Here is a 57,283-nt window from a genome sequence, read left to right on the forward strand (position 1 = left end):
ACGGCGGTTTCGGGGATCGTGGCTGTCGGGCTTCGCCCTCCCGCCACGGCACCCGTCCGCCATGGCGCCTGCCCTCAGCCTTCATGCCATCGGTTGTACCAGTGCATGCACAGGCTCTTGGCGCAGGCGCAGAGCGAAACGCTCTCGGGGTCGTCCACGTCCGCCAGCGCGGCGCGAACGGCTTTGAGCTGGTTGCAGGCCCAGGCGATGCCTTGCCGCCGTGCGCTGCGGCTGGCGCGATGGCGGCAGAGCAGCTTGAGGTCGCGGTCGAGTTCGGCCATGAGCTGTCGCAGGCGCGGGCTGTACTGGCGAACAAAGGGAACGTGCCAGAAGCCTTTGCGAAAGGTTGCCGGCTGAGCGGTGCTTCGGGCTGCCTGCTCGATCAGGCCCAGGCAGAACGCCAGGTCGCCAGCCGTATCGGCCAGGCTTTTGGGTCGGGCGCGGTTGCGGCGCATGTGGTGGAACGCCACGACAACCAGTCCCATGGAACTGGCATCCTGAAGACGATAGACCTTCCGCGGCGCCGCCGGCGCAGACGAAATGTGGATCTCGGCCAGACTCACGCAATATCCTATGCCCCCCGGGCGGCCGATCGCGGGGGGAATTCATTTTTTGCGTTGCGTTGACCGCCGCGCCCGTGCTTGTTATAGTTCTTAGACTCTTGCGGCGAGCTAAAGGAAGTGTATGGCCAAAGAAGGCGTCATCGAGATCGAAGCGGTGGTCAAGAAGTCGATGCCCAACGCGATGTTCCTGCTGGAAATCGAGACCGGCGGAAAGAAGCATGAGATCGTCGGGCACATCTCCGGGCGCATGCGCCGCAATTACATTCGTATCACCCCCGGCGACCGCGTCATGGTCGAGATGAGCCCCTACGACCTGACCAAAGGCCGCATTGTCTACCGACAGCGGTAGTCATTTCCAATTTCCAATTGGGAATTTCCAATTGGAACAACGGCAATCGGCATTGCGCTGCTCGCCCGCGTTTTCTCTAAATTGGAAATTCCAAATTGGAAATTCTTCAATCGCTGTTGCGGCGATTGCGATAGTCGCGGCGCAGGACGATGCGGCGGATGTCTTCGGCTTCGGCGAAGGGCTCGGTCGTCTCGATCCAGAATCGCCCCATGAAATCCAGGTCATGCACGTCGCCGCTGTTGACCAGTCGCACGTGGAACTTCGTCGCGGCGGCCTTGGACTGCTCCTTCATCTCCGGCGCGTCGTGGTTGCACGTGAGGTACTCAATGGCGTCGGGGTTGTTGCCCCGGTCCATCATGGTCTCGTCTTCCTTCCATCGGAAGGGGTGGGCCAGGATCGTCAGGTGCCCCTCGTGACGGGCCTTCTTGAGGATGGCCTCTTCTTCGCCGGCCAGGTCGATGTATTCCGGGTCGCTCGTCCCCAGCACCAGCAGGTGCTGCATGCGGGCGAACCCGACGGTCAACTCGACGCCGCCGAAGATCTTGATATTGGGGAACTGCTCGCGCAGGTCATCGAGCTCGAACGGCGACCAGACCCGGTCGTGCTCGGTGATATACACCGCGTCGTACCCCAGCTCGATGAGGCGCTGCATCGCCTCGGCCGGCGAGATCGCCGCGCAGCCGCTGTAACGTGACGTGTGTAGATGCAGTTCAACCTTCATGGGCGATTCCGAAAATGGGAACGGGGACGGGGAGTGCGGGATTACGCGGATTTAAGGGATTAAGAGGATTAAGAAAAAGATCCGGGGAGGCCGGGAGTGCGGGATTACGCGGATTTAAGAGATTAAGAGGATTAAGAAAAAGATTGGGGGAGGCCGGGAGTGCGGGATTGCGCGGATTTAATGGATTAAGAGGATTAAGGAAAAGATCACGGGATGGGGAAGGCGTAAAGAAACTGTAGATTCTGGAAAGATATTGTTGTCTCCCTGGCTTCATCCCAATCCTCTTAATCCTCTCAATCCGGTAACCTGCCTGCCGGCAGGCAGGTCCCGCACTCCCGTCCCCGAGCGTTACATCAGAAATCGGCGCTGCGGGGCGTTCGGGGGTAGGGAATCACGTCGCGAATGTTGGCCATGCCGGTGGCGAACTGCACCGTGCGTTCCAGGCCCAGGCCGAACCCGGCGTGCGGCACGGTTCCATAACGGCGAAGGTCCGCGTACCACCAGTAGTCATTTACGTTCATCCCCTGCGCCTCCATCCGCGCCGTCAGCACGTCCAGGCGCTCCTCGCGCTGGCTGCCGCCGATGATCTCGCCGATCTTGGGCACCAGCACGTCCATCGCGGCGACCGTCCTGCCGTCATCAGACAAACGCATGTAGAACGGTTTGATCGCCGAAGGGTAGTCCGTGATGATCAGCGGCTTCTTGAAGACCTGCTCGGTCAGGTACCGCTCGTGCTCGGTCTGAAGGTCGCTGCCCCAGGCGGGCGGGTACTCCCACGAGCGGCTGGCGGCAGTGAGCAGCTCAACGGCCTGGGTGTACGTGATGCGTTCGAACGCGGCGTCGGCGATCTGCGTGAGGGTCTCGATGGCGGTCTTGTCGATGCGTTCGTTGAAGAATCGCATGTCTTCGTCGCAGCGTTCGAGGACGGTGGCGAAGATGTGCTTGACGAATGCCTCGGCCATGTCGGCGTCGCCGGCCAGGTCGCAGAAGGCCATCTCCGGCTCGACCATCCAGAACTCGGCGAGGTGGCGGGGCGTGTTGGAGTTTTCGGCCCGGAACGTGGGCCCGAACGTGTAGACGTTGCCCAGCGAGCAGGCGTAGGTCTCGGCCTCGAGCTGACCGGAAACGGTCAGGTACGTGCGTCGGCCGAAAAAGTCCTGCGAGAAGTCCACCTCCCCGGCCTCGTTGCGCGGTGGGGCGGCGGGGTCCAGCGTGGTGACGGTGAAGAGCTGGCCGGCGCCTTCGCAGTCGCTGGCGGTGATGATCGGCGTGTTGACGTACAGGAACCCGCGCGACTGAAAGAACTCGTGGATGCTCGCCGAGATGGCGTTGCGCACGCGTGCGACGGCCCCGAAGGTGTTCGTGCGGGCCCGCAGGTGGGCCTGCGTGCGCAGGAACTCCATAGTATGGTGCTTGGGCTGGATGGGGTAAGTGTCGGCCTGGGCCGCTCCGGCCAGGCACACCTGCGAGGCCTGGACCTCGACGCGCTGTCCCTTGGCGGGGCTGGCGACGACGGCGCCGGTGACGATGACGGATGCGCCGGTTGTCAGGTGCGCGATCTGCGATTCGTAATTGGGCAACGCAGACCCGGCGACGACCTGGACGGTCGCCATGCACGAGCCGTCGTTGATCTGGATAAAGCTGATGCCCGCCTTGCTGGGCCTGCACGTGCGGACCCATCCGGCCAGCGTGACTTCGCCGCCGGGTTCGGCGGCCAGAACGTCTTTCACTCGCGTGTAGTTCATCGGATGCACCGCATTAGTACGCCGTTGCAGCATCGAAAGTGCGGTATCGAAAAATGCCTATGGTGGCACAGCCTTTCCAGGCTGTGAGCCCACAGGCTGGAAAGCCTGTGCCACACTAGCCCGCCTGCAGGGCCGTGATGGCCGTGATCAGCACGATGTCTTCCACGCTGCAGCCGCGGGAGAGGTCGTTGATCGGCTTGGCCAGGCCCAGCAGCAGCGGGCCCAGGGCTTCGGCCTTGCCGAATCGCTCCACGAGCTTGTAGGCGATATTTCCGCAGGACAGGTCCGGGAAGACCAGCGTGTTGGCGCGCCCGGCGACGAGCGAGCCCTTAGCCTTGCGGGAAGCGATATCCGGCATCATTGCGGCGTCGACCTGCAGTTCGCCGTCGATCTTCAGGTCCGGGCGTCGCTTCTGGGCGATGGCCGTGGCGTCGATCACCTTCTGCACCGCCGGGCTGTACGCCGAACCCTTGGTCGAGAAGCTCATCATGGCCACGAACGGTTCGACGTTGAGGAGTTGGCGGCACGCCTCGGCCGCGGCGATGGCGATGTCGGCAAGTTGCTCGGTGGTCGGCTCGGGCACCACGCCGGTGTCGGCGAAGATCACGGATCCGTCGACGCCGAACTCGGGGATGATCGAGTTCATCACGCTGCACGAGGAGACGGTTTTGTTGCCTACCGTGCAGCCGACGGCGTACAGGGCGCTGCGGACGGTGTCGGCGGTGGGGGAGACGCTGCCGGCGACCATGCCGTCGGCCACGCCCACGCCCACCATGGCCCCGCCGAAGTAGATGGGGCTTTTGAGCAGGTCGGCCGCCTGGTCGAGGGTCATGCCCTTGGCTTTTCGGCGTTCGAAGATGTGCTGCACGCATCGGTCGCGCAACTGGCCCTGGGAATGATCGACGACTTCGACGTTCGACAGATCCAACCCGAGCGTCTTGGCGCGGGCGGCGATCTCCGGCGGCGAGCCGACCACCTGTACGCGGGCGTATCGCAGCCGCGCGGCCTCCTGGGCGGCCTGCAGGACGCGGTCGTCCTGGGCCTCGGGGATCACGATGGTCTTTCCGGCGGCGATGGCTCGCTGCTTGATCTGCTCGACGACGACGTTGCTCATGGGATTCCTTTGCATGACAGCCGTGGGCGGGATATTATCCCTGCCCGTAGACGAAGAATACTACACTTTGGTTTCGGCGTTGTCGAGGCAGTGATGAAATACCGGCGACTGCATCTGATCGAGAAGCTCCGCGTGCAAGCGGCGGCGGTGGCTGCCCTTGTCGCGGTTTACTTCTGGGCGTATCAGGCTTTGTCGCGGACCGACCCGCAATCGCCCGTGATCTTCCTGGGCGGCGGGGCGGGCAACCTGGTCTATTTCGTCGCCATCCTGATGGGCCTGGCCGTTTTTGCCGGCGCGGTCACCGTGGGACTGCGCTCGTCGGCAGCCGTGCTGGCGACGCTGGTGGGCGCGGCCGGTCTGAGCCTTCGCTCGCCGATCATTCTTCCGCTGCTGTGGAATAACCAGGACGCCCTGGGCACGCTGATGGGGCGAATGATTCTGGAGACGATGCTGCTGGCGGCGCTGGTGCTGGCGGCCGTTCTGGTCGCCGGTTGGGTTCGGAGACGGATCATTTCGCTGAATCCCGCGTGGGCGTGGCAGGACCCGCTGGCCACTCTGACAGAAGAGCAACGCCGCAAGATCAAGCCCAAGCATATGAACGAGTTGAATGGCGGGTATGGGACTGGGGCGGGGCTCCCGGGGTATCTTATATATATGCTCTCTGTCCGGGGCACGCGCCGTGTCGGCGGAGACCACAATATCAAAGCTGCGTTGCTTCAGGGGCTCTACGGTCTGTTGTTGGGGACTTTGGCAGGGTTCATCCTTCTGTTGCTGCTGATGCGTTCGCCCGATCGCGCTCAGATTCTGTTCGCCGTTGCCGGCAGCCTGTTCTTGGCGGCGCTGCTGGGCTATCAGGTGTTTCCGTTCCGATCGGCGAGCGTGGCCCTGCTGCTTCCAGTCGTGCTGGCGGTGGCGATGTACGCCCTGGGTGCCTTGAAGGCTATCAGCGGGATGCACCTGTCTTGGCTGACGGTGGCGCCCTTCGCCTGCGCCGTGCCGCTGGACTGGGTGACCGCCGGCGCCGCCGGGGCCGTGGCGGGCTACTGGGTGAGCAGCCGCATTCACGAAGCGCGATACGGCGAGCTTGACGAAACCGACCAAGAATAGATCATGCCACGAAGATAGGAGAGCGTGATGATTACCGGCAAAGCAGGCGTGCAGTTGTTCACCCTTCGCGAGTACACCCAGAACATCACCGACTTCGCCGCCACGATGGCCAAGGTCCGCAAGATCGGATACACCGCCGTTCAGATTTCCGCCATCGGGCCGATCGATCCCCAGGAGGTCGCCAAGGCCGTGGAAGGCGAGGGGCTCAAAGTCGCCGCCACGCACATCGGCTGGGGCGAGTTCCTGACTGATCTGCCGCGCGTCATCGAAAAGCACCTGCTCTGGAAGTGCCCGCACCCGGCCATCGGCGGCCTGCCGCAGGAATACTTCTCGGCCGAGGGCGTCAAGCGTTTCATCGCCGAGTTGACGCCCGTCGCGGCCGAGCTGGCCAGGAATGGCATGGATTTCTCCTATCACAATCACAGCCACGAGCTGATCCGCTACGGGCCCAAGACCTGGCTGCAGGAACTCTACGACCAGGCGCCCGGTAGCGTCCTCAAGGCCGAGATCGACACGTACTGGATCCAGCACGGCGGCGGCGACCCGACGTGTTGGATCAACCACTGCGCCGGCCGCGAGCCCGTCATCCACCTCAAGGACATGGCCCGCGGACCGGACGGGCAACTGATGGCCCCGATCGGCGAGGGCAACCTGAACTGGCCGGCGATCCTGGCAGCCGGTGAGGCCGGCGGCGTCGAGTACTACCTCGTCGAGCAGGACAACTGCAACGGCATCGACCCCTTCGAGTGCGTCGCCACCAGCTACCGCAACCTGCAAAAACTCGGCGTAAGCTGACTATGGAGTGCGGCAGCCTTAGCTGCCGCTTTGGGAGTTTCTCGATCCGAACAACTCTAAAAGCGGCAGCTAAGGCTGCCGCACTCCATAAAGTCCGGTGCTACGCGTCAGCGAAGTTGCGCGTCCGCCCCTGCAACATATCGCGTTGGCTTGCTCTGCGGCATGGTGGAAGGTATCATACAATTATGCCTAATGGCGCGGATTTCGCGCCAGAATTCCTTTACGAGATGCTTCAAATCGCTGCCTGAAGAAGGGCTTTTTCACTGTCTGTCGTACTTCAGTTCCGGCCGGCCCGCTCTTTTACGCAGATCGGTTTGCATCTCGATCATCTGGCGGCGCATCGTGGCGATGAGTTCGTCGGATGAGAGCTTCTTGGCCTGTTCCTGTGGCATCGGCGTGCCGTACTGGACCATCATGCTGCCGGCGCCGGGGAACTTGCGATTTCGCGGCCAGGCCTCGTACGCGCCGTCGATCACCACCGGCACGACCCACTTGGCCGCCCGCTGGGCCAGCAGCGCCACGCCGGGCAGCATCGGCCCGATGCGGCCGTCTTCGGTGCGCGTGCCCTCGGCGAAAATCACCAGGCACCCGCCGGCCTTGAGGCGGCGCATGGCTTCCTTGATCGCCCCGGTGTCGGCCGTGCCGCGCTTGACGGGGAAGGCGTTGAATGTGCTGATGACCTTGGCGAAAAACGCGTTGCGGAAGAGGCTGTCGCGGGCCATGTAATTGCACGGGCGCTGGAGCATGCAACTGGCGATGATCGGGTCGAGGAAGCTCTGGTGATTGCAGATGTAGAGCACGCCGCCGCTGGCCGGCTCGAGGTGGCGGTTGAACGTGCGCAGCTTGTAGATGACGGCAAACAGCGCCTGCAGGATCGCCCGCATGATCAGGTAGGGCGTGCTTGCGTGGGGGATGTCGGCCGGCAGGTGAAGCTTGGGCAGGGCGGGGTTGGTGTGGCTGCGAACGTTGCTCATCGCGACGGCTCCAGGCGGGTCTTCATCGCCGCGACCACCTGGTCGATGGTCATGTCGGAGGTGTCGATCTCGACGGCCGCGGCGGGCTTGACCAGCGGGCCGACGGCGCGCGTCATGTCGCGATGGTCGCGCGAGACGACGCTGTCGAGCACCTGCTGGTAGTCCGCCGCTTCGCCGGCGGCGACCAGTTCCGACCAGCGCCGCCGTGCCCGCACCTCGGCCGAGGCGTTGAGGAAGAACTTCACGTCGGCATGCGGGAAGACGACCGAGCCCTGGTCGCGCCCCTCGGTGACGAAGCTGCCCAGTTCCCCGCCGATGCGGCGCTGCAGTTCGACCAGCACGTGACGCACCCGAGGTTCATCGGCCAGAAAGTGAATGTTGTCCGTCACGTCGCTGGTGCGGATGGCCGCGCTGACGTCTCGGCCGTCCAGCAGCACGCGCAGCTTGCCGTCTTTGTCGATGAGCTGGATGTCGGCCGAGCGGGCGACGGACGCCAGGGCGGCGGGGTCTGTGAGATCGGCGCGGGCCTGCATCGCCTTGAGCGTGGCGGCGCGGTAGGTCGCGCCGGTGTCGAAGTGGGCCACGCCCATCGCCGCGGCCAACCGCCGCGCAACGGTGCTCTTGCCCGACCCCGCCGGTCCGTCAATGGTGATGATCATAGACCGCGCATGATACCCGCCGCGGGCGGCGGTTTCCAGACAGCAAGCGGCGCCAGAGCCGAGGAGATTATTTTGAATGCAGCGCGTCCAGGACAGCTTTTGGATTGCGGAATGCGATGCGCAACAATGCCTTGGCGGGGCCTTCAGGCTTCCTGCGGCCCTGTTCCCAGTTCTGTAAGGTCCGGGGGCTGACGCCAATCATCAGGGCAAACTCCGGCTGGGAGACGTTGAGCTTGTCGCGGACCTTGCGGATATCCGGCGGCGCGATCGTGTACTGGCGGCTGGGCTTCTTGCGACCGCTCCTGATCTGCCCAGCTTCCTGAATGCTTGTAACAAGTTTGGCAAAATGTTCTTTCTTCATGACAGCCACTCCTCCACCAGAGCGCTCAGCAACCTGATCTGCTGGGGCGTAAGATTTTCTTGCCGATTCTTCTTATACGCGAACAGCATAAAGACAGTATCCGGCCGGTCCCAAGAATAGATCACCCTCAGCGAGCCGCGTTTGCCGGCCCCGGGGGAATTCCATCTCAGCTTTCTCAAACCTCCACCGCCGCGGATCAAATCTCCTGTGTCAGGCCGCAACGACAGAGCCATCTGCAGCATCCGGTAATGAGAGTCCGGCAAGAGCTGCTTGATTTCGTGCGTGAAGATAGTTGTCTCAATAAAGAGCACACAGGCATTATACGCCAATGGCGTATAGGATCAAGATCCAACAAAACAACCGCGTGGCTTTTGAGGGCCACGCGGTTGAGAGTCTCTTGCTTAGAACTTAGAACGTCGAACCGGTCTCACTCATTGGAGGCCGGCGCCGGGGCGGCGTCGCCGGTCTTGGGCTGGGCGCCTCTGCGCGAGCCGTCACGGCCGGGGCCTCGGCGGCCTGCCGGACGGAGCTTCTGCATCTGGGCCTTCTGCTCGTCGGTCATGGTCGAGCGGACCTTTTCCATCGCGGTGCGCATGATCTCGCGTTTCTTCTGCGCGTCGTCGGTCTTGGCGGCTTCTTCGCGGGCGGTCTTCATGACGGCCTTCTGATCGTCGGTGAGGATCTTGTCCATCTCCTCGCGGCCTTTGGCCTCGCGTTCGCTGCGCATTTTGGCGAGCTGGTCTTTCTGTTCCTGGGTCATGGAGGCCTGGACCTTGTCCATGGCGGCCTTCATGATCTCGCCCTTCTTTTCGCGGGAGTCGGCTTTGGCGGCTTCTTCGCGAGCGGTTTTCAGGACGGCCTTCTGCTCGTCGGTGAGGACCTTGTCCATGTCGCCCATTCCGCGCATGCCCGGTCCGCGCTGTGCTTCGGCGGCGGCGATCTTGGCCTTCTGCTCGTCGGTCAGAGAGGCCTGGACTTTATCCATGGCGGCCTTGTGAATCGCGGCCTTCTTCTCGGGGGTGTCGGCCTTGGCGGCCTCTTCGCGAGCGGCTTTCATGACGGCCTTCTGCTCGTCGTTGAGCACCCGCATCATGGGCATGCGGTTTTGTCCTCTCTGGCGGACGGCGGGTTTGGCGTCGCCGGCTTCCTGGGCCAGGGCGGGCAGGGCGATGGCCGCGACGGCCAGCACCAGCGCTACAGTCACGATACGTTTCATGGTCAGACTCCTGATAGTTGGCGCCGCGGCGCCAGGGTGGGGTTCCGTCAGCTCAACGCTTGAGCCGGCGGTTTTATTGCGTAGCCGCAAGCATAGTGATCGCAGACGAGCGGGCGTTACAGGTGCGGCGGGAAGATCTGCACCAACCTGCCGGTGCGATGACGAATATGAGGCAGGCCGCACGCTCGAGGATTTGACTTGGGGTTTCCGAAAAACATACCGGCCGGAGCCGAGGGTGAGTCGCACAGGCGATTGAGTCTGTTGCATGCACGTCAGCCTCGGTCCGGCCGGAATCATTGACATTACTCTAGCGACGGTCGCCGCCGCGGCGACGGTCGAAACGCTGCATCGTCTCGCCTCGCGAGCGAGAAGAGCGGCCGCGGAACATCTGTCCGCGATCGCGGCCGAAGCGGCCTTGAGTCATCTGGCTGCGACTGCGATCGCTGCGTCCGCGGGTCATCTGGCTGCGACGCTCGCTCAGGCGTTTCTGGATCATCTCCCGGATGCCCTGGAAGCGCCCCGCGGCCATCTGGCTGCGGCCCTTGCCGGAGCGGCCTTGGGCCATCTGGCTGCGGCCCTTGCCGAAGCGGCTCTGGGCCATCTGGCTGCGACCCTTGCCGAAGCGGCTCTGGGCCATCTGGCTGCGGCCCTTGCCAAACCGGGCCGATGCCATCTTCTGGTCTTTGCCGGAGCGGCTTCTGGCCATCATGCCTCGGGCGTCCTTGGCACGTTGATCGCGGGCGACGGGCTTGCGATCATCCTTGGGGGCCTTGGCCATTCGCTGACCCCAGGCGGGGCGGTCGGCCTTGGGAGCGGCCTTGGCGGCCTCTAGCTTCGCGATCCGCGCCTTGAGCGAGCGGATCTCGGCAACCAACTGGTCGTTGGTCAGCTTGGAGGTATCGGCCGGTTTCGCTTGCGGGCCGCGCTGTCGGCGGCTCTGTCGGTCGGGGGCGGCCTGGGCGAAGGCGGCCGTTGCCATCGCCAGAACCAGCGCCCCTGCGAGTGCTGCGGTTCGGGTCATGTCGTGAACTCCTTTCGTGGCACAGCCCTATCCAGGCTGTGTGTTGAAGGTGGAACTCACAGGCTGGTAAGCCTGTGCCACCGCGGCAAGACGGGTTACACAATCCGTCTTCTGCTATAACTGTTGCCGGGGGTGCGGTATTTCTTCCGCTGGAAAAATCATTTTTCACCAGTGGATACTCCGACGCGGATAGTGGAATATGGAGCGGCAGGCACGCGTGCCATGGGTGGCATGGCGACACCGGTTGTATCGGGGTCGCCATGAGCCCGGCAGCGCGGCGTGCCCCATGGCGACCCGCTTTGCGTGTCGCCATGCCACCCCGGACTGCCTCATGCACAAGCGAAAGGATTTGTGGTTATGGATGTGGAATTTTCTGATCGCCTGAAGAAGCTTCCGCCGTATCTCTTTGCCGACCTGCGGCGCAAGATCGCCGCTGCGCGCGAGCGGGGCGTCAAGGTCATCACGCTGGGCATCGGCGACCCCGACATGCCCGCCCCCGAGCCGATCGTGCGCGAACTCCAGCGAGCCGTCGACGACGCGGGCGACCCCAACCGCCACCGCTACGGCTGCGACGTGCCCGTGCCGCAGTTCGCCCAGTCCGTGCGCGACTTCTACAAGCGCCGCTGGAACGTGGACCTGGCGCCCGAGCAGGTCGTCACCACCAGCGGCAGCAAGGACGCCATCGCCCAACTCCCTGCCGCCATCATGAACCCGGGCGACCTGGGCATTGCGCCCGAGCCGGGCTACCCGACGTACAACATCGGCCACGTCTTCGCCGGGGCCGGCACGTACTACATGCCCCTCCAGGCCAAGGACGGTTTCCTGATGGACTTTGACGCCATCCCCAAGGACGTCGCCGCCCAGGCCAAGCTGCTGTGGATCAACTACCCCAACAATCCCACCACGGCGGTGGCCGACCTGGCGTTCTTTCAGCGGGCAGTGGATTTCGGCCGCAAGCACAACGTCCTGATCGCTCACGACAGCGCCTACAGCGAGAACACGTATGACGGCTATCGCTCGCCGAGCATCATGCAGGTTCCCGGCGCCGCCGACGTGGCGGTGGAGTTCTTCTCGCTGAGCAAGGCCTTCTGCATGACCGGATGGCGGGCCGGATGCATGGTGGGCAACGTCTCGGCCGTCAAGGCCCTGGCGACCGTCAAGGACAATATCGACAACGGCGTGCTGCGGGGCATCCAGTTCGCCGCCGCCAAGGCGCTGGATCTGGCCGAGCAGATCATCCCGCCGATCAACGCGGTGTACCAGCGTCGGCGCGACCTGGTAGCCGACGCCCTGAACGCCAACGGATGGAACATCGCCAAGCCCAAGGCCACGATCTACATCTGGGCGCCGGTGCCCGAGAAGTACAAGGGCTCCAGCGGCGAGTTCGCCGCCGACCTGCTGGAAAAGGCCGGCGTGGTGGTGACCCCCGGCCGCGGCTACGGTCCCGCCGGCGAAGGCTTCTTCCGCATCTCGCTGACGTACCCCGATGCGGTGCTGAAAGAAGCGATCGGCCGCATGGTTGAGGCGATACGGTAAAGGGCGGGTGGCATGGCGACACCAGTTTTTCGGGGTCGCCATGGGCGTCCGTAGAACATGGCGACCCCTTCGGTGTCGCCATGCCACCCGGCCGGGGCTACTGATTACTGATTACTGATTACTGTTCACTAAACCATGATCGCGTACATCGGCATGGGCAGTAACGTGGGGGACCGGGCGCAGACCTTGCTGCGGGCGGCGGGGATTCTGGCGCGCGCTTCGGGCGTGCATGTGCGGCGCATCTCGCGATTCATCGAGACCAAGGCCCAGGGCGGGCCGCCCGGTCAGCCGCCGTACCTCAACGCGGCCATGGAGATCGAGACCGACCTGGAACCGCTGGAACTGCTCGATGTGCTCAACGAGGTCGAGACCGATCTCGGGCGCGACCGCGACTTCGAGGAGCGGTGGGGCCCCCGCACCTGCGACCTGGACATCCTGATGATGGAAGACCTGGTGATGGACAGCCCGCGGCTGACGATCCCCCACCCGCGCATGCACGAGCGCCTGTTCGTGCTGCGCCCGCTGGCCGAGATCGCCCCCGGCGTGCTTCACCCGGTGCTGCGACTGACGGTGCTGGACATGCTCGCCGACGCCGAGGTGGGGCAATGAGCGCGACCTTGATCAGCCTGATCGGTCCGCCGGCGGTGGGCAAGACCACCCTGGCCGGTCTGCTGGCGGCGGATCTGTCGGCCGGGCAGATTCACGAAGACTTCGAGGGCAATCCGTTCCTGGCCGACTCGTTCCAGGGTCGCGACGAAGCCCGCCTGCCGGCGCAGCTATACTATCTCCTGTCGCGCGTGCGGCAGCTTTCGGTGCGATCGTGGCCGGCGTCGGGCCTGTTCGTCAGCGACTACGGATTCTGCCAGGACGACCTTTTCGCCCGTGTGCGGCTGGCCGATGACGAACTGGCGGCGTATCAGAAAGTGGCCGCCCCCCTGGCGACGCTGGTTCGCCCGCCGGACGTGCTGGTGGCGCTGGACGCGCCGGTCGAGGTGCTGCTGGCGCGCCTGGCGTCGCGCGGGCGAGCATTCGAAGCATTCATGACCGGCGACTTCCTGGAGTCGATGCGGCAGGAATACCGCAAGCTCCTAGCTGAAGCGACGTGTCCGGTGGTGGAGATCGATACATCGCTGCTGGATATTCGTGACGCGCAGGCGAGACAGGAGATTCTAACATCGCTGAATTCAGTTAGCGGCGGAGGGCGACCGCTGACGGAGTGGGAGTCATCATGCTGACGGTAACAACCATCCAGGACGTTCGTGCCGCCGTCGCCGCGGCGCGCGGGCAGGGGATGCGCATCGGGTTCGTTCCCACGATGGGCGCCCTGCACGCGGGGCATTGCTCGCTCATCCGCGCCGCGCGCAAGGAATGCGGGTTTGTCGTGGTCAGCATCTTCGTCAACCCGACTCAGTTCGCGCCCGGGGAGGATCTCTCGCGCTATCCCCGCACTCCCGAGACCGACCTGGCCGCCTGCAGCGGCGAAGGAGCCGACCTGGTCTTCATGCCCGACGTCGAGGCGATGTATCGGCCCGGGGCCGCCACCACCGTCAGCGTCTCGGGACTGACGCGCAGCCTCTGCGGCGCCAGTCGTCCCACGCATTTCGCCGGCGTCTGCACGATCGTGACCAAGCTGTTCAACATCGTCGCCCCCGACCGGGCGTATTTCGGAAACAAGGACTTCCAGCAGGCCTGTGTCATCGAGCAGATGGCGGCCGACCTGGACATGCCCGTGACGATCGTGCGCTGCCCGATCGTCCGCGAGAGCGACGGGCTGGCGATGTCCAGCCGCAACGCCCGCCTGTCGAGCGAGCACCGCCGCCAGGCCGCGGCGCTGCACGAGGCGCTGTCGCTGGCGGCCGCGGCGATACGCGATTCGGCGCCGCCGGCGTCGGACGTGATCGCGATGATGCGGCGCTGCCTGGCCGAGTCGGCGCCGGCGGGGCAGGTCGATTACATTCAGATCGTCGACCCGCGGACCCTTCGCGACGTAGAAGAGACGGACGCGCCGGTGCTGGTAGCCCTGGCGGTGAAGTTCGGCCAGACGCGATTGATCGACAACGTTCTGGTAGGCACCGAGGCCTGACGTTACAATCCCTCACGTGTCGCGGGCGTCTCGCCCGCGCGTAGCGAGGGCATCTTGCCCTCGCCAGGAAGAGCAAGATTTCGCGGACGAGACGTCCGCGACACGCGCGGACGGGACGTCCGCGACACGGTTCAAGGAACTTATACTTATGCTGCTGAAGATGCTGCGAGCGAAACTTCATCACGCCACCATCACCGAGGCGCAGGTGGAGTACATCGGGTCCATCACCATCGACCAGGACCTCCTCGACGCCTCGGGCATCCTGCCCGGCGAGTGCGTGCTGGTGGCCGATCTGACCGACGGGCAGCGGTTCGAGACATACGTGATGGCCGGACATCGCGGCAGCGGCGTCATCTGCATCAACGGGGCCGCCGCCAGGCTCGTCACCGTCGGCGACAAGATCATCATCATGGCCTTTGCCTACGTGGACTCGCAGCAGGCCCCGGCCCTGAAACCAGCCCTGGTCCTGGTGGATGGCGACAACAAGGTCTCGCGTCGAATCTAGATCACGGATTGTTCGTACGATCATTGAGGCATGCGCCGGCGGCGCGGCGGGTTGTAATGGCCGCCGAGGCGTTTTCAGCCGATAATCCTTTAGAAGCCTGATGAGGCTGCTCGCGCGAGCGTGCGGCCGCAGGAAAGGAAATCTTCATGAGCAGGATACTGCTGACGGTGGGCGTGGCGGCGTGGGCGCTGGCGGCATCGACGGGCCTGGCCGGCGACGCAAAACTCATGGCCAAGGCATACGAGCAGGGCAACGGCGCGCTGGCGCAGTTGCAGTGCAAGTTCGTGCAGGGCGGCATGGAAAACCCCGTCGAAGGGCTCGCGACGTGCGTGTCGGTTCAGGAGGGCATCGGTCTGTTCATCACGCTGGCGCTGGAAGGCAACGCCGTGCCCGAAAACATCAGGGACCTGACGCTGAACGTCCCCGGCGGCGAGAGCAAGCCCATCAAGGCCGAACTGATGGGCGTCGACGCCCTGACCGGGATCGGGTTTGTGCGAGCGACGGAGAAGGGCTCCTGGAAGCCCATCTCGTTCGTCCGCCGCGCCAATCTCAAGATCGGACAGGAGGTCGCTTCGGTGGGCCTCTTCGCCTCCAACGCCGGCAACGTCCCCTATGTCACCAGCGGCAACGTCGGCGCGATGACTCACGTTCCCGAGGAAATCGCCCTGATCACCAGCGGAACGCTCAGCAACATCGGCTCGCCCGTCTTCGCCGAAAGCGGCGACGCCATCGGGATCGTCGGACGCCAGCAGTTCTCCGATCTCTACACCATGACCACCAACCGCGGCAGCGCCACGGTCTCGCTCAAGGCCGTGCGCGATTCGTCCTGCTTCATGCCCGTCGAGGAGTTTGCCGACGTCTTCGCGCGGATCCCCAGCGGCGGACGCGGGCAGCGGATGGCCTGGATGGGCGTCATGAAACTCCAAGGCGTGGCCAGGCAACTCGCCGAACTGGCCAAGCTCGACAAACCCGGCGTCATGCTCGAACAGATCGGCCCCGGCGGTCCGGCCGACAAGGCCGCACTTAAAGATCGCGACATCGTCGTCGCCGTCAATGGCAAGGATCTGCGAGACTTCGCTTCACCGCTGCTGACGGCCAAGGGGTTGATGAATCAACTGGCCCGCATCGGGGCCGGAAAAGACGTGGCCCTGGGCATCGTGCGAGACGGCAAGCGGTTCGACGTCACGCTCAGGCTCGAACCTGCGCCCCTGATGCCCAACGAGGCGCCCAGCCAGTTCGTCCCGTCCCTGGGCGCCCTGGTGCGAGAGCGAATCCCGCTCGACGCGCATCTGCTGACAGGCCCGGCCGCCACAACCGACGGGCTTATCGTCGCCGGCGTGCAACGCGACAGTGCGGCCTCCAAGGCCGGACTGGCCGATGGCGATATCGTCACCGCAGTGGGGTCCCAGACCGTCACGACGATCCAGGCATTCAACCAGGCGATCGAAAAGCTGCTGGCCGACCCGCAGCACCCGCGCGTGGTCTTCCAGGTTCGCCGCGGCGATCAGGTTCTGCCGATATCCATACAGCCGGCGCGGCGCCCGTGATCGGGTCGCGGGATGCCCGCCGTGGCATAGCCTTTCCAGGCCGTGAACCCACGGTGGCACAGCCTTTCCAGGCTGTGAACCCACAGGCTGGAAAGCCTGTGCCACCGCCATACGAGGTCGTTCAATGCGAACGTATATTCTGATGGGGATGGCGGTGCTGGCCGGCGCCGCCCCGCTGGCCGCTCAGAGCACTGCGCCCGCTGCCGCCACAGCCTCCCATGGCGACGCTGCGCTGGCGGACCTGGCCGGTAGAAGCCTCCTGGCCTCGGCGATGGAAGGCGACGTCAACGCCCGCGTGCTGGCGCTGGCACAGATGGCCGAACGATTCACCCCCGGCGACCCTGCCGTCCAGCGGCTGCTGGGCGAGTTATACGAACAGGCGGGCAAAGGCGTCCAGGTCGACCGCTCGGTCCAGGCCGCACGGGCGTGGGCGGCGTACCTCAAAACCCACCGCGACGATTATGTCGCCTGGATGCGATGGTTGATGGCGGAATACCCCGCCCAGCAATCCATCGAGGCGCGAGCCGCCCTTCTTCAACGCCTCATCGACGATGCCGAAGTTCCCGCCGCGGTCCGCTCCGAAGCCGCCGGCCAACAGGCGGCGCTGCTGTCGAAGCAGGGATATCCCGAGGACGCCGATCGAGCCATCGTCGGCGCCATCCGCATCGACGGCGCAAACACGAACGCCCTGGAGGAGTGGCTCAGCCGCCGCAACAAACCCACCGCGCTCGATCGGGCCGACGTGCGGTTGCGACAGTTTCGGGCCAATCCGTTCTCGGCGACGACGGCGGCACAACTGGCGGCGTTGCTGGGCGAGCAGGGGCTCCATGATCGCTCCGCATGGTTTTACTGGGTAAGTTGGAGCCTGGTGGCCACGCGATGCCGCCTCCAGGCGCCGCCGCTGGCGCTGGCCGTGCCGTACTGCAACGCCCTGCTCGACGCCGCACAGTACAAGGTCGCCGTCGAGACCTTCAAACCGCTGTTGGAGGCGTACCCCGACAGCATCGACCTGCGAATGTTGATCATCGAGGCGTACTCCCTCAACGGACAGAAGCAGGAGGCCCAGGCCCAGACCCAGGAATTGCGGTCGCAACTGGGAAAGCTCCTGGCCGCCTCGCCCTCGCCGGACGTGCTGGAGAAAGTCGCTGTCTTCTACACCGTTGCCATGCCCGATGAGACCATGGCCGTCAGCCTGGCCCGGCGGGCGCTGGCGGCCGAGCCCCAAAACGCCAATCTGCTACGCATCCTCGCCGCCGCGCAGCTCAAGTCTCCCGACGAGGCCACCGTCAAAGGCGCCATCGAATTCCTGTCCCAACTGGCCAGACAGAACATCTATGCCGCCGTCGCGCTGGCTGAACACTACGCCCGGACCGGCGCCGCCGAGGCGCAGCGGCAGATGATCGTCGCGGGGCTGAACCTCCAGCGCACCGGACCGGCCGCCCGCACGTTGCGACAGATGGCCAAGCAGATCTCGATGCCCGTGCCGCCCGTCAGCGGCAGCGGCGACGTCGCCAAACTCATCGAGACCCTGGACGGGCGGTATGTCGAGATGGCCACCGCCCCCGGTAAGTTCCTCGCCGTCCGCCTTGCATCGCCGGCCGAGAGCGTGCGACCCGGCGAGCCGATCTATCTCGACGCGACGTTGACCAACATCTCCAACATCGCCGTGCCCTTGGGCGGATGGGGCGCCCCCAGCCCCGTCCGGGCGATGATCCCCTCGATGGGCCTGACCGTCACCCTCGCCGATAAAAGCGACCGCGCCGGCAGCGGCGCGCCGGCAGTTTTCAATCCTAACCAGTTGCCCCTGGTGCTCTGGCCGACACCGAGCCGCCTTGAACCCGGCAAGAGCGTCTCGTGGCGCGTCCGGCTCGACATCGGGCCTCTGGGCAGGGAACTCTTCCAGAACTGCTTCAAGAGCTACACCATTACCTGCTCGGGCATCGTCGACCCCCAGCCGTGCGGGGGACAGTTTTCCGGCGGGCTGGGCAGCATTTCCGTGCCCGCGATCACCATCCGCCGCACCGCACTGGGCGAACTCAAAGGCGACGGCGTATTCTATGACGTTGCAGGCGTTCTCAAGCAAAACGCCCAGCCGACCGCCCCGGCGGCTACCCGGTTCCTTGCCGCCGCCCAGACCGCCTCGATGATGGCGTCTGTGGACGGCGCGAGCCAGCCCGCAGCCGCAAAGGGCGCTGCTGAATTGCCCGCGGTGGTCAAGACGCTGCTCGCCGACCCCGAGCCGGTGATCCGCGCCGAGATGCTCGCTCAACTGGCCCGCCTGCCGCGACGCGACGATATCGTTCGGATGGCCCGGAACCTCAAGGATGATCCCAGCCCGCTGGTGCGCTTGCGCGTGGCGGAACTGGCCGCTCCGGCCGATCCGGAACTGGCTCGAACGATGCTCTCAGACGCCGACATGCAGGTCTCGCTGATGGCTGAGGCGGCCCTGCCCGCCCCGGCCACCCAACCGGCAACCGCACCAGCAACCGCCCCGACTCCGGCCGCCCCCGTCGCCCCGGCCGTGCCTGCGCCGGCGAGCGAAGCCCCGCCCCAGCCACCGGCCCCCGCCGCACCGAAGACCGCCCCGGCCAAGCCGCTGACCGCCCCGATTATCGAATTGCAGGATTAGCCGATTCGAAGCAGGACGACAGTTCGCCCGAGCATGCCCGGCTTAGGCCACAACTTCACTTCCCGGCAGCGACGCCATCTTGGCTGTTGTTGGCGTGGAATCAACCCGTCGAGGCTACCGCGTGGCAAGCGCGGCCGGCGCAATCGCGGCTCGTTTGCGGCGACGGGAGACAAAGAGAGGCGGGGATCGTTTTCTTCGCCGCGAGGTTTCCTATCTACGCCAGGAGCTTTTCCAGGCGGTCGAGGCCGCGGTTGATCTCGTCGAGGCTGATGGCGAAGCTCAGGCGCACGCAGGCGTCGTCGCCGAAGGGGGCGCCGGGAACCAATGCGGCGCCCGCGCCTTCCAGCGAGGCCTTGGCAAAGCTCATCGAGTCGGTGACGTTGATACCCGCCAGCGTGCGGCCGTAGTGGGCGCTGACGTCCGGGAAGCAGTAGAACGCGCCGGTAGGCTCGACGCACGAAATGCCCTTGATGGCGTTGAGGCGTTTGGCCATGTGGCGGCCGCGATTCTCAAACTCTTGACGCATGACCTCAATGGTTGCGGCGGCGCGCGGGTCGGTATAGGCGGCCAGGGCGGCGGCCTGGGCGAAGCTGACGGGGTTGGTCGTCTGGTGGTCCATCAGGCGCCGGACGGCGCCCGCGACGTCCTTGGGAGCGGCGAACCATCCCAAACGCCAGCCAGTCATCGAGAACGCCTTGGACAGGCCGTTGAAGGTGATGGTGCGGGCCGGCAGGGCGGGGTCAAGGGCGGCGAAGGAGACAAACTTCGTCGCGCCGTAGACCAGCTTTTCGTAGATTTCATCCGACAGCACGATCAGGTCGGTCTTGAGGACGGCCTGGGCGATGGCGGAAAGTTCATCCGGCGTGTACGTCACGCCGGTAGGGTTCGAGGGAGAGTTCAGGATCAGGCACTTGGCGCCGCGGGCGTAATCGAGCACTTGCTGGGGCGTGATCTTGAAGTCCTGCTTGCGACCAGTGGGGATGAACACGGGCTCGCCGCCAGCCAGTCGCACCATCTCCGGATAGCTCACCCAGTACGGTTCGGGGATCAGCACCTTGTCGCCGGCGTCGACGAGGACGTCGATGACGGCCGCCAGGGCGTGCTTGCCGCCAAAGGCCATGACGATCTGCTCGGGGGCGTAGGTGAGGCCGTTTTCCCGCCGGAGCTTCTCGACGATGGCGTCCAGCAGGGCCTTGGACTTCTGGGGCACGTACTTGGTGTCGCCGGCATCGAGGGCCTTCTTGGCGGCGTCCTTGATGAAATCCGGCGTGTCGAAGTCCGGTTCGCCGGCGCCGAAATTAGCGACGTCGACGCCTTCGCTTCGAAGCTGTCGTGCGCGGGTGGTTATGGCGATGGTGGCGCTGGCGCCAACGCTTTCAATCCTGCGGGCGAGCTTCATCGGGGCGGGACTTCCTTCAAGGCCTTGATCGGGGTGTAGCCGGTCATGGCCAGGAACGTGTTAGTGTTGATGATGGGGATGCGCAATTCGCTGGCGGCCTTGCGCATCTCGGCGTGGCGTTTGCGGACCTTGTCCGCCTGTTTGTAGGCTTCCCACACCTGCGGCGGGGCTTCGTCCTCGGGACGTTTGGGGGCCGGCGGCTCGACGCCCAGGACGAGGAAGTCGACATCGACATCGAGCACGTCGGTGACTTCGGCGCCCAGTCGTCGCAGCAGCAGCGTGACTTCAACGTTGCCCTGTTCGCTGGCGCCGGTGTCTGGCCCGTGGAGGTTGAAGAGGCCTTCCACGACGAACTTCCACTTTCGGATCGAGTCGAAGGCGACGTTGACAATCAGATCGTTGGCTATGACCGGGTTGTCCTTCTTTTTCAGATCGGTCACCTGGCAGCGGCAGACTTCGTCGCCGACGCTGACGACCGTCAGCGAGGCCTTCTGGACCTCTTCCGGGTTGTCGCCGAGCTTGGGAATGCCGCTCTGGGGGAAGACCGAGAAGATGTGGCCGACCTCGACGCCGTCGCGTGAGCCGAGGTTGATATAGGCGAACTGCCCGCCTTCATCGGCCAGGCGAAGGATCTTGCCATCGGGGGCGGTGGCGGTTTCGATGCGTTTGGTCTTCTGGGCGATCTTCTCGCGGACTTCTTCGAACTTGCGCTTCCACTCGCGGGCGCTCTTGTTGACGCCATGCATCTGCTCGGTGGTCTGCTTAATGGCCTCGGTCTTCTCGACCAGCTTGTCGGCGTTTTCTTTCTTGGCCAGTTCGAGGATCTTGTCTTTTTCCGCGCCCAGCGCCGTCATCTGTTCGCGCAGTTCGATGATCTGCGCGTCGCGGCTGGCGAGGTTCTCCTTGTACTTGTCGGAGATTTCGGTGGCGTACTTTCGGGCGCCGGTCAGTTCGATATTGACCTTGCTGACGGTGCCCTGCATTTCCTTGACGAGCTTGTCGGCATTGTCGCGCTGCGTGAGCAGGTCTGCCGCCTCGGTCAACAGCCCGCGCTGGCTGCCGATCTGCTTGTAGAAGGAATCGACGGCGCTGATGGCGGTGTCGGCGTTGTCGCCGGCGATGCCGTTGATGCGGGCGACCAGCTCGCGAATCTGGCTTTGCATCTGGTCGGTCACCGTCCGGGGCACGCGCTGATTCTGCTTGTCGTTCTGGTACGTGGTCACCATGTCGACAATGCGCGGCTTATCACGTTCCGCCTTGGAGATCCAGGCTTCATTGTCCTGTTCGGCCTTGCGGGTCTTCTTGTCCGCCTCATCGCGCTGGATGTACTGATGCACCGCCAGGGCGGATGCCACCAGGAACAGGAAGACAAAGACGATCAGGGCGTACGGCGGGGCCTTGCGGCGCTGGACTACACGGGCCATTGGGCAGACTCCTTCTGACGCCAAGTAGGCGTAAGACCAATTATCTGAAGTGATATCGACACTTTCAAGCCCTTTTCGCGAACGAAGAAAAACGGGAAACGCACCCAAGGGACCGCAAGGGCTGCAGGGACCGCGGCCAGGGCTGTCGCTCCTGGGCGTTGCAGTCCTTGCAGTCCCTGAAGTCCTTTTGATATTACCCCAGCTTGCGAGTCAAAATCTCCTGCACCTGCTGGGGATTCGCCGCTCCGCGCGAGGCCTGCATCACCTGGCCGGTCAGGAACCCGAAGGCCTTCTTGGCCTTCTTGCCGCCCTCGCGGACGTCGCCGGCGGCCTGGGGATTGGCGGCGATGGCCGCATCGACCCAGGCTTCCACCTCGCCCGCCTCGGTCACGGCCAACAGGCCCTGTTCGGCGGCGATGGCGGCGGGAGTCTGTCGGCCGTCGAGCATCAGGTCGAAAATCTTCGCCGCCGCGGTGGCGTTGACCTGGCCGCTGTGCAGCATGATCGCCAACTCCGCCAGCGGCGCAGGCGAGAGACCGATCTGGGCAATGCTGCATCCGCGCTCGTTGGCGATGGCCGAACCCCGCGAGAGCATCAGGTTGACGCATCGCTTGGGATCGGCCCCTGCCGCCACAGCCGCGTCGAGCAGGTCGCCGGTGGGGGCGTCCTGGGTGAGGGCGTCGGCCTCTTTGAAGGTCAGGCGGTACTGGTCGATGTAGCGTTGCCGCCGTGCCAGGGGCAATTCGCCGATGCTGTCAGCGATCGCCTGGAGCCAAGCCTGGTCGGGCTGTACGCTCACGAGGTCCGGGTCGGGGAAGTAGCGATAGTCGTGGGCTTCTTCCTTGCCGCGCTGGAAGACGGTTTGGCCGGTCGCGTCGTCGTATCCGCGGTTCTGCTTGCCCTGGCGTTCGATCGTGAAGCCTTCGGGGTCTTCCTGCCACGCGGCGTACTGGCGGCGGATCTCCCAGGCCACCGCGCCCTCGAGCGAGCGGAAGCTGTTGAGGTTCTTCACCTCGACGATCGGCGTCTTGTGTACCTTGCCGCCGCGGGTGATGTGCAGGTTGATGTTGGGCTCGAAGCGCATGTGGCCCATCTGCATGTTGGCCAGGCTGGCGCCCAGCCATCGCACCAGGCGCTGCATGGTCCGCGCGTAGGCGGCGGCTTCCTCGACGCTGTTCATGTCCGGCTGCGAGACGATCTCCAGCAGCGGCACGCCGGCGCGGTTGAGGTCCACCCCGGTGCCCGAGGGCAGGTCGTGTACGTTTTTCCCGGCGTCTTCTTCCAGGTGCGCCCGCAAGATGCGGACGGCCTTGGTCGCGCCATCGGCCAGCGGCACTTCCAGCAGGCCGTTGCTGCTCAGGGGCAGGTCGTACTGGCTGATCTGGTAGTTCTTGGGCAGGTCGGGGTACCAGTAGCTCTTTCGGTCCCACTTGGTGACGGAGGCGACCTGGCAGCCCAACGCCATGCCGACTTTCATGGACAGCTCGACCGCGCGGCGGTTCATCACCGGCAGCACGCCGGGCATGCCGATGCACACGGGGCAGACGTTGGTGTTGGGCGGGTCGCCGAAGCGGTTGCGACAACGGCAGAACATCTTGGTCTGAGTATCCAGCTCGACGTGGATCTCCAGGCCGATGATGGGCAGGACGATGTCGTTTTGGTCAACCATTGTCTATCCGCCGAAAAACGAAAACCTAAAAACCGACGACGAGGACGAAAAAACCAATCGCGCCGTCATGCCGCGCCCTGTTAGCGGTCGAGCTTGCTCGACGCGGTTGTTTCCCTGGCCCGGCGCCAGGGAAGAAACCGCGCGGGGCAAGCCCCGCCGCTAACTACTGAAATTCCATCCATCCATCCATCCATCCATGTCGACCCGCTTCGCGTGTCGCCATGCCACCCAATCTTCCAATCTTCCAATCTTCCATCCATCCGCGTTACTGAGGTGGTTTCAGTCGCGTTATGCCGGTTGCGGTTTCGTACGCCCTTGCCACTTGAAGCAGGCGGCCTTCGCTGAAGACCGGGCCGATCAGTTGCATTCCGATAGGCAGGCCCGCGGCGCTGATGGCGGCCGGCACGCTCAGGCCCGGCAGACCGGCCAGGTTCACGCTCAGGGTGTAGACGTCGGCCAGGTACATCGTCAGCGGGTCGGCCGTCTTCTCGCCGAGCTTGAACGCGGTCGTCGGAGTCGTGGGGCACAGCAGCAGGTCGCACGACTGGAACGCGCGGTCAAAGTCGTTCTTGATCAGGCGCCGCACCTTCAGGGCCTTGAGGTAATACGCGTCGTAATAACCGCTGGACAGCGTGTATGCCCCGAGCATGATCCGCCGCTTGACCTCGGCGCCGAGCCCTTCGGCGCGGCTGCGGCAGTACAGATCGACGATGTCGTCCACTTTGGCCGGCGTGCGATAGCCATAGTGTACGCCATCATAGCGGGCCAGGTTGCTCGAGGCCTCGGCGCTGGCGACGATATAGTAGCATGCCACTGCAAAGCTGCTGAGCTTTCCGTCGCCGTCGCTGTCGACGCGGCTGGTCGGCAGAGAGACCTCGACGATCCGGGCGCCGGCGGCCTTGATCGCCTCGCCGGCTGCCAGCACCGCCTGGCGTATCTCGCTATCAAGGGCCTGCGAGAAGAACTCTTTGGGCAGACCCACCCGCAGGCCGGCGATGGGCTTTTCGATCGCCGCGAGATAGTCCGGCACGTCCTGGGGGATGGACGTCGAATCGGCGCGGTCGTAGCCGGCGATCACCCGCGTCAGCAGTGCGCAATCGGTCACGTCGTGCGTCAGCGGGCCGATCTGGTCCAGGCTCGACCCGTACGCCACCAGGCCGTATCGGCTGACGCGCCCATAGGTGGGCTTGAGCCCGACGACGCCACACAGGGCCGCCGGTTGGCGGATCGACCCGCCGGTGTCGCTGCCCAGTGCGGCAGGGCACATCCCCGCCGCCACCGCCGCGGCGCTGCCGCCGGAGGACCCGCCCGGAACGCGCGAAACGTCCCACGGGTTGCGCGTCGGGCCAAAACCGCTGTTCTCCGTCGACGAGCCCATCGCGAACTCGTCCATGTTGGTCTTGCCGATGATGACCGCCCCGGCGTCTTGGAGTTTGCCGACGGCCGTGGCGGTATAGGGAGCCTGGAAGTTCTCAAGCATCCGCGACGAGCAGGTGGTTCGCCCGTACGCCGTACAGAGATTGTCCTTGATGGCTACCGGCACGCCGGCCAGCGGGCCCAGAGGCTCTCCCGCGGCGCGGCGGCGGTCGATGGCGCGGGCCTCGTCGAGCGCGCGATCGGCCAGCACCTCGTTGAAGGCGCCGATCTGACCTTCTCGCTGCTCGATGACCGCCAGATACGCTTTGGCCGCTTCTTCGGCGCCGGCGCGTCCGGCGGCGATGGCGGCCGCCAGTTCCGCCGCGGAAAGATCGGTGATCGCGCTCATTGGCTCTCTCCGATGACCTTGGGGACCTTGAAGTAGTCGCCGTCGCGGGCGGGGGCGTTTTGCAGGGCCTGCTCGCTGGTCAGCGAGGGCTCGGGCGTGTCGTCGGCCAGCACGTTGGACAGCTCCATCGCGTGGACCATCGGTTCGACGCCGTCGGTGGGCAGTTCGTTGAGCTTGTCGAAGTATTCCAGGATGGCGCCCAACTGGGCGGCGTGAGACTCAACCTCCGGGTCGGTCAGTTCCACGCGGGCCAGCACGCCGATGTGGCGGACCAGGGCTTCGTCCACATTTTTGCTCATATCAAAGCTCCCACTGCCAGACGTCGCAGGGGCCTATGATTGGCGATTGGCCCGCCCTTGTCAAGAATCACAGGCGGCGCGGCGGCTTTTTCCGTCCTCGCGCTGGGGTCTTTTGCCTCGCCCGGTAGGTGAATGCCCGTGCGCTAGAACCGGGCGGCTCTCTGATTGAGGTTTCGCCCGAAGGCGCCAATAATCCTTTTGAACGCCTGTGCTGATTGGCCAGCCAGCTTGTGCAGGCGGCGAGGTGAACCATGATGAACATGCCACGCGTCATTCAGTGCGATGCCACAGATTGCAGCTTCAACCGCGAGCGGGAGTGTCACGCTCTGGCGGTAACGATCGGGGACGGGGACAATCCCCAGTGCGACACGTATTGCCAGGGCCAGTCCAAGGGCGGCGACCCGGCGTCGATCGCCGGCGTCGGAGCGTGCAAAGTCTCCGCCTGCATGCATAACCGCTACCTAGAGTGCTGGGCGCCCAATATCAACGTGGGGTCCAAAGGCAGCGGCGCGGACTGTCTGACCTTCAGCAAACGCTGATTGCGGCAACATAGAATCAGGCTCGCCGGCGCGTGGGGGAGGCGCCGGCGGGCCATTGCCGCATCCCTCCAGGCTCGCCCCGGGCATGGCCGTAGGCGTTGACGCCCAGCGCCCTGAGTTGCCGCCCCAGCACGCAAACCGCACAGGACCCTATAGACGGCCGTTGCCGCCCGGCCATACAGTCCCGATGGCGATGTACCCTCGTTCTCCGTTTACGCAAGGGGTTATGTATGAAACTTGTCGCCCAGGTCATGCGGCAGACAGACGGAACCTATCGCGCGTGGTGCCCCGCGCTGCCCGGTTGCCGCGCCTGCGGGCAGACGCGGCGGGAAGCCCTGGAGAGAGTGCAACTGGCGGCCAGGGGATACCTCGAGAATCTTGAAGACATTCTGCCCCGGCAGTTGGCCCGGCAATATTTCAGCAGGCGACGCATCAGCGCACCGGGAGAACCGGCTGAGGTCGAGGCAGCCGATTTCACATGGTCGACATGAGATTGCGGCATGCAGAGCTCACAGAGCCAGGAGAAGTCCAAGGCGGCGGATCTGGTTTCATATACCCATCTTCTTGTCGTTTTTGCCCGCGGCGCCGTACTATGATTTCAACACTTCGAGGACACCATGGAATACGCCGCCGCAATTTCCAACGAAGAACTCAACCGCATCCGCCTTGAGGCGGTCGAACTGGCCGGTATCGGCCTGTGCCGCTACAGGCTCGCCGATGGGACGATCCTGCACATCGACGACAACGCCATCGTCATCATGGACCTGCAGAACCAGGTTTCCTATGCCGGCGACCTGATCGGCAAGCGGCTCTTCGACCTGATCGATTTCGACGAGCCCAAGGCCCCGGTCCAGGTCGTCACCCAGGGCGTGCGACGCAGCGAATACCGCGTGCGCACCGGCGAGGGGCGGAGCAAGTGGCTGCTGGCCGACGCCTTCATGGTGGTCGACCCGGCCTCGGGCTGCGAAGCCGTTCAACTCGTCCTGCGCGATATTTCCGACAGCCGCAACGTGGAGGAACTCCGCCGCCGCAGCGAGCAGCGCTACCGCGACCTGGTCGAAAACGCCAACAGCATCATCCTGCGGCAGGACCCCAACGGATACGTGACGTTCATCAACCGCTATGCGCTGGAGTTCTTCGGTTTCGCGCGGACGGAAATTCTCGGCCGCCACGTCGTGGGGACGATCGTCCCGCCGCACGATTCGGCCGGTCGCGACATGACGGCGCTGATCCGCGACCTGGGCAGTCATCCCGAGCGTCACGGCGTCTGCGAGCGCGAGAGCATCTGCCGCGACGGGCGTCGGGTCTGGATCTCCTGGGCGAACACGCCCATGCGCAAGGCCGACGGCACGGTCGCGGAAATTCTGTGCGTCGGTTATGACGTGACGCAGCGTCGCGAGGCGCAAACGCGCGCCCAGCGCGAGCGGCAGCGCCTGTTCTCGCTGCTCCACCAGCTTCCCGGCTACGTGGCGCTGCTGGACGGACAGGGCATGCTGCGGTTCTGCAACCACGCGTACCGGGAGTTCTTCCGCTGCGACGGCGAGTGCCCCTGTCCCGTCCCGGACCTGCACGACAAACACGCCGGGACCTGCGATCCGCACACGGGCAACATCCTCACTACCGGGCTGGCCGCCCAGTGGGAATGGACGGATGCCCATCAGCGAACCTTCCACGTCTGGGGGTATCCGTTCCTCGACAGCGACGGTACGGTCGTGGTCCTGCAACTGGGCGTCGATATCAGCGAACAACGCCGACTCCAGCGCGACCTGGGCGAGGCCAGCCAGTCTGAACGCCGCCGCATCGGGCGCGATCTGCACGACACCCTAGGGCAGGATCTGACCGCCCTGCAGTTGATCGTGCAGGCCCTGAGCAAGAAGATCGCCGCGGCCGTGCCCCAAGCCGTGCCCCTGGCACAGCAGGCCGTTGAACTGGCCCGAAAAGCCCTCGACCGGACCCGATGCCTGGCACGCGGGCTCGACCCGGTGGTGATCAAGGCCGCCGAACTGCGTCGGGCGCTCGAATCGCTCTGCATCGAGGTGCGAAACGCCTCCGGTTTGCCCTGCGACTTCAGCGACCGGTGCAATATGCCAATCGACGACGATCTGGCGGCAGACAACCTCTATCACATCGCCAGCGAGGCCGTCAACAACGCCGTCAAACATGCCAGGGCGTCCTCCATCCGCATTGCCCTGGCAGCCAGGGAGGACGAACTGGTGCTGACGGTGGCCGACGACGGCGTGGGCCTGAGCACGGCGGCGCCGGTAACGCATGGAATGGGGATGCGCACGATGAGCTACCGGGCCGGCATCATCGGCGGAGGCATCACGATCACAAAAGGCCCCGCCGGTGGGACCGAGGTCACCGTCGCCGTTCCGGCCTGGCGCCTGACCAAACAGCCCGCCCTGGCTGAAGACTGTTGACCCGCGAAAACAAATCCGAAATTCGAAACTCGAAATTCGAAACAAGAAGCAAAGGAGGAAAACGACAAGAAACAAAAAGAAAGGCGAGGCAAATGTTGATTTGATTCCTTGTTGTTTAGTTTCTTTGCCCTTTAGCTGTTTGTTTCGGATTTCGAGTTTCGTATTTCGGATTTGTTTCTCCCGCACCTCTCGTCCTGGGCCGGGTTCAAGAAGCATCGTGAACTTCCATCAGAAGCCTTCGATGCCCGCCGCTGTTTTCCTGACGCTTGCATTGACGGGCGCAGCGGCCCTTGCCCGGGAGAACGCCGTGTTCCCTTCCAGTGCGATGCCCGCCGTCCGTGACTATACCTTCATGTGGTGGGCCCACGGTTGGCGCGATCCGCGGCGGGTGCTGGCCCTTCAGAGCGGGCACTGGGGCATGGCCGTGGACGTGCCGGGCGCGAAACTGACGCACCTGGGCGTTATCGCCAAGCCCGTCACGGCCGACGAGGCGGCGGTACAGGACAACGCGGCTGTCTTCTCGCTGCCTCAGGCTGCCCTGTCGCTGCGCGTCCGGGCGGGCGGCGCGTGGTACACATGCACCGGCGGCGCCGCGGCCGCCCGCATTATCGAAAGCGGACGGTTTGTCCAGCGTGCGGATATCGAGGAACTGGTCTTTGCCGATTCCTCCGGCCGCAAGCTTGATGCTGCGGGGCGGCTGGAAATTATCGCCTGGCCGGACCGCGTGAGCTTCATGCTGGAGGTTTCGCCTCGCCACACGTATGCCCGCGCCGCCCTTGCCATCGAGATCACTGCCGGCGGGCAGACATTCGGCACGGCCGAGTCCGAAAAGCCTTGGAACGACCTGTCGCGTCGCAGCGCTGCGCTGACGCTGGCGGCCTCCGACGGGCAGGGATGGGTGCGGGTCGCCCCTGCCGCGCCGCCCGGACGGGTTGAAGGCACTGAGTTGCGCACCGCCAAACCGGTGGCGGTGGCGTATGACGCCGCGCGACAGTGGCATCGCGTGGAGTTGCCCGATGCGGCCTGGTTCAACGGCGAGGCGGGCGACAGGCTCGATCGTGTCGCGCTGCGATTGAGGAATCCCTCGGATCGCCCGCAGACGTTCCGGTTGCTCTTCGCCGACGACGATCGTGTGCCGCATATCACCGGCATCTCGCCGATGATCCGCGACGCGGCGGGCAACCCCACCGGTGTGCCCGTGCAGATTTCCAAGAACTGGCACCGCAAACCAGGCGAACCGTCTCTGTATCAGGGCCCGTGGCTGCACGCCTTCACGCAGCTTCGTGTGCCCGCCGGCGAAACCGTCGAGTGCGAGTTGACGATCGCCCACGGGTGGTGGGGGATGGTTCCGGCCGTCTCGCACGCCCAGCTCTGCCTGATCGGCTGGGGCGTCAATCAGCTCTGGGACCAGGCCGCCATCGGCAGTTGGGGCGAGAGCATTTGCTACGATCCCGACGTCAATCTCAATCGCGGCATGATCGACGACGTGAGGCCGCTGATGGTCTGGGCGATGGGGCCCAGGCCCGAGGCGAAATGGAGCTGGACTCAGAACGTCGGCGGCGGCGACTTCGGCGACTATCACATCGGCAACGGCGGGCGCCGCTTCTTCACGCGCATGCGGACGCATTACCGCCAGTACGGCCCGTGCCTGACGGACGTGACGTACGCCGGGATCAGCCCCGACGGGGCGATCTCGATGCGGGCGACGGCATCGAGCCCGCGGTGCGACGACATCACGCGCGGCTACTACCATGTGCGATATGACTTTCACCGCGCAATCCAGGCCAAGCGGCTGGAGCTTTTCCGCCTGGGCGCCGATCGGTACAACGACCCGGACGCCTCGCAAATCGCCTGGGGCCAGGGCCAGCGCATGATCGGCGAAGCGGCGGCAGCCCATCGGCAGGGCTATCAGCAGACGTTCCCGCTGGCCGGGGCGGGTTCATGGATGTCGCTGCACGGCGCCGGGGGGTTCAAGCCGCCCCAGGGCGGCGCGTGGGCCAATCGCGGGATGATCGTGCGGCAGTGGCAGGCTGGCGTGGGCGGCAAGAGCGTCGCGCCGCACGGCGCGATCATCGGCACCAGTCAGGGCAAGCACGCCTCGGCGGCTCTGGTGTGTGCGACAAATGATTTCCGCGCCGGGGACTACATCGAGTTTGTGGTCGAGATGGTGATCCTGCCCGTGCGGGCGGCGGACTATTACGGCCCCAACGAAAACCTCCGCACGTCGCTCAAGACCATCGGCGACAGTTGGCAAGCTGTTGCCCGCCAGGCCGCGGGGAACACGCTGCAGGTGAACGTGCTCGCTGGAACACTGGAGCGAGCTTACCCGCCGCAGGTGAAAGTGGCTGCCGATCAGACAGCCGCCGTTGAGATTACCGGCGGCGTGGGATATGTGCCCGTGACATTCAGCGGCCTCAAGAGCTACAGAGATCACTCTCTGTGGATGTCGGTAGATGGCAAGGAGTCGCTGGTCGACCAGTCGCGGCATGGAGCGGACTTCTGGCAGACGGATTACGACCCTCAGACCCAGACATGGCGGCAGACGTACAATGTGCCGCTCGACAGCCCGGGCGACGTGGCGCGGAAAGCGCTGATTACCCTGAAAACAAATCCGAAATACGAATCTCGAAATCCGAAACAAGAAACAAAAGGGGAAACGAGAAAGAAACAATAAGACGGGTCGCCATGCCACCCGTCTTTGTTTTTTTGCTGTTTGTTTCGGATTTCGAGATTCGGATTTCGGATTTGTTTCTCTCCTCTCATCCTCCTCCTCGTGACTGCACCCACTCGATGGCCATTTTGAGCAGTTCGGTTGAGCTGCCGACCTTGAGTTTCTTTTTGATGTGGTCGCGGTGCGACTCGACGGTCTTGACGCTGATATGCAGGCGTTTGGCCAGCTCGGACATGGGCAGGCCCTCGCCGATGAGTTCGAAGACTTCGTATTCGCGGTCGCTGAGGCGCGACGTCAGCGACGTGCCGGCCGCGGCGTTGGGGGTTTCGACGAACTTCTCGACCATGGCTTCGGCCAATTCGCTGCTGACGTACATGCCCCCGGCCAGGACGCTGCGGATGCCTTCGATGAGTTCGTCGGGGTCGCGGGTTTTGGAGACGTAGCCTCGCGCCCCCGCGCGCAGCGTGCGTTCGGCGAAGAACGACTCGTCCCGCATGGAGAACACCAGCACCGGCAGCTTGGGCCAGCGCACGTGGATGTCCTTGAGCAGGTCGATCCCGTTGCTGTCGCGCAGGCGCATGTCGACGATGACCATGTCGGGGCGATGGGTCTCGATCGCCTTGAGGGCGCCGCTCACGTCGGCGGCCTCCCCGGCCAGCGTCAGGTCCTCGGTCGTCGCCAGCAGCGACGCGATCGCCCGGCGCGTCACGGGGTGGTCATCCACCACGAGCACCTTCTTCTTGACCAGTGTCTGGGTCTCGGTTCCTGCCATGAGCGCCCCCTAAGTTTGTTCAAGTACATCCGGCGCTGCAACCTCCGGCAGACGTCTGGCCTCGTCAGCCCCCGATAGATCGTTCGCCATAATTGTACCCATCAGGCCGTCACCACGTCGGCGTGAATCGCCAACTCTTCCAATTTCTGGCGCACCTCGCGCCGGTACAGGGCGTTCATCACGACAACCACCTTCGGCGGCCATGCCCGCAGCGATTCTGGGGCGACCACCTCGTGCGCGCAGAGCGGAACGAACAGACCTTGCTTGCGCGGATTGACGTCGACAACGCATTCCACCAACTCTTCGGCCCCGCTCAGCGCGTTGAGCAGCACGACGCCCTTGGTTCCGGCGCCCCAGAAGACCACCCGCTTGTCCAGGCGGCGGTACTCCTCCAGGCGCTTCTGCCATTGCTCCAGGCGCCGGGCGAACAACCCGGCGAACGCCCCGACAAGGCGGGCGGTCTGTACCCCGGGCCTTCGCGCCGCCACGTCGACGGGAAAGCTGCCGCTGGGCAGCGCCAGCACCGCCAGGTACTGCCCGCCGTACGTCACGCGAACCATTGCAGGCGAAAACCCCGAGCGGATCAACAGCCGCACCAAAGTGTCGGGCAGAAAATAACTGCGATGTTCGTAAAGCAGGTCCCACAGGGCCAGGCCCTTGAGCATCGGCAGGGCATTGGGCACGCCGATGAACAGAGCGGCGGCGTCGGGGCTCCGCACGCTCTGGCGCACCTGCTGCAGAAACGCCAGCGGGTCCGGAAGGTGCTCGAGCACCTGTCGGCAGCACAGCAGATCCGCCAACTGGTGACCTGACTTCGGCGGATAGTACTCGCGGCGAAAACGCACTGCCGGCGATTCATCCAGCCCCGGCCGGGGGACGTACGCCGGGTCGAATCCCGTTCCGCGGTTTCGGCCTTGCCGGCAGAGTTCGTTGAGGAAGAAGCCGTCCCCGCAGCCGATCTCGACGATCTCCTTGTCGTGCAGGTCGGCTTGGTCTATGAGCCAGTTGGCCAGCGCCCGGGCGTAGCGGCGAAACCGTTGGGAGTACTGCAGGGCGTTCTCGTACCCGGGTTCATACGCCGCCGCGGCAGGGCGAAACGCCCGGTTATAGATGTATCCGCAGCTCGGGCAAAAGACCAGACGCAGGTCGCCCCTTGCGGCGGCCATCGCGTCACTGCGACTGGCATAGAGCCGGTTGCAGGTTGCGGCAACGCCGGGCAGGACAAAGAACTCCTCGACGGCCCCGTCGGCGCAAAGTGCGCACGGGGCGGCCGTCGCTTCCGTGGCAACGGCGAGCGAATCGGGTGTGACGTGTGCATGACTCATTTGGCATCCCATCTCATACGCACCACAGCGTGGGGGCCAGGTTCATCCGGGACAATTGCTCCCGGATCTCGCCTTCGTAGATACGGTTCATCACCACGACGTAATCCGGCGGGCACGCGGGCAGATCCTGCGGGCCGACGATCGGCTGACCGGTCAGCGGCATGAAGCGGCCCTGACGGTAGGGGTTGATGTCCACGACGCGGTGGATCTGGTCGTCGAGACCGACGGCGGCCAGGAACGCCACGGCCTTGGACCCCGAGCCCCACAGTACGCAGCGGCGTCCCTGGGCGGCGGCGGTTCCGATTCGCTCGCGCCAAGCGGTGATGGACTTCTCGACCCCGGCGGCGAAGGTGGCGACGCCTTCGCTGGTGCGCGCCAGGTCGTCCTCGATCGCCAGGCGCGGCTGCGTCGGGCGCGGCGCCGGTCGCGCCAGAAGCATGATGTACTGGTCGTCGAAGTCCAGGTAAAGCGAGTCGATGTCGAAGCCGGTCGAGCGAAACAGCCGCGCCAGTGAACCGCAGGTGAAGTACGAGCAATGCTCGTAGTACACGTCCCAGAACGCCAGGTGCTCCAGGATCCGCAGCGTGTCGGGCACCTCGAAAAACACCAGCGTGTCCTGGCGGTCGCCGATCGAGCGGCGGATCGACTCGAGCAGCCCCCGCGTCTGCGGTATGTGCTCCAGCGTGTGCCGGCAGCAAATCACGTCGGCAGACAGATCGGCGTGCTCGGGCCTGTAGTAGTCGTTGATGACGGTCAGGCGGCTGGCTGCGGCGGGGCTGAGGCGTTCCTTGACGCATCCGGGGTCGATCCCGATGCCGCGATTATCGCCCTCAATGCACAACTCGGCCAGGAACTCCCCCTTGCCGCAGCCGATCTCCAGCACCCGCTTGCCCCGGACGCCGTAGCGGTCGATCAGCGTTCGCACCAGCCGCTGCTGGAAGGCAGTGAAGCACGGGCTGAACCCCTGCGTCTCTTCGTAGCGCTGGCTGTAATTGCGGTTCGCGGCGTCGTAGCGCATGTTGGCGATGAACCCGCAGCCGGGGCAGAGCCCCAGCGAAAGCGACGCGGCGGGGAAGTTCCGCGCCTGCTCGCGATCGTCGACCAGCAGGCACGAATGCACCGCGATGCGCTGCACATGATGAAACGGCTGCATCTGCGCCTCCCGGCAGTTCGGGCATTGCCGGATCATCGGCGAAACTTCGCGCCCGGGCGCGACGGCAGGCGATACTGAACTCATGGCGTTTCCTTATATTGAAGGCGTCAGACAACCACCGGCCGCGGAACGGGGATGATGAAGCGTCCCCCCTGGTCGCGGTAGTCCTGGCACTGGCTGAGAATCTCGTCTTTGAAGTTCCAGGGCAGCACCAGGACGTAGTCGGGCTTGTCCTGAAGGATGCGCTGCGGCGCATCGATCGGGATGTGGACGCCCGGCATGTACTTGCCCTGCTTGTGTACGTTGCGATCGACCACGAAACGGATCGTGTCAGGCCCGGCCTGGACGCTGTTGAGCATGACGGCGCCCTTGGCGGCCGCCCCGTACGCGGCGATAGAGCAGCCCTGCCCCTGCAGACGCGCCAGCAGGCGGCGCAGGCGATGCTGCAGCGCCGCCGCCTGCCTCGCGAAGCTGCGGTAGTAATCGATCCGGTCCATCCCGAGGCGCTTCTCCGTCTCCAGCATCTCCGTGACCGAATTGCGGCGATTGTCCTTCAACTCCAGGAACAACCGTAGCGAGCCGCCATGGATAGGCAACTGCTGGATGCGATTGAGATACAGCCCGTGACGCCGGGCCAGGCGTTCGACGGCCGTCACCGAGAAATAGCACAGGTGCTCGTGATAGATGGTGTCGAACTCGCAGTGATCGATCAGCTCGCGCAGGTAGGGCACCTCGATCACGGCCACCCCGTCGCTCTTGAGCAATTTGGCGATGCCGCCGACGATCCCGTTGGTGTCGGCCACGTGCGCCAGGACGTTGTTGGCGATGATCACGTCGGCCTGTTTACCTTCGGCGACCAGGCGCTGGGCGAGTTCTAGACCGAAGAACTCCTGCAGGGTGGTCACGCCGATCTCCCGCGCGGCGCGGACGGGCCCTTCGGCGGGGTCGATGCCGAGCACGGGGATATGATTTTCGACGAAGTTCTTGAGCAGGTACCCATCGTTACTGGCGATTTCGACGACCAGGCTGTGCGCGTTGAGGCGGCGCTGGGCGATCAGGTTCAGGGCATTGTCGCGCGAATGCTCCAGCAGCGCCGCCGAGAACGAGGAGTAGTACGGGTAGTCGGCGCTGAAAAGCACCTGCGGCGGCACGGTCTCGACGATCTGCACCAGCGTGCAAGCCGGGCAGAACGCCAGCTCCAGCGGATAGCGAGGCTCGTTCTGATGCAACTGCTCCGCGGTGAGCAGCCCGTCGGCCAGCGGCATGGCGCCCAGGTCCAGGATGCCATCGAGCCCTTTTTGCCCGCACGAGCGACACTGTGCCTGCCGGCATCGCTGCTCAAATTGAGGCGACTGGACAACGCCATGTCGTTTCTTGCCCGCCAATGTCTTCATGGTGTCCTCTTGGGTTATTTGGCCGCAACGACGGGTGCTACCCCGGCGGCGACGGCCGCGGTTGCGTGTTTTGCCCGGAACCGAAGCGTCGTATCCAGAACGTTTTCAGCGATCAATTTCTGAATATGGGCGATCCGCCGGTACCGGGGACCTTCGAAATCCTCCACCGTCACGCCGTAGGTCTGGTAGGCCTTGTACAACTCTCTCGCGCCGCGCGTGGCGGTCCATCGCGGGCGGAACGCCTTGAGCGTCCGGTGGATCTTGCCGGAGTCCACGCGGTAGCACCGGGTATCCGTCGGTGAATCCTGCGTGAAGCTCACCTCGGCGTTGCTGACGGTGCGGGCGACGATGTGCGCCAGGTCGCAGACGCGATAGTTCTCGCCCAGCGGCGCCACGTTGAAGGCCTGGTTGTTCACGACGCTCATCGGCGCCTTCAGGGCGGCGATGAACGCCATGCTGATGTCCTCGACGTGCGCCACCGGTCTCCAGGCCGTGCCGTCGCTCTTGAGCATGACCTTGCCCGTGGCGCAGGCCCAGGCCGTCAGATTGTTGATCACCAGGTCGAACCGCAGGCGCGGCGAGACGCCGTACGCGGTGGCGTTTCGCAGGAAGACCGGGCAGAATCGCCGGCCGGCCATCGGGGCGATGTCCCGTTCGGCGTAGACTTTCGAGACCGCGTACGGCGTGACGGGGTTCAGGGGCGAGTCCTCGGTCATCATCTCCTCGCCCGAGGCCCCGTAGTTGCTGCACGTCGATGAATAGATGAACCGCCGCACGCCGGCGGACTTGGCCAGCTCCGCCAGGCGGACCGACGCCTTCCAGTTGATCTCCATCGTAAGGTCCGGGTTCAGATCGCCCAGGGGGTCATTGCTCAGGCCCGCCAGGTGCAGCACTGCGTCGAAGCCCTTCAGGTCGGCGGCCTCGACGTCCCGCACGTCTTTAATGATGGTGGGAACGTCCTGCCCCGGCGCCCCGAAGGTGCAATCGCGATAGAGGTCGCTGTCGAGCCCGACAACCTCATGGCCCGCCCGCATCAGCATCGGCGCCAGCACCATCCCGATATAGCCTTTGTTTCCGGTCAACAGAACTCGCATTATCAATCCTCCCAGGTCTTCCAGGGGGCGCGGCCGCCGGACCATAAATCCTGCAGCAGGCGAGTTTCCCTGAGGGTGTCCATGCATTGCCAGAAGCCCGTGTGCTTGTAGGCCATCAACTGCCCCTCGGCGGCCAGGCGCTCCATGGGCTCGCGCTCCCATTGCGTGGCGTCGCCGTCGATGTAGTCCATCACGCCCGGTTCGAGCACGAAGAAGGCGCCGTTGATCCATCCCTGGGCGGTCTGGGGCTTCTCGCTGAAGAAGCGGACGCAGTCGCCCTCGAAGTCCATGTGCCCAAAGCGTGCCACGGGCCTGACGGCTGTGACGGTCGCCAGTTTCCCGTGCGAGCGGTGAAACGCCAGCAGCGCGTCGAGGTCGACGTTGGAGACGCCGTCGCCCCAGGTCAACATGAAGGTTTCGCCCCCCAGGTACGGCGCCAGACGTTTGATGCGTCCGCCGGTGAGGGTGTCTTTGCCGGTGTCGATCAACTCGACGCGCCAGTCGGGAAGTGTATGATCGTGCCGGCTGATCGCGCCGGCGGCCAGATCGACGGTCAGGTTGCTTCTAAGGGTGGCATACTCAGCCATGTATCGCTTGATGCATTCGCCCTTGTAACCCAGGGCGACGACAAAATCGCGGTGCCCGTAGCGGGCATAGTGTTTCATGATGTGCCAGAGGATGGGCTGCCCGCCGATTTCGACCATGGGCTTGGGCTTGATCTCCGTCTCCTCCGACAGGCGCGAACCGACTCCACCTGCAAGGATCGCTACTTTCACGCTGATGTCCCCCTTTGGCCAAAGGCAAGCCTTACGAATTATCGAACGTGGCGGGCTTTCGTCGCGGCATCAGGCGTGCCAGGCACCTTCGAGCGGTCCAGCTTACGACGAGTTTGCTCTGCCACCACAGATCCGACCGTCGACGCACGAGCCATCGGCCGACGGTCATCCGAAGCTTCATTTTCATTCCCGGACGCAGCGGCGCCGAGCGGATCGCCGACAGGACCGTCCCGGTCACGTGCAACTCGGGCAAGTAGCCCAGCAGGCGCGAGTGACGGTTCTGCGGGTCATAGAAGGACAGGTCTTGGGGACTGTTGCTGATGTTGCGATCGTGCTTGCGCCGAACGAGCAGCCGCTCGGGCAACTCGTGAAACTCGCCCATCAGCGCCAGTTGCGCCATCAGGCATCGGTCGGAGCACAGGTGCTTGCGGAAGAGAAACGTCTGCTCCAGCGCCTGGCGGCGGATCAGCCCGAAAACGGGATTATGCGCTATCCCCACCGGATTCAAAAAGTGGCGGAACCGCCGGATGATATCCTGCGGGTCCACAAAACATGGCGTCGCCGCGACATTCAGTTCCTGCCCGTGCGCGCCGATGACCTTCGTGGACGGATAGCAGAGGATCACGTGCGGCTGCGAGTCCAGCACGTCCACGCATTGCTGGAGGAACTCCGGGGCGCAGAGGTCGTCGTCGGCCAGCCATTTGATGTAGCGTCCCCGCGCCATGTGGAAGAGGCGGTTGTAGTTTTCGGGTCCGCCGACGTTGACGCTGTTGCGACTGTACTGGATGCGGCGGTCGGCGGCCGCGTACCGGCGGCAGAGGTCGGCGGTGCCGTCGGTGGAGGCGTTGTCGGAGATGATCAGTTCGAAGTCCGTGAAGGTCTGGGCGAGGACCGACTCTATGGCCTGTGAAAGAAAAGCTTCGCCATTGTAAACCGGTATGCAGACGCTGACGCGAGGCAGATGCGCCAAGGCGGGCCCGCGGCGACGGGGGTTGCCCCGCGCGCGCTTCCGGGCCGGGCGGCGTTCAGGCGCAAGAGAGTAAGCACTCATGACATCGACTATATGCCCCGTATGGAAGACTTTTCCAATTCAGGAAATAAATGACGCCACGCCTCGCAGAGGCGGCAGGTTTCAGGCGCTGCGACGGGTTGAGGGCCAAAACCTTCCGCCTCTGCGAGGTGGGTAGATAATGAAAAGAGGTTTTCCGGAGGCTTACGCCTCCGGCCAAATCCTGGAGCCTCTTCGAGGTTCATTTTCACAGCAGCAATTTGGAGCCCCCGACGGTGGAGGCATATGATCCTGCAGCCGCGCAGCGGACCTACGGCTGGAATCTGCCGCCGCGGCATTTTTGCCGGACCCCCGATAATGGCTCGCGACGCAAAGACATCCGCAGTGGTCATCGGACTCAATATCAACGGCTTGGCCGTCGCGCGGGCCCTGGGACGCCACGGCGTTCCCGTCACGGTGGCCGCGCTCGACGCCCGCGTACACGAGGCCCACAGCCGCTACATTCGGGACGTCTGGCCGTGCGCCAACTTCTGCGGCGATCTGGTGCGAGTCCTGCTCGACAGGCGCGCCGCCTTCACTGAAGCCCCCGTGTTGATCCCCGTGACCGACCAGGCCGTGCGGACCCTGGCCGCCAACAAGACGGACCTCGAGCAGGCCTACCGCTTCGCCATGCCCACGCCGGATCTCGTCGACGCGCTGCTCGATAAGGCCGCCTTCGCCGCCCTGGCCGGCAAACTCGGTCAGCCGACCCCACAGACCTTCATGGTCGAACGTCCCGAGGAAATGCCCGCCGTGGCCAGGCAGGTCCGCTACCCCTGCATCCTCAAACCCCGGGCCAAGTCGCCGACGTACTCCCAGGCCGGCGGAAAGAAGGCATACGTCCTCGACAGCGCCCAGGACCTGAGGAACACGTACGATCGGGTCGCCCCCGCCGCCGAGGGCGGCATGGTCATCCAGGAATACATTCCCGGCAGCGACGAACTGGTGCATTTCTGCCTGCAATACTACAGCCGCGACAGCCGGGCGCTGGCGTCCTTCTGCGGGCGCAAGATCCGGCAGTGGCCGCCGCACTGCGGCGGGACCGCCTGCTGCCAGCCCCTGGCGATCGACGAACTCGTCCATCGCTCGACGGCGTTCTTCCAGGCGATTGGCTTCCACGGTCTGTGCTCGATGGAGTTCAAGCTCGACCCGCGCGACGGCGGGTTTCGCCTGATCGAGCCGACCGTCTGCCGCACCGACTGGCAGAGCGGCGTGGCCGATCTCAACGGCGTGCCGATCGCCTACGTGGCCTATTGCGATTTGACGGGACGGCCCCTGCCGCGACTGAGAAGCAAGCGCCACCGCGTGCGATGGGTCAACTTCGCCGGCGACCGCAAGTCGGCGGCGTATTACCGCCAGCGGGGGCTGCTGAGCCTGGGCGGATGGCTGGCGTCGTTGCGACCGCCGGTGCGGGGCGCCTACCTGGCCGGCGACGACCCCATGCCCTGGCTGTCGATCATGGGCGAAAAGTTCATCCGGAGGCTCCTGCCCGGCCGCTGGAGCGATGCAAGCTGAGGGAGACGTTATGATCACCCACCTGTGCCACACTCAGAAGACCGATGCTGCCGTCGCGACGTCGGTGATCCAGAAGGAATTGGTGGACCGTCTGTTGCCGGTGGCGATGGAAGGCCTGGAGCGTCTTTACATTCCCGATGCCAAGGCGTTCTGTCGTACGGGGGTCCGCGACGAGCGGGGGGCAGTCGCCCTGGAAGGCGTGTCCATGCGGTACACGGCGATGGCGCTGATCGGCCTGTCGGCCCAGGCTAAAGTGGGCCTTCACTGCAGGCGCGACTACTCTGCGGCGCTGACCCACCTGGTCGACTGGGCCATGAGTAAGGCTCCCGCCGGCGATTTGGCGCTGGTTCTGTGGGTCCTGGCGCTGAGGCAGGACGGTCGCGCCGACGACGTGCTCAACCTGATCGACGTGCGGCGCGCCGAGTTGCTCTCGCCGGCGGCCTCGGGCGACAGCATGGAACTGGGATGGCTGCTGACGGGTCTGGGGCAGTGGCTGATGTGGAAAGGGCAGTCGCCGTGGGTGGTCGATCTGGCAACGGCGGCCGCCGAGAAGCTGCTGCTCAACCAGTCCGTTGCCAGTGGGCTGTTCACGCTGTCCGGGCGCGGCGGGGTTCGAGGCGCCGTGATTCCCCTTCGCCGCCGCTTGGGCAGTTTCGCTTCGCAAGTGTATCCGGTGGTGGGTCTGTCGTATTGCGCGACGGCGATGGGCTGGCGACACCTTGCCGCGTCGGCCCGCCTTTGCGCGGATCGGTTGTGCTGTCTTCAGGGCACGGCGGGGCAGTGGTGGTGGGTCTACAGCGTTCGCTACGGGCGGGCGGTGATGCGGTATCCGGTTTACAGCGTGCATCAGGACGCCATGGGGCCGATGGCGCTGTTGGCGGTGGGCCAGACGCTGGGCATCGACCTCTATGATCCGGCGATCTCCGCAAGCCTGGAGTGGATGACGCGTCATCCGGAATGTCCGGACGAGGAGATGATTGACGCCTCGCAGGGCCTGATCTGGCGCGCGGTCCAGCGAGATCCGCGTGCGGACACGGGCGCCTTCGGGCTCGGACACGCCGAGCGCCGCCTGCTGTGGCTGGCCGCATGGACGGACCGGGTCGATCGCCGCGCGTTTCACGGCGGGCATGTCTGCCACGAGTGCCGCCCGTATCATCTGGGCTGGATTCTTCTGGCCGCGGCGATGGCCCAGGGGCGGCGGACGCCGGGGCGATAGCGGGGGGGCATGAGCGGACGCGTTCCAGTGCGTTGCTGCGATCATGGATCGCGCGAGATGGTCGCGTGCCTGAAGTTCCTGCTGCGCCGCGGCGACAGCGCCCAGGCAGCTTTGGCCGGCGAGTTGACCGACCTTCTCGGTCCGCCGGGCTGTTACCGCCTCTTGCGCCGCGCCCGGATGGGAATCGCCGCGGTGCTCAATTCACTGCCCGTCGACGGGCGCACGCGAGTGTTGATTCCGTCATTTGCCTGCCGGGCCCTTCCGCAGGCGATCCTGGCCGCAGGCATGGAACCGCGTCTGGCGGACATCGGGGCGGACCTGAATATTTCCCTCCCCGACGCCGCGGCGCGCCTGGACCGGGGCACGCTGGGCGTCGTCGTGGTGCATATGGGCGCCAAGCCCGCCGACGTTGCGGCCTTCGTCAGACTCTGCCGGCCATTGGACATTCTGGTCGTCGACGACGCCGCGGCGGCAGCGGGCGTTCGCCACCAGGGGCGCCTGCTGGGCACCGGGGGCGACGTGGGCGTCTGGAGCTTCGCCCAGCAGAAATCGCTCGTCGCCGGCCAGGGCGGGCTCGTGATGATCAACAGCCTCAAGCTGCGCGATTGGATGGCGGGCTTTCAGCCGCCGCCGCCCGCCCGCGCCGCCGCTGCCCGCGAGGCGTTGTGGTGGCTGTGGCGGTACCGGTATCGCCACGTGCTGCCGGCCGTGCGGCGCGTCATGGAGCGTCTGTCGCATGGCGAGCGGCTGGACGATCTTTCCTGCCAGTCCATGCCCGCGCCGTACGTGGCGATGTTGACCGTTCAGGTGCGCCGCCTCGAACAGATCCTTGCCCGCCGCGCCGCCAACTGCCGGGAGCTGTACGCGCGTCTTGAGAGCGTGCGCGGCTTGACGATTCCGCAGTACTACGAAGGCTGCAGCCTGAGCCGGTTCTTCATCCGCACGCCGTCTCTGCGATGGTCGATCGAGGCGGAGCGATTCACGCACCACCCGCTGGCGTCGTACCTCGCTCGCCACGGCATCCAGACGGGGCGGCCTTATTTTCCGCTGCACCTGCAGAATGCTTTCCGCCGCTGTTCGGCCAGGCCGCTGCCCTGCACGCAGGAGGTGGTTCCTGAACTGCTGGCGCTACCGGTGCAGGGTCCGCTGAACCCGCGCAGCCTGGATGCCATTGCCCTTCGCGTCAAAAACTTCTTTGGCGGGTGATGTACTATTTTTCCGTAATCTGCAAAAACGGCGCGGGCGGCGGTTGTCTGGCGCGGGCACGGGGGCATATGATTCGGCGGAGTGGCAATCGCATCAACCGGGTCGCGGGGGTAGCGGCGACCGAGTCATTATTGGGGGTTGGGGCCATCTGCGCGAGGGGGAAACCGGCGGTGCGCCTTCGTGAAATGGCTTTGACTCATCCGGAGGGGGATGAGCATGCCCGAGCCTGTGACGTTATTGGGATTTGGGGGGACGGCGGCGGTTCTGACGGTCCATCTGGCGCGTCGGTATTTCTCACTGACCAAGGACATCGTCGACGTGCTGCTGGGGGTCATCCTGTTGATCCTGGCCTTGCCGGTGCTGGCGGCGTGCTGTGTGATCATCAAAGTCTGCAGCCGCGGACCGGCGTTCTTCACGCAGGTGCGCATGGGGCGGGATGGGAGGCTGTTCCGGATGTACAAACTGCGGACGATGCACGTCGACGCCGAAAAGGGCACCGGCGCCGTCTGGGCCGGTCACGGCGACCCGCGCGTGATTTCCCCCTGCCGGTGGATGCGCCTCAGCCACGTGGACGAATTGCCGCAACTGGTCAACGTGATCAAGGGCGACATGTCCCTGGTGGGGCCGCGACCGGAGCGACCGGAGATCATGGCCGAGTTGCGAAAGCACTATCCCGAGGTGGACCGCCGCCTGGAGGTGCGGCCGGGGATCACCGGTCTGGCGCAGATCCGGTCGGGATACGACACCAGCATCGAGGCCTTCCGTCGCAAGCTGACGGCGGACCTGGAATACATCGAGCGGCGTCATTGGGGAATGGAGTTTTCGATCATGCTTCGCACCTTCAGCAAGTTCCGTGATTCCACGGCACGGTGAGGTCTGTTGCTCGCGCTGCACGCGGTTACGCCGCCCGGGGCCGGCCAGAGCCCCGCAGCTGCGGGATGTGGAACCCTGGCAAAGAAGCACGTGGGCAACCGTGTGCTTCGGGGGCCGCCGCCTGTTCCGGCACGGGTGGTGGCCCTGTTTTTTTGCGGCCGTCTTGGGAAATATCCCGCAGCATCCATATAGTTCCCAAGAGATCAAAGGGCCTCCTTGTGCGCGGCGGGAATCTGTCGCATCAGAACCGCGCCGATCGGGAGCATGTCAGGCGCAGACCTGCCAGGGCTGAACGCCGGCTCGACAGCGGGGGCCGCTAACTGACGAAGGGAGACGTATCATGTGCCGGGGACGATATTGCTTTAACGTGCTGCTTGTGGCCCTTGGGGCGCTGATGGCGGGCTGCTATGAGCCCGGGGACGTCACGCCGTTTATCGACCGTCCCCAAAGGGCCGTCACCGGCATCGAGTACCGCGTCCTGCCCCCGGACATCCTGCTGATCCGCTCGGCGCACATCCAGGAAATCAACGACATTCAGCAGCAGATCCGCCCCGATGGAAAGATCAACCTTCCGCTGATCGGGGAGATCGACGCGGCAGGACGCACCGCCAAAGAAATCGAAGAAGACATCAACCGCGGCGCCCGAAAGTACTATGACGAAGTCGACGCCACCGTCCAGGTGGCACTCTACAATTCGCAGAAGTACTACGTCTTCGGCCAGGTCGTCCGCCCGGGAGGCTTCCCCTGGACCGGACACGACACGGTCCTGGAGGCCTTGGCACAGTCGATGCCCAATTTCGAGGCCTGGCCAGAGCAGATCCTGCTCGTCCGAGGCGCCGCGCCCCGAACCGGCGGATATCTCGAATTGAAGAAGATCGCCGACACCGCGCCCACGGCCGTCAACCCGAACGCCGTCAACGACGGTCCGCACAAGGTCGTCATCAATCTCTACGCCATGATCAAGGAAGGCGACATGTCCAACAACGTCTTCCTGCGCCCCAACGACATGATCTACGTGCGACCCAACCCGCTGGCAGAGATCGGACTGGCGGTCCAGAGCCTGTTGCTGCCGGTGCGGCCGGCCGTCGAAATGGTCACCGCCCCGGCCTCGGTTACCAACACGGGCAACTAACCGCAGGGGGATTGTATTCATGGACATCCAGGCCAAGAATTCGTTACGCGACATGCTGCGACTGGCCTATCGGCGCAAGTTTCAGTTTCTATTGGCCGCGGGCGTCTTCGCCACGCTGGTGCTCATCGGCGCGCATTTCGTGCCGTTGAAATACACCGGCAAGGCGGTCTTCGAGTTCGGGCTCGAGGCCGCCGCCGAAGATATCTCCAAGACCAGCACCGAATCCTTTGACGCCGTCAAGGAACGCCTCGCGCACGATATCTCGGGCTACCAGGCGATGGAGCAGGCGGTGGTCGAGGCCGGGCTGAACAAGGGCTTCCCGCGCGACGAGTCGGGGCAGCTGACCTATGAAGGGCTGATGGCCATGCAGACCCTCGTCGGGGAGTTCATGAAGAGCACCGAGGTGGTGTGGGAGGCGCGGTCCAAGCAGGAAGACCTCGTCTCTGTCAGCTTCACGCACTATGACCCCAAAGTGGCCGAGACGCTCACCAACATCCTGGTCAAGAACTACATCAACCAGACATACGACAAGATCCGCTCGGGGCTCAAGCGGCAGTTCGACTTCCTGCTCAGCAAGGTCGAAGACTGCGACAAACTTCTTGAGGCCGCCCAGCGAGACAAGATCCGCTTCGAGACCGATCACGCCGGAATGCTTCCGGACAATCCCGCCGCCTTTCAGGACAAGATCGACCGCAGCCGCGTCGAGCTGGCCGAGCTGCAGCGGCGCCACGAGGCGGCCCGGTTGAGACTGGTGCGGGTCAAGGCCCTGCGTCAGGAGGCCACGACGCAACCGGGCGCCCAGGCGGCTCACATGGTTCGCCAGCCCAATCCCGAGCACCAGCGCGTCAGCCTGCAGCTTCAAATGCTCCGCGACGAACTGGACAGTTGCCTGGTCCTGCGGCACATGACCGAGGCCCATCCGGTCGTCAAATCGCTCCGGGTGAAGATCGCCCAGACCGAAAAGCGCGTCGTCGAGATTCCAACCGACGTGATGAAAGAAGAGTTGGGCGGACCGCCGGCCAGCCTGATCGACCTGAGCATGGAATCGGCCACGGCGCAGTCTGAGATGGATTCTCTGGGCAGCGAGATCAAGCGACTGACCGACCTTCAGAGCGGTTATGACAAAGCCTGGGCCAATTTCGCCCCCGTTCGCCAGGACTACATGGTCCTGGTCAAACGATTCACCGAACGCACCGACGAGGCCAAGCAGTGGCGCGGAAGGCTGGAGAGCGTGCAGGTGGCGCTGGCGGCCGCCGTCGACAACCGTCTGACGCGCCTGCGGGCGATCCAGCCGGCGCGTCAGCAGTTCATTCCCTCCTCGCCGTCGCTGCTGGTGGTGCTGGTGCTGGCCATCGGCGGGGCGCTGGCGTGCGGGGCCGGCGTGGTCTGGGCCGCCCAGGCCCTCGACCGGACCATCAACACGCCCGAGGAGGCGCAGGAAGCCTTCGGGCTGCCCGTCTGCGGCGTGATCGGCGAGATCGTCACCCCGCACCAGAAGGCACGGATGATGGCCCGGCGATGGTTGCTCACGCCGGCCGTCTCGTTCGTGCTGGTGGCGGTGCTGGCCGGCGCCACGCTCAGCGTGGTCTTCCGCTTGCGGTTTCCCAGGCAATACGACCAGGTGTGGACGCAGACCAAGACGGTTCTGACCGCCGGGGAGTTTCCCCGAGGTGAGCGGACACCCTAGCCGAACTCGAGGGCCTTTATGTATCTGGAATTCTATAACCTGCGGGAATACCCCTTTTCCATCGGCTGCGATGAACGCTTCTACTATCAAAGCAGTGTACACGCCGAAGCGCTGGCCAACATGCTCTACACGTTTCAGCAGCGAAAGGGCATGGTCCTGATCTCCGGGGAAGTCGGCGCGGGAAAGACCTTCGTCGGCCATATGCTGATCTCGCACCTGGGCGCCAGCTGCGAAGCCGTCATGCTCCGCCACCCGCCCCAGTCCGGAAAGCAGCTCTTCCGAGCGGTGGCCGCGGCGGTGGGGATCCGCCCCGCCCACGAGGTCGACAAGCTCGACCTGGCCGACGAACTGCACGAGCACCTGATGCGCATGTTCCAGCGCGGCCGCCTCGTCGCCCTCATCATCGACGAATGTCAGGACCTCAGCGCCAACGCCCTGGAAGAAATCCGCCTGCTGTGGAACTGGGAGGAGAACGGCCAGCGCCTGCTGCAGATCCTGTTGATCGGACAGCCCGAACTGCGCGAGCGCCTGCTCGAACCCAAGTGGGAGTCGCTGCGCCAGCGCATCGTGCTGAGCTACCACCTGGATCATCTCTCGGCCGCCGACACGCAGGAGTACATTCATCACCGTCTGAAGATCGCCGCCGGCGAGAACAAGTCGCTGGCCGCCTTCACGCCCCAGGCGATGGCGCAGATTTACGGCGCCACCAACGGGATCCCCCGCCTGATCAACGTGCTGTGCGACAACGCGCTGCTGGTGAGCTTCGCCCGAGGCAAGCACGAGGTCGACCACCTGGTGATCTCCGAGGTGCTGCGCGACATGACGTGCTGGGGGCTGCACACGGTCGCCGGCGACCTGGAGCCGCTGGTGCAGAGCGATAATCGACCGGGAGGACTCTGATGGGTAACGTCTTCGACGCCATGAAACGCGCCGCCGCTGAAAAGCCCGCACCCGCGCCGGCTCCCAGGATAGAACCCGAGCCGATGGAGGCACTCCAGCCGGTCCAGGAGCAGCCCGTGGCCGTCCAGGCGGTTCAACCGAAGGCGCCGCCGCAGACCGGCGACGACCGCCGCGGCGCCGACGCCGGCGTGCAGCAGCAGCACAAGGTGCCCCAGGACGCCAAGCCCTCCGCCAAGCCGGTTCTGGCGTCGATCCTGGACGGCGCCGACGTGACGCCGGTCAAACCTCGCCGCAAGACCGCCCCGGTGATTGACGAATCGCAGGTGCAGTACTCCAAGAGCCTGGTGGCCTGGCACGACCGGACGGGGCGGGTCGCCGAGCAGTACCGGGCGCTGCGGACGCAACTGATCGCGCACTTCAAGGACAAGCCTTTCGCCGCCATCGTGACGTCTGCCCAGAGCGGCGAAGGCAAGACGATCACGTGCCTGAACCTGGCGCTGAGCCTGGCGGGCCTGAAGGACTCGCGCACCGTCGTCGTCGACTGCGACTTCCGCCGAAGCACCGTTTCGGCCATGCTGCACGACACCTCCAGCAAGGGTCTGGCCGATGTCTTGCGCGGGCAGGCGACCATTAACGACGTGATGCGCCCGACGCCCTATCCGAATTTTTCGGTGGTGCTGGCGGGTCGCTCGTCGCAGGAGGAGGCGCCCGAGCTGATGGCCCGGGGCGAACTCGACGACGTGGTGCATCATCTGCAGAAGAACTTCGACTACGTCCTGTTCGACACCCCGCCGATCAACGCCCTCTCCGACGCGGCCATGATGGGCCGCCTCACCGGCGAGGCGCTTCTGGTGGTGCGCATGAACAAGACCCAGCGCGAGGCGGTGCATGCGGCTCTGCACCGCCTTGAACCCCTGCGCGTGCGCGTGGCAGGGCTGGTGCTGGTGGGGCAGAAATATCTTGTCCCGCATTATCTCTACGACCAGGCATAGCCGCCGAGGCTGCCGGGAGGGGGGCTCATGATATCGGCCATCGGGCAACCGTATGTTATCCGTGACTGCGGCCCGCAGGACAGGGACGCCTGGGAAGCTTACGTGCGCTCTCACGCGCAGGGCACGCTGTTTCACCTGCCCCAGTGGAGCCGCGCCGTGGCCCGCGCGTACGGGCACCGCCCGTACCACCTGGCGGCCTGGGACGGCCAGCGCATGGTGGGCGTGCTGCCGCTGTTTCTGGTCAAGAGCCTCTTCGTGGGGCGCGTGCTGATCTCAGTCCCCTATGCCACCTACGGCGGGATCCTCGCCGATTCGCCGCCGATAACCCAAGCCTTGTTTGAGGCGGCCACGGACCTGCACCGCCGCCTGTCGACGCGGTACATTGAGCTGCGCCACCGCGACAGCAGCGGCCTGGAACTGCCATCGATCGACCGCTACGACACGTTTCGCAAGGAACTGGCGACCACGCCCGAAGGCATCATGAAGCAACTGCCGCAGAAGGCGCGCACCGCCGCTCGCAAAGGCCTCAAACTCCTCGGCGACGACTGCGTCTCTTTCTCGCCTGACAATCTCGACAGGGTCTATGACATCTACTCGCGGCGGTTGCGGGAACTGGGCTCTCCCAACTATCGCCGGGCGTTCTTTCGCGTCCTGCAGGAGGAGTTCGGCCAGGATTGCGCCTGCATCGTCGTGCGCAGCGGCCACGGACAGTCGCTGGCGGGTCTGATGGGGTTTTTCTTCCGGGACGAGTTTACCTCGTATTTCGCCGGCAACGTGCCCCACGCCTTCACCGCCAGCGCCACCGCGGCGATGTACCTGCGGACGATGGAATACGTCGCCCAGCGCGGCGCGAAGATCTTCGATCTCAACCGCAGCCGGCGCGACAACTCCGGGCCCTATCAGTGGAAGCGCCACCAGGGCTTCACGCCCGAGCCGCTGCACTACCAGATCTATAACGGCGGCAGCGGCGAGATGCCCAACCTCACGCCCAGCAACCGCAAGTTCGCGATCGCTTCCAGAGCGTGGAAACGGATGCCTCTGTGGTTCACGCGCGCCATGGGAGGGCGTCTGACCAAGTGGATTCCATGATTGGGCCGCCGCGGCAAGGGGGACTGACGTGCTGACGTTCAGGTGGGGCACATGAAACAGCTTCTGTATATCTCTCATTGCGTCCCGTATCCCCCCGACAAGGGGGAACGCATCCGCGCCTACCACGAACTGCGCGCCTTGAGCGCCGATTTCGAAATCACGCTGGTTTGCCTCGCGCGAGGCCGCCGGCGCCCGGAGCCGTCCGTGGTCGACCACCTGCAACGGTTTTGCCGCCGCGTGGAGATTATTCCGGCGGGCGGAGCCGCCGGACTGCTCCGCGGCGCCCTGAGCCTGGCGGCGGGGCGATCGGTCAGTGAAGGCTACTTCACGCTGCCGGCGGCCAGGAACCTCATCGCGCGCCTCGCGCCCCCGGGCGGGTTCGACCTGGCGATGGGGTACTGCTCGGCCACGCTGGACCTGGTGCTCTCGGCCGCGGCAGGGGCCCGAATTCTGGACGTTGTCGACGCCGACAGCCTCAAGTGGGCCGCCTATGCCCGACAGTCGCGCTGGCCGCTGAGCAGGCTGTACGCCCGTGAGGCCGCCGCGGTGCGGGCGCTCGAGGCCCGGGCGGCGCAGCGATGCAACGCCGTCTTCTATGTCAGCGAGGCCGAAGCGCAGGCCGCCCCGGCGGGCGATCGCGTGCATGCGGTCGCCAACGGGGTCGATCTGGAATACTTCAACCTGCATCACGACGCCTCACGATCGGCCCAGACGGTGGTCTTTCTGGGCTCGATGGACTACCGCCCCAATATCGAGGCGGCCTGCTGGTATGCGAGGCACGTCCATGGCCCGCTGCGGGAGCGGCATCGGGAACTGGAGTTCTGGATCGTCGGGCGCCGCCCCGCCCGAGCGGTTCGCCGCCTGGCGCGTCAGGCCGGCGTGCATGTCACCGGCACCGTTCCCGACGTCCGCCCGTACGTCGCCCGCTCGCGCCTGGCGGTGGCGCCGCTGATGATCGCGCGGGGGGTGCAGAACAAAGTGCTCGAAGCCCTCGTAATGCAGCGCCCGGTGGTCGCCTCGCCGGCGGCGCTGGAAGGACTGGACCTGGACGACTGCCCCGGGGCCGTCCGCGCCGATGGACCGCAGCAGTGGATCGAGGCCGTCGAAGCTCTGCTGGGCGATCCTGCCCGCTGCGGACGCCTGGGACGCCAGAGCCGCCGCCTCATTGTGCAGCGCTATTCCTGGCGCCACTGCCTCAAGCCGCTGGTGACGCTCTGCCGGGATCTGAGCGAGGCGCGGCCGGTTGACCGCGCCGCCGAGACCGCGGAGATCCAGGGGCGCACCATCCTGTGCTTTGCCAGCGGCTACGATGCCCCGCCCACCAGCAAGCATCACGTGATGCACGAACTGGCGCGTCGCAACACCGTGCTTTGGGTCTGCTACCATGGTTCGCGAACGCCGACCATCGCCGGTCACGATCTCAAGCACCTCGCCGGGCGGCTGCGAAACGTGTTCTCCGGCGTGCGGCAGGTGCGGGAGAATCTCCACGTGCTGACGCCGCTGGTGGTGCCGCTGCCGGGCTCGGCCGCGGCCAAGGCGATCAATCGGCGTTTGCTGAAATGGCAGATCAACCGCGCGTTGGCCCGCCTGCGGTGCGGGCCGCTGCAGATCTGGTCGTTCTGCCCGGACGTGGCTTACCTCGTCGAAGGCTTCGACGCGGAGCGCGTGCTGTACTACTGCGTGGACGACTTCGCCTCCTTCAGCGGTTACGACAGCAACCTGATGCTCAGCCAGGAACGCGCCCTCTGCCATCGCGCCGACCTGGTAGTGGCCACCTCGCAGGCTCTCTATGATGCCAAAAAGTCGCTGGCCCACGACACTCTCCTGGTGCCCCACGGGGTCGACTGGGAGCATTTCGCCAAGGCTTTGAGCGAATCGAGTCGGGCCGTTCCTGCCGATATCGCCGCCATCCCAAGCCCGCGCGTCGGGTTCTTCGGCCTCATCCGGGACTGGGTGGACCTGGACCTGATAGCCGCCGTGGCACGCCGGCGACGGCAGTGGCACTTCGTGTTCCTGGGCGATTCGGCCGTCGACCTGACGCCGCTGCAGGCGCTGCCCAACGTACACTTCCTGGGTCCTCGACCCTACGGCGCCCTGCCGGACTACTGCCGTGCGATGAATGCGGCGATGGTGCCCTTCAAGCTCAACGCCCTGACGGCGGCAGTGAACCCGATCAAGCTGCGGGAGTATCTTTCGGCGGGCCTGGGCGTGGTGTCGACGCCGCTTCCGGAGGTGCAGGCTCTTGGGGATCTGGTGGAGATCGCCGCCGGTCCGGAGGCGTTCGAGGCGGCTGTCGAGCGCCTGTTGTCCTGCGACGCCGGCCATCGCCTGCGGCGGTCGCAGAGCATGTCCGATCAGACCTGGCAGCAGAAGGTGCAGCAGATTTCCCGGCGACTGATGGGCGGCGCCGCGCCGATCGAGGGGCGTTCATGAGTAAGTCTCGTCTCTACATGCGCAACGCCGCCGCGAATTGGCTGGGCTATGCCGCCAACATCGTCGTGATGCTCTTGCTTTCGCGACTGGTAGTACACAGCCTGGGCAAGACCGGCTACGGCGTCTGGTCGCTGCTGATGACGCTGACGGGGTACCTGGGCCTGGCCGAATTGGGCGTGCGCGTCAGCACCGGGCGTTACGTCAACTATTACATCGGGCGCGGCGAGCAGGATAAGGTCGACAAAGTCGTCAGCACGTCGATGGTGTTCTGCACCCTCATCAGCCTGGTGGTGTTCGCGGCGGCGTTGATCATCGGGACGTTCTTTCACGAGTTGTTCCCCAAGACTCCAGCCAGCCTGGCCGACGAGGCCTTTGCCGTGCTGATGATGACGGCATTGAACGTCTGGCTGGGGTTCATGGGCACGCTGTTCGGGCAGCTCTTGCGGGCCCGCAACCGGTTCGATCTGCGAAGCCTGGCGATGGTGATCACCCTGCTGGTGCGCGCGGTGGGCACGTGGATCGTCCTCAAGCGAGGCGGGGGGCTGGTCGAACTGGCCGAGGTGCTGGTTCTCAGCAGCGGCGTCAGCTTCCTGCTGTTCGTCGCCTTTACGCGCTGGAAGGGAGCCCCCGCCCGCATCGCGCTGTCGCTGTTCGACTGGCAGACGCTCAAGGAGACGTTCCGCTACGGCATCTGGGCCTTCATGCAGAACATCAGCTCGCGGATCATCAGTTGCACCGACGTGGTGGTCATCGGCCTGCTGCTCAAGATCGAGGACATCGCCGTCTACAGCATCGCCCTGTCGCTGATCGAGTACAGCACCGCCCTGGTGCAGCAGTTGTTCTCGGTGCTGGTGCCCGACGTGGAACAGGCCGCCGGACGCGACGACAAAACCGCCCTGGCCGGCTACATGCTTAACGGCACGCGCGTGACGTTGATGCTGGCCGTGCCGCTGCTGGTGGGTCTGATGACCATGGGCGACGACTTCATCCGCATCTGGCTGGGACCGGGCTTTGAACGCAGCGGCGGGGTGCTGATCATCCTGGCCGTCACGTCCCTGGCCGGCATGCTGTCCTGGTCGCCGGGAATGTGCCTCAACGCCATGGGCTACGTGAAGATTAACGCCGCCATCTCCGGCAGCGAGGCGGTGCTGAACCTGGTCCTGAGCCTGGCGTTTGTGACGCTGTTCAAGTGGGACATCTACGGCGTGGCGGCAGGGACCATGGTGCCGGCTATCGGCTTCAGTTGCATCCTGGTCACGCGGCTGTGCTACCGGAAACTGGGCGTGCCGTTCGGTAGCGTGCTGACGGAACTGGTCTTTCCGATGCTGGTCACCGCGGCAGTGTTCGCGGCCATCTGCCTGGGGTGGCAGGCCCTGCTGCCGGTCACATCCTGGGGAACGTTCCTGTTGTCATTGGCCGTGCTGGCGACGCTGTATGCGCCGCTGGGCCTGTACGCTTTCCTGCCGGCGGAACTGCGAAAGGCGCTCTGGACAAGGATCATGGCCAGGCTGGGATTCGCCGCGGATGTCCAGGTGGGGGATGTTCTGCCGGCGCAAACGGAGGAGCGGGAATGAACCCGTCGGTCCTGATTATCTGTGCAAGGTTTCCCCCCGTGAATGTCAGTTCCATTCACCGCACCGTTGCTCTGTGCCGCCACCTCATCGGCGCCGGCCACCGCGCCACCGTGCTGACCATGCCGCCGCTGCCCGGTCAGCCGGTCGACCCGACGCTGCTGGCGCGGGTGCCGGGGGCAATCGAGATCGTCGCGGTGCGCCCGTGGCTGCAGAAGTGGATCACCAACGAAAAGAAGATCGCTGCCGGAGCGACCGGGCCCGCCGCGGAGGCGCCGCCGGCGGCCCGGAGCGACCTTCAGCCCGGGCTGCGAAGTTGGATTTCCTGGTGCCTTCGCACGCCGGACAAGTGGACGCCGTGGTTCGTGCCTGCCCTGCGCCGGGCGATCCGATACGCGCGCACCAATCACGTCGACGTGATCTACTCGACCGCCCCGGTCTGGACCGCCCACCTGGTCGCCATGGCCGCTGCGGCGTGGCTGAAACTGCCCTGGGTGGCGGACTGCCGCGATCCGTGGCAGGCCAACCCGTTCCGGCGGTTCCCGCACGCGACGCACCGGCGGCTCGATGCGGCGCTGGAGCGGGGGATGGTCCGCCGCGCCTGGCGGGTCATCTGCAACACGCAAGGCGCCGCGGCAGAGTTTTCGCAACGCTTCCCCGACCGGGCCGAGGCCTTCGTCGCCATCCCCAACGGGTATGACGCCGCCGAGGTCGCCGCGGCGATGGACGCACCGGTGCGGCCTCATGACGGGATCTGCCGTCTCGTCCACACGGGCAATTTTTACGGCGGTCGCTCGCCGCGGCCGCTGCTGACGGCCTTGAAGGTGCTGGCGCAGCGGCGCCCCGAATTGCGCAGTCGCCTGCGCCTGGTGCAGATCGGCCTGGACAACTACCAGGGTCAGGCGCTGTCGGAGCTGGCCGGCCGCTGCGGCGCCGCGGACATGGTCGAGGTGGCCGGGGCGATGCCCCACGCTCAGGCCCTGCAGGCGGTGCATCAGTCGGACGCGGCGGTGGTGGTCGGGCATGACGGTCCCGGCAGCGATCTGCAGATACCCCGCAAGTTCTACGAGTACATCGGACTGGGCAAGAGCATCCTGGTCACCGGCGGCAGTTGTGCGGGCATTTCGCAGCTCCTGGCCGGGCGCAGCCACGAGTCGATCTGGATGGTCCCGGAGCAGGCCGACGGCGGCGCCAAGCTCGCCGACGCGCTGGAGCAGATCGTCGGGCGCTGGCAGAGCGGCCTTCTGAGCGGACCGCAAGACCTGCGCGCCGACTTCACGTCAGAGGTGATGGCCCAGCGGATACGCCGGGTGCTGATCGAGACCGTCGAGGCGGCGGAGGCGCCCGCGGCGGCGGCCAAGGAGGACGCTCCATGATCTTCAACCTTCGCGCGGCGATTATGACGGTGGTGGGGCTGGTCTGCTTCGGCGTGGCGATCCGCCGCCCCCACAAGGGGCTGCTGCTGCTGGCGATTCTGTATTTCTTCCGCCCCGACCTCTGGGGCGCCGAGACCTGGTGCCGTCCCACTCTCTGGGTGACGCTGGCGGTGCTGATCGGCACGCTCTTCGACGCCGGCGCCAAGGACGCTCCCCATGGCAGAGCGCCGGGAGAACCGGCTCGCACGGGTGTGGCGCTGCGCTGGCTGGGTCCGATCCTGATCATGTACTTCGCCTCGATCTTGAGCGGTCCGCTCTTCGGCGAGCAGGGGATGATGTTTCTCCAGGAGATCTACAAGATCTTCATCGTGGCGTTTCTGATCGTGCGACTCTGCGACACACCGGCCAAGCTGGCGGCGTTCCTGATGGCCGTGCTCGTCGGGTCGCTCTGGTATGCAAAGGTCTGCGTCCTGGGTTGGGCGATGATGGGCTTTGCGGATGCCGTCCGGATCGACACGGCCGCCGGGCAGGGCGGCGGGTCCAACCACATCGCCTGGGCGCTGTCGGTGATGCTGGCGCCGATTCTCTACCTGGTCTTCAAGGGTCAGGGCTGGCGGAGAACAGCCGCCATCGCCGCATTCGGGTTCTATGTCGTGGCGATCGTGGCGACGGGCTCCCGCGGCGGACTGGTCTGCATGGCGGTGGCCGTCGTCGTGACGATGATCGCCATGCGCCGCACGCTGTGGCTGGTCGCGATGGCGCTGCTGCTGGCGATGGCGATTCCACTGGTCTCCGCGGCCCGGGTGGAGCGGGCCGAGACGCTGACGCTGGACCCGGCCAAGATGGACGCCTCGATGCTGAGCCGCTATCAGAACATGGTCATCGGCACGCAGATCATCGCCGACAATCCGCTGTTCGGTACGGGCCTGGGCTCGTTTCCCTTCGCCAAGAGAAAGTACATCCGCTACGACTACGCCGGCGAACTGTACCACGTGGCCCACAACACCTACATCCAGATGGGCGCCGAACTGGGCCTGCCGTTCCTGGCGTTCTTCCTGGCGATGAACGTGTTCGTATTGAGGTATCTGCTGCTGCGGCCGCGACGCGGGTTGTCCGACGAGGATCAGCAGCGCATGGATTGGGTGCGCATCTCGATGCTCGGGGCGCTGGCGGCGACCCTGGTCAACATGATCAAGAGCGACATGGCCCGGTGGGACTTGTTCTGGTGGATCTACGCGATGGCCCTGGCATACCACAGCGTCCGCGTGCGGTACGAGGCACGGTCGGCGGTATCGCCGGCCGTCAGCCAGGCCGCGGACCCGCCTCAGCGCAGCAAGAGCGGACGGTTTCAACCCGCCGCCGAGCCGGCAATGACACGCTCATGAAGAAGATGAAGGACCAACAGCCCAAGGCCCCGCTGCACGTGCTGCACGTGATCAGCCAGTTTGGTCACGGCGGGATGGAACTGGCCCTGGCGCGCGTGACGCGGGCACTGGGCGCGCCCCTGCGCCACAGCGTTGTGGCCATCAGATCGAGTCTCGGCGCCGGCGACCTGCTGCCCCCGGACGTGCCGCTGTACTGCCTCAACGCCGCCGGGCGGGACTGGCGGGTGCCCCTGCGCTTGTGGAGGCTGATCCGCCGGATACGCCCTGACGTCATCCACGCTCGCAACTGGGGCGCCCTGCCGGACGTCGCGGCGGCGAGGCTGCTGGCCGGGCGGGTCCCCTTGATCTTCAGCCTGCACGGCTGGTCCAACCTGACCGACATGCCGCTGAGGCGGCGCGTGGCCTTCAAACTCGTCGGCGCCACCGCCACGCGATTGTTCGCCGTCAGCTCCGAACTCCAGCAGGCGCTGCAGCAGCGTTTCGCCCGCCGCGCCTCGACGATCGGCGTCATCCCCAACGGCGTCGACACTGGTCTGTTCTGCCCCGCCCAGACGCCTCGCGCCGCCGCGACGCCGCTGGTCGTCGGCACCGCCGGCGGACTGCGGGCCGTCAAGAACCACGCCCTGCTGATCCGCTCGTGCGCCGCCCTGGCGGCCTCGGGGATCGATCTGCAACTGCAGATCGCCGGCAAAGGCGAGTTGCGCGACGACTTGGCAGCGTTGGCCCAGACACTTGGACTGGCCGACCGCCTTGTGCTGCCAGGCAATGTCGACGACGTGCCGGCCTTCCTGCGGGGGCTGGACATATTCGCCCTGCCCAGTTTCAGCGAAGGCCACCCCAATGCGCTGCTGGAGGCGATGGCCTGCGGCCTGCCCTGCGTGGCGACCGATGTCGGCAGCGTTCGCGAGGTGCTCCGGGACGGTTGCTTCGGACGGCTGGTGCCCTCTGACGACGCCGAGGCGCTGGCCGACGCCATCGCTTCTCTGGCCGCCGACGCGGAGGCGCGCCGGCGCCTGGGGAGCGGGGCCCGCCAGCATGTCTGCCGCAACTACGGAATGGAACGCATGGCGGCGGCCTATGCGGAGCTTTATTTCGGCACGGCCGCCCGCGTGGCGACATGAGAGTTCTTTCGTTTTCATCCTGTTTTCCCAGCACGCCGGCGCCCAGCGAAGGCATCTTCGTGTTCGACCGGCTCAAGGCGATCTCTGCCCACGCCTCTCTGCGGGTGGTACACC

General features: G+C 65.3%; 51 protein-coding genes (1 of these 51 only partly in view). 29 read left to right on the forward strand and 22 right to left on the reverse strand.

The genetic code is table 11. The features are described 5' to 3' along the window. Positions 1–74 precede the first annotated feature (74 nt). The gene (locus ABFD92_17080) at positions 75–563 is read right to left on the reverse strand and encodes a hypothetical protein (GenBank protein MEN6506251.1); all 489 of its coding nucleotides are present in this window, start codon (positions 561–563) and stop codon (positions 75–77) included. Between the two features lie 121 nt (positions 564–684). Here ABFD92_17080 and infA point away from each other — a divergent pair, with 121 nt between their 5' ends. Then, entirely contained in the window at positions 685–912 is a 228-nt protein-coding gene (gene infA, locus ABFD92_17085) for a translation initiation factor IF-1 (GenBank protein MEN6506252.1), read from the forward strand. Positions 913–1,018: 106 nt separating this feature from the next. Here infA and ABFD92_17090 read toward each other — a convergent pair whose 3' ends face one another. From ABFD92_17090 to pta, 3 genes are all read right to left on the reverse strand, one after another. Further along, positions 1,019–1,633: a PHP domain-containing protein gene (locus tag ABFD92_17090; protein MEN6506253.1), complete on the reverse strand. Its 615-nt coding sequence runs from the start codon at positions 1,631–1,633 to the stop codon at positions 1,019–1,021. Positions 1,634–1,986: 353 nt separating this feature from the next. Continuing rightward, on the reverse strand, positions 1,987–3,378 hold the full coding sequence (gene asnS, locus ABFD92_17095) for an asparagine--tRNA ligase (GenBank protein MEN6506254.1): 1,392 nt from the start codon (positions 3,376–3,378) through the stop codon (positions 1,987–1,989). Positions 3,379–3,493: 115 nt separating this feature from the next. Next, entirely contained in the window at positions 3,494–4,492 is a 999-nt protein-coding gene (gene pta / locus ABFD92_17100) for a phosphate acetyltransferase (GenBank protein MEN6506255.1), read from the reverse strand. A 93-nt stretch (positions 4,493–4,585) separates the two neighbouring features. Here pta and ABFD92_17105 point away from each other — a divergent pair, with 93 nt between their 5' ends. Beyond that, positions 4,586–5,599, forward strand: a complete 1,014-nt coding sequence (locus ABFD92_17105; GenBank protein ID MEN6506256.1) for a hypothetical protein — start codon at positions 4,586–4,588, stop codon at positions 5,597–5,599. A 27-nt stretch (positions 5,600–5,626) separates the two neighbouring features. Then, positions 5,627–6,394, forward strand: a complete 768-nt coding sequence (locus tag ABFD92_17110) for a sugar phosphate isomerase/epimerase (GenBank protein ID MEN6506257.1) — start codon at positions 5,627–5,629, stop codon at positions 6,392–6,394. A 260-nt stretch (positions 6,395–6,654) separates the two neighbouring features. On the opposite strand, the gene ABFD92_17115 is transcribed toward ABFD92_17110, so the two are convergent. The 6 genes from ABFD92_17115 to ABFD92_17140 form a co-directional block, all read right to left on the reverse strand. Continuing rightward, the gene (locus tag ABFD92_17115) at positions 6,655–7,368 is read right to left on the reverse strand and encodes a lysophospholipid acyltransferase family protein (GenBank protein MEN6506258.1); all 714 of its coding nucleotides are present in this window, start codon (positions 7,366–7,368) and stop codon (positions 6,655–6,657) included. After that, positions 7,365–8,027 carry a (d)CMP kinase gene (cmk, locus tag ABFD92_17120; protein ID MEN6506259.1) on the reverse strand — a complete coding sequence of 221 codons (663 nt, stop codon included), beginning with the start codon at positions 8,025–8,027 and terminating at the stop codon, positions 7,365–7,367. Before cmk ends, ABFD92_17115 begins: the two co-directional genes overlap by 4 nt. Positions 8,028–8,094: 67 nt before the next feature. Beyond that, positions 8,095–8,388 carry a NadS family protein gene (nadS, locus tag ABFD92_17125; GenBank protein ID MEN6506260.1) on the reverse strand — a complete coding sequence of 98 codons (294 nt, stop codon included), beginning with the start codon at positions 8,386–8,388 and terminating at the stop codon, positions 8,095–8,097. Next, positions 8,385–8,699: a type II toxin-antitoxin system RelE/ParE family toxin gene (locus tag ABFD92_17130; GenBank protein MEN6506261.1), complete on the reverse strand. Its 315-nt coding sequence runs from the start codon at positions 8,697–8,699 to the stop codon at positions 8,385–8,387. The genes nadS and ABFD92_17130 overlap by 4 nt, the downstream gene beginning before the upstream one ends. A gap of 116 nt (positions 8,700–8,815) precedes the next feature. Next, a complete protein-coding gene (locus tag ABFD92_17135; GenBank protein MEN6506262.1) occupies positions 8,816–9,604 on the reverse strand; it encodes a hypothetical protein in 789 nt (262 codons plus the stop codon). A gap of 307 nt (positions 9,605–9,911) precedes the next feature. Further along, positions 9,912–10,625: a hypothetical protein gene (locus ABFD92_17140; protein MEN6506263.1), complete on the reverse strand. Its 714-nt coding sequence runs from the start codon at positions 10,623–10,625 to the stop codon at positions 9,912–9,914. A gap of 357 nt (positions 10,626–10,982) precedes the next feature. Between ABFD92_17140 and ABFD92_17145 the strand changes: the two genes are divergently transcribed. From ABFD92_17145 to ABFD92_17175, 7 genes are all read left to right on the forward strand, one after another. Further along, positions 10,983–12,161, forward strand: a complete 1,179-nt coding sequence (locus ABFD92_17145; protein ID MEN6506264.1) for an aminotransferase class I/II-fold pyridoxal phosphate-dependent enzyme — start codon at positions 10,983–10,985, stop codon at positions 12,159–12,161. Between the two features lie 135 nt (positions 12,162–12,296). After that, positions 12,297–12,770 carry a 2-amino-4-hydroxy-6-hydroxymethyldihydropteridine diphosphokinase gene (gene folK, locus ABFD92_17150; protein ID MEN6506265.1) on the forward strand — a complete coding sequence of 158 codons (474 nt, stop codon included), beginning with the start codon at positions 12,297–12,299 and terminating at the stop codon, positions 12,768–12,770. Next, entirely contained in the window at positions 12,767–13,396 is a 630-nt protein-coding gene (locus tag ABFD92_17155) for a deoxynucleoside kinase (protein MEN6506266.1), read from the forward strand. The genes folK and ABFD92_17155 overlap by 4 nt, the downstream gene beginning before the upstream one ends. Next, a complete protein-coding gene (gene panC, locus ABFD92_17160; GenBank protein MEN6506267.1) occupies positions 13,390–14,244 on the forward strand; it encodes a pantoate--beta-alanine ligase in 855 nt (284 codons plus the stop codon). The genes ABFD92_17155 and panC overlap by 7 nt, the downstream gene beginning before the upstream one ends. 148 nt (positions 14,245–14,392) lie before the next feature. Further along, on the forward strand, positions 14,393–14,749 hold the full coding sequence (panD, locus tag ABFD92_17165) for an aspartate 1-decarboxylase (protein MEN6506268.1): 357 nt from the start codon (positions 14,393–14,395) through the stop codon (positions 14,747–14,749). Positions 14,750–14,895: 146 nt separating this feature from the next. Continuing rightward, positions 14,896–16,296: a PDZ domain-containing protein gene (locus ABFD92_17170; GenBank protein ID MEN6506269.1), complete on the forward strand. Its 1,401-nt coding sequence runs from the start codon at positions 14,896–14,898 to the stop codon at positions 16,294–16,296. 124 nt (positions 16,297–16,420) lie between these two features. Next, entirely contained in the window at positions 16,421–18,925 is a 2,505-nt protein-coding gene (locus tag ABFD92_17175) for a hypothetical protein (GenBank protein ID MEN6506270.1), read from the forward strand. Between the two features lie 214 nt (positions 18,926–19,139). On the opposite strand, the gene ABFD92_17180 is transcribed toward ABFD92_17175, so the two are convergent. The 5 genes from ABFD92_17180 to gatC all read right to left on the reverse strand — a co-directional run bounded on the left by ABFD92_17180 (position 19,140) and on the right by gatC (position 25,481). Continuing rightward, positions 19,140–20,324 (reverse strand): pyridoxal phosphate-dependent aminotransferase, encoded by a 1,185-nt coding sequence (locus ABFD92_17180; GenBank protein MEN6506271.1) that lies wholly within the window; start codon positions 20,322–20,324, stop codon positions 19,140–19,142. Continuing rightward, the gene (locus ABFD92_17185; protein ID MEN6506272.1) at positions 20,321–21,748 is read right to left on the reverse strand and encodes a hypothetical protein; all 1,428 of its coding nucleotides are present in this window, start codon (positions 21,746–21,748) and stop codon (positions 20,321–20,323) included. The genes ABFD92_17180 and ABFD92_17185 overlap by 4 nt, the downstream gene beginning before the upstream one ends. Positions 21,749–21,941: 193 nt before the next feature. Next, a complete protein-coding gene (gatB, locus tag ABFD92_17190; protein ID MEN6506273.1) occupies positions 21,942–23,417 on the reverse strand; it encodes an Asp-tRNA(Asn)/Glu-tRNA(Gln) amidotransferase subunit GatB in 1,476 nt (491 codons plus the stop codon). 265 nt (positions 23,418–23,682) lie between these two features. Then, positions 23,683–25,182, reverse strand: a complete 1,500-nt coding sequence (gatA, locus tag ABFD92_17195; protein MEN6506274.1) for an Asp-tRNA(Asn)/Glu-tRNA(Gln) amidotransferase subunit GatA — start codon at positions 25,180–25,182, stop codon at positions 23,683–23,685. Continuing rightward, positions 25,179–25,481, reverse strand: coding sequence for an Asp-tRNA(Asn)/Glu-tRNA(Gln) amidotransferase subunit GatC (gene gatC / locus ABFD92_17200; protein MEN6506275.1), 303 nt, complete (start codon positions 25,479–25,481; stop codon positions 25,179–25,181). Before gatC ends, gatA begins: the two co-directional genes overlap by 4 nt. Before the next feature lie 260 nt (positions 25,482–25,741). Here gatC and ABFD92_17205 point away from each other — a divergent pair, with 260 nt between their 5' ends. The 4 genes from ABFD92_17205 (at position 25,742) to ABFD92_17220 (ending at position 31,114) form a co-directional block, all read left to right on the forward strand. Next, on the forward strand, positions 25,742–26,020 hold the full coding sequence (locus ABFD92_17205; protein MEN6506276.1) for a DUF1540 domain-containing protein: 279 nt from the start codon (positions 25,742–25,744) through the stop codon (positions 26,018–26,020). A 230-nt stretch (positions 26,021–26,250) separates the two neighbouring features. Further along, positions 26,251–26,511, forward strand: coding sequence for a type II toxin-antitoxin system HicB family antitoxin (locus ABFD92_17210; GenBank protein ID MEN6506277.1), 261 nt, complete (start codon positions 26,251–26,253; stop codon positions 26,509–26,511). Positions 26,512–26,637: 126 nt separating this feature from the next. Beyond that, entirely contained in the window at positions 26,638–28,440 is a 1,803-nt protein-coding gene (locus ABFD92_17215) for a PAS domain S-box protein (GenBank protein MEN6506278.1), read from the forward strand. A 241-nt stretch (positions 28,441–28,681) separates the two neighbouring features. Then, complete coding sequence (locus ABFD92_17220) at positions 28,682–31,114, forward strand: hypothetical protein (protein ID MEN6506279.1); 2,433 nt, start codon at positions 28,682–28,684, stop codon at positions 31,112–31,114. An 85-nt stretch (positions 31,115–31,199) separates the two neighbouring features. Here ABFD92_17220 and ABFD92_17225 read toward each other — a convergent pair whose 3' ends face one another. From ABFD92_17225 to ABFD92_17255, 7 genes are all read right to left on the reverse strand, one after another. Beyond that, positions 31,200–31,883, reverse strand: a complete 684-nt coding sequence (locus ABFD92_17225) for a response regulator transcription factor (GenBank protein MEN6506280.1) — start codon at positions 31,881–31,883, stop codon at positions 31,200–31,202. A gap of 101 nt (positions 31,884–31,984) precedes the next feature. Then, positions 31,985–33,208, reverse strand: coding sequence for a class I SAM-dependent methyltransferase (locus ABFD92_17230; GenBank protein MEN6506281.1), 1,224 nt, complete (start codon positions 33,206–33,208; stop codon positions 31,985–31,987). A 13-nt stretch (positions 33,209–33,221) separates the two neighbouring features. Continuing rightward, complete coding sequence (locus ABFD92_17235) at positions 33,222–34,445, reverse strand: class I SAM-dependent methyltransferase (protein MEN6506282.1); 1,224 nt, start codon at positions 34,443–34,445, stop codon at positions 33,222–33,224. A 23-nt stretch (positions 34,446–34,468) separates the two neighbouring features. Then, a complete protein-coding gene (locus ABFD92_17240; GenBank protein MEN6506283.1) occupies positions 34,469–35,755 on the reverse strand; it encodes a class I SAM-dependent methyltransferase in 1,287 nt (428 codons plus the stop codon). Between the two features lie 14 nt (positions 35,756–35,769). Beyond that, on the reverse strand, positions 35,770–36,849 hold the full coding sequence (locus tag ABFD92_17245) for an SDR family oxidoreductase (protein MEN6506284.1): 1,080 nt from the start codon (positions 36,847–36,849) through the stop codon (positions 35,770–35,772). 2 nt (positions 36,850–36,851) lie between these two features. Beyond that, positions 36,852–37,625, reverse strand: a complete 774-nt coding sequence (gene rfbF, locus ABFD92_17250; protein MEN6506285.1) for a glucose-1-phosphate cytidylyltransferase — start codon at positions 37,623–37,625, stop codon at positions 36,852–36,854. A 31-nt stretch (positions 37,626–37,656) separates the two neighbouring features. Further along, complete coding sequence (locus ABFD92_17255) at positions 37,657–38,595, reverse strand: glycosyltransferase family 2 protein (GenBank protein MEN6506286.1); 939 nt, start codon at positions 38,593–38,595, stop codon at positions 37,657–37,659. Positions 38,596–38,991: 396 nt separating this feature from the next. On the opposite strand from ABFD92_17255, the gene ABFD92_17260 reads away from it, so the two are divergent. The 15 genes from ABFD92_17260 to ABFD92_17330 all read left to right on the forward strand — a co-directional run. Next, entirely contained in the window at positions 38,992–40,188 is a 1,197-nt protein-coding gene (locus tag ABFD92_17260; protein ID MEN6506287.1) for a hypothetical protein, read from the forward strand. 10 nt (positions 40,189–40,198) lie between these two features. Further along, positions 40,199–41,404, forward strand: a complete 1,206-nt coding sequence (locus ABFD92_17265) for a hypothetical protein (GenBank protein MEN6506288.1) — start codon at positions 40,199–40,201, stop codon at positions 41,402–41,404. A 57-nt stretch (positions 41,405–41,461) separates the two neighbouring features. Then, the gene (locus ABFD92_17270) at positions 41,462–42,610 is read left to right on the forward strand and encodes a DegT/DnrJ/EryC1/StrS family aminotransferase (GenBank protein MEN6506289.1); all 1,149 of its coding nucleotides are present in this window, start codon (positions 41,462–41,464) and stop codon (positions 42,608–42,610) included. A 216-nt stretch (positions 42,611–42,826) separates the two neighbouring features. Further along, a complete protein-coding gene (locus ABFD92_17275; GenBank protein MEN6506290.1) occupies positions 42,827–43,483 on the forward strand; it encodes a sugar transferase in 657 nt (218 codons plus the stop codon). Between the two features lie 340 nt (positions 43,484–43,823). Beyond that, entirely contained in the window at positions 43,824–44,615 is a 792-nt protein-coding gene (locus tag ABFD92_17280; GenBank protein ID MEN6506291.1) for a polysaccharide biosynthesis/export family protein, read from the forward strand. 19 nt (positions 44,616–44,634) lie between these two features. Next, complete coding sequence (locus ABFD92_17285) at positions 44,635–46,302, forward strand: hypothetical protein (GenBank protein MEN6506292.1); 1,668 nt, start codon at positions 44,635–44,637, stop codon at positions 46,300–46,302. Between the two features lie 18 nt (positions 46,303–46,320). Continuing rightward, entirely contained in the window at positions 46,321–47,202 is an 882-nt protein-coding gene (locus ABFD92_17290) for an AAA family ATPase (GenBank protein MEN6506293.1), read from the forward strand. Further along, complete coding sequence (locus tag ABFD92_17295; GenBank protein ID MEN6506294.1) at positions 47,202–48,194, forward strand: CpsD/CapB family tyrosine-protein kinase; 993 nt, start codon at positions 47,202–47,204, stop codon at positions 48,192–48,194. Before ABFD92_17290 ends, ABFD92_17295 begins: the two co-directional genes overlap by 1 nt. Before the next feature lie 27 nt (positions 48,195–48,221). Further along, the gene (locus tag ABFD92_17300) at positions 48,222–49,283 is read left to right on the forward strand and encodes a FemAB family XrtA/PEP-CTERM system-associated protein (protein ID MEN6506295.1); all 1,062 of its coding nucleotides are present in this window, start codon (positions 48,222–48,224) and stop codon (positions 49,281–49,283) included. A gap of 51 nt (positions 49,284–49,334) precedes the next feature. Further along, entirely contained in the window at positions 49,335–51,716 is a 2,382-nt protein-coding gene (locus ABFD92_17305; GenBank protein MEN6506296.1) for a TIGR03087 family PEP-CTERM/XrtA system glycosyltransferase, read from the forward strand. Next, the gene (locus ABFD92_17310) at positions 51,713–53,290 is read left to right on the forward strand and encodes an oligosaccharide flippase family protein (protein ID MEN6506297.1); all 1,578 of its coding nucleotides are present in this window, start codon (positions 51,713–51,715) and stop codon (positions 53,288–53,290) included. Before ABFD92_17305 ends, ABFD92_17310 begins: the two co-directional genes overlap by 4 nt. Before the next feature lie 38 nt (positions 53,291–53,328). Next, on the forward strand, positions 53,329–54,663 hold the full coding sequence (locus ABFD92_17315) for a glycosyltransferase (protein MEN6506298.1): 1,335 nt from the start codon (positions 53,329–53,331) through the stop codon (positions 54,661–54,663). Further along, entirely contained in the window at positions 54,660–56,048 is a 1,389-nt protein-coding gene (locus ABFD92_17320) for an O-antigen ligase family protein (protein MEN6506299.1), read from the forward strand. The genes ABFD92_17315 and ABFD92_17320 overlap by 4 nt, the downstream gene beginning before the upstream one ends. Then, positions 56,045–57,169 carry a glycosyltransferase gene (locus ABFD92_17325; GenBank protein MEN6506300.1) on the forward strand — a complete coding sequence of 375 codons (1,125 nt, stop codon included), beginning with the start codon at positions 56,045–56,047 and terminating at the stop codon, positions 57,167–57,169. Before ABFD92_17320 ends, ABFD92_17325 begins: the two co-directional genes overlap by 4 nt. Beyond that, positions 57,166–57,283: the start of a glycosyltransferase gene (locus tag ABFD92_17330; protein MEN6506301.1), read on the forward strand. The gene runs 1,091 nt beyond the window's last position; 118 of the gene's 1,209 nt are visible here — the first part of the coding sequence; its start codon is at positions 57,166–57,168; its stop codon lies off the right edge, out of view. Before ABFD92_17325 ends, ABFD92_17330 begins: the two co-directional genes overlap by 4 nt.

The organism is Planctomycetaceae bacterium (assembly GCA_039680605.1).
Lineage (GTDB): Bacteria > Planctomycetota > Phycisphaerae > SM23-33 > SM23-33 > JAJFUU01.

Bases quoted from the DNA above. Each gene is read 5' to 3' on its own strand.
- panD (MEN6506268.1), top strand. From the start codon at position 14,393: ATGCTGCTGAAGATGCTGCGAGCGAAACTTCATCACGCCACCATCACC.
- ABFD92_17290 (MEN6506293.1), top strand. From the start codon at position 46,321: ATGTATCTGGAATTCTATAACCTGCGGGAATACCCCTTTTCCATCGGC.
- panC (MEN6506267.1), top strand. From the start codon at position 13,390: ATGCTGACGGTAACAACCATCCAGGACGTTCGTGCCGCCGTCGCCGCG.
- ABFD92_17305 (MEN6506296.1), top strand. From the start codon at position 49,335: ATGAAACAGCTTCTGTATATCTCTCATTGCGTCCCGTATCCCCCCGAC.
- ABFD92_17185 (MEN6506272.1), bottom strand. From the start codon at position 21,748: ATGGCCCGTGTAGTCCAGCGCCGCAAGGCCCCGCCGTACGCCCTGATC.
- ABFD92_17230 (MEN6506281.1), bottom strand. From the start codon at position 33,208: ATGAGTCATGCACACGTCACACCCGATTCGCTCGCCGTTGCCACGGAA.
- ABFD92_17105 (MEN6506256.1), top strand. From the start codon at position 4,586: ATGAAATACCGGCGACTGCATCTGATCGAGAAGCTCCGCGTGCAAGCG.
- ABFD92_17295 (MEN6506294.1), top strand. From the start codon at position 47,202: ATGGGTAACGTCTTCGACGCCATGAAACGCGCCGCCGCTGAAAAGCCC.
- ABFD92_17265 (MEN6506288.1), top strand. From the start codon at position 40,199: ATGATCACCCACCTGTGCCACACTCAGAAGACCGATGCTGCCGTCGCG.
- ABFD92_17115 (MEN6506258.1), bottom strand. From the start codon at position 7,368: ATGAGCAACGTTCGCAGCCACACCAACCCCGCCCTGCCCAAGCTTCAC.
- nadS (MEN6506260.1), bottom strand. From the start codon at position 8,388: ATGAAGAAAGAACATTTTGCCAAACTTGTTACAAGCATTCAGGAAGCT.
- gatC (MEN6506275.1), bottom strand. From the start codon at position 25,481: ATGAGCAAAAATGTGGACGAAGCCCTGGTCCGCCACATCGGCGTGCTG.
- ABFD92_17320 (MEN6506299.1), top strand. From the start codon at position 54,660: ATGATCTTCAACCTTCGCGCGGCGATTATGACGGTGGTGGGGCTGGTC.
- ABFD92_17260 (MEN6506287.1), top strand. From the start codon at position 38,992: ATGGCTCGCGACGCAAAGACATCCGCAGTGGTCATCGGACTCAATATC.
- ABFD92_17310 (MEN6506297.1), top strand. From the start codon at position 51,713: ATGAGTAAGTCTCGTCTCTACATGCGCAACGCCGCCGCGAATTGGCTG.
- ABFD92_17220 (MEN6506279.1), top strand. From the start codon at position 28,682: ATGCCCGCCGCTGTTTTCCTGACGCTTGCATTGACGGGCGCAGCGGCC.
- ABFD92_17245 (MEN6506284.1), bottom strand. From the start codon at position 36,849: ATGCGAGTTCTGTTGACCGGAAACAAAGGCTATATCGGGATGGTGCTG.
- ABFD92_17155 (MEN6506266.1), top strand. From the start codon at position 12,767: ATGAGCGCGACCTTGATCAGCCTGATCGGTCCGCCGGCGGTGGGCAAG.
- ABFD92_17140 (MEN6506263.1), bottom strand. From the start codon at position 10,625: ATGACCCGAACCGCAGCACTCGCAGGGGCGCTGGTTCTGGCGATGGCA.
- ABFD92_17285 (MEN6506292.1), top strand. From the start codon at position 44,635: ATGGACATCCAGGCCAAGAATTCGTTACGCGACATGCTGCGACTGGCC.
- cmk (MEN6506259.1), bottom strand. From the start codon at position 8,027: ATGATCATCACCATTGACGGACCGGCGGGGTCGGGCAAGAGCACCGTT.
- ABFD92_17215 (MEN6506278.1), top strand. From the start codon at position 26,638: ATGGAATACGCCGCCGCAATTTCCAACGAAGAACTCAACCGCATCCGC.
- ABFD92_17170 (MEN6506269.1), top strand. From the start codon at position 14,896: ATGAGCAGGATACTGCTGACGGTGGGCGTGGCGGCGTGGGCGCTGGCG.
- ABFD92_17090 (MEN6506253.1), bottom strand. From the start codon at position 1,633: ATGAAGGTTGAACTGCATCTACACACGTCACGTTACAGCGGCTGCGCG.
- ABFD92_17325 (MEN6506300.1), top strand. From the start codon at position 56,045: ATGAAGAAGATGAAGGACCAACAGCCCAAGGCCCCGCTGCACGTGCTG.
- ABFD92_17280 (MEN6506291.1), top strand. From the start codon at position 43,824: ATGTGCCGGGGACGATATTGCTTTAACGTGCTGCTTGTGGCCCTTGGG.
- ABFD92_17300 (MEN6506295.1), top strand. From the start codon at position 48,222: ATGATATCGGCCATCGGGCAACCGTATGTTATCCGTGACTGCGGCCCG.
- ABFD92_17145 (MEN6506264.1), top strand. From the start codon at position 10,983: ATGGATGTGGAATTTTCTGATCGCCTGAAGAAGCTTCCGCCGTATCTC.
- gatB (MEN6506273.1), bottom strand. From the start codon at position 23,417: ATGGTTGACCAAAACGACATCGTCCTGCCCATCATCGGCCTGGAGATC.
- ABFD92_17180 (MEN6506271.1), bottom strand. From the start codon at position 20,324: ATGAAGCTCGCCCGCAGGATTGAAAGCGTTGGCGCCAGCGCCACCATC.
- ABFD92_17135 (MEN6506262.1), bottom strand. From the start codon at position 9,604: ATGAAACGTATCGTGACTGTAGCGCTGGTGCTGGCCGTCGCGGCCATC.
- ABFD92_17205 (MEN6506276.1), top strand. From the start codon at position 25,742: ATGCCACGCGTCATTCAGTGCGATGCCACAGATTGCAGCTTCAACCGC.
- ABFD92_17240 (MEN6506283.1), bottom strand. From the start codon at position 35,755: ATGAAGACATTGGCGGGCAAGAAACGACATGGCGTTGTCCAGTCGCCT.
- ABFD92_17225 (MEN6506280.1), bottom strand. From the start codon at position 31,883: ATGGCAGGAACCGAGACCCAGACACTGGTCAAGAAGAAGGTGCTCGTG.
- ABFD92_17175 (MEN6506270.1), top strand. From the start codon at position 16,421: ATGCGAACGTATATTCTGATGGGGATGGCGGTGCTGGCCGGCGCCGCC.
- pta (MEN6506255.1), bottom strand. From the start codon at position 4,492: ATGAGCAACGTCGTCGTCGAGCAGATCAAGCAGCGAGCCATCGCCGCC.
- ABFD92_17270 (MEN6506289.1), top strand. From the start codon at position 41,462: ATGGTCGCGTGCCTGAAGTTCCTGCTGCGCCGCGGCGACAGCGCCCAG.
- ABFD92_17235 (MEN6506282.1), bottom strand. From the start codon at position 34,445: ATGAGTTCAGTATCGCCTGCCGTCGCGCCCGGGCGCGAAGTTTCGCCG.
- ABFD92_17110 (MEN6506257.1), top strand. From the start codon at position 5,627: ATGATTACCGGCAAAGCAGGCGTGCAGTTGTTCACCCTTCGCGAGTAC.
- asnS (MEN6506254.1), bottom strand. From the start codon at position 3,378: ATGAACTACACGCGAGTGAAAGACGTTCTGGCCGCCGAACCCGGCGGC.
- ABFD92_17210 (MEN6506277.1), top strand. From the start codon at position 26,251: ATGAAACTTGTCGCCCAGGTCATGCGGCAGACAGACGGAACCTATCGC.
- ABFD92_17275 (MEN6506290.1), top strand. From the start codon at position 42,827: ATGCCCGAGCCTGTGACGTTATTGGGATTTGGGGGGACGGCGGCGGTT.
- infA (MEN6506252.1), top strand. From the start codon at position 685: ATGGCCAAAGAAGGCGTCATCGAGATCGAAGCGGTGGTCAAGAAGTCG.
- folK (MEN6506265.1), top strand. From the start codon at position 12,297: ATGATCGCGTACATCGGCATGGGCAGTAACGTGGGGGACCGGGCGCAG.
- gatA (MEN6506274.1), bottom strand. From the start codon at position 25,182: ATGAGCGCGATCACCGATCTTTCCGCGGCGGAACTGGCGGCCGCCATC.